At 56.2% G+C, this 57,671-nt stretch carries 48 protein-coding genes, 2 tRNA genes, 3 rRNA genes and 1 pseudogene; 36 read left to right on the top strand and 18 right to left on the bottom strand.

Going from position 1 to position 57,671, the window contains the following annotated elements; all coding sequences use genetic code 11:
• The first annotated feature begins 862 nt into the window (after nucleotides 1-862).
• The 6 genes from AC6IZD_RS00005 to AC6IZD_RS00030 all read left to right on the top strand — a co-directional run bounded on the left by AC6IZD_RS00005 (nucleotide 863) and on the right by AC6IZD_RS00030 (nucleotide 7,058).
• Nucleotides 863-2,362, top strand: a 16S ribosomal RNA gene (locus AC6IZD_RS00005).
• Nucleotides 2,363-2,595: 233 nt separating this feature from the next.
• Nucleotides 2,596-2,672 (top strand) — tRNA-Ile (locus AC6IZD_RS00010).
• A gap of 20 nt (nucleotides 2,673-2,692) precedes the next feature.
• Nucleotides 2,693-2,768: transfer RNA gene (locus AC6IZD_RS00015), tRNA-Ala, on the top strand.
• A gap of 311 nt (nucleotides 2,769-3,079) precedes the next feature.
• A 23S ribosomal RNA gene (locus AC6IZD_RS00020) occupies nucleotides 3,080-6,028 on the top strand.
• A 93-nt stretch (nucleotides 6,029-6,121) separates the two neighbouring features.
• Nucleotides 6,122-6,238: ribosomal RNA gene (gene rrf, locus AC6IZD_RS00025) — 5S ribosomal RNA — on the top strand.
• The 16S, 23S and 5S rRNA genes sit together here with 2 tRNA genes alongside, the layout of an rRNA operon.
• Nucleotides 6,239-6,446: 208 nt before the next feature.
• Nucleotides 6,447-7,058: an outer membrane protein gene (locus AC6IZD_RS00030; protein WP_497785586.1), complete on the top strand. Its 612-nt coding sequence runs from the start codon at nucleotides 6,447-6,449 to the stop codon at nucleotides 7,056-7,058.
• Nucleotides 7,059-7,231: 173 nt separating this feature from the next.
• On the opposite strand, the gene AC6IZD_RS00035 is transcribed toward AC6IZD_RS00030, so the two are convergent.
• Nucleotides 7,232-7,747 carry a PH domain-containing protein gene (locus AC6IZD_RS00035; protein ID WP_497785587.1) on the bottom strand — a complete coding sequence of 172 codons (516 nt, stop codon included), beginning with the start codon at nucleotides 7,745-7,747 and terminating at the stop codon, nucleotides 7,232-7,234.
• 125 nt (nucleotides 7,748-7,872) lie between these two features.
• Nucleotides 7,873-9,174 carry a glutamate-1-semialdehyde 2,1-aminomutase gene (gene hemL / locus AC6IZD_RS00040; protein WP_497785589.1) on the bottom strand — a complete coding sequence of 434 codons (1,302 nt, stop codon included), beginning with the start codon at nucleotides 9,172-9,174 and terminating at the stop codon, nucleotides 7,873-7,875.
• Between the two features lie 276 nt (nucleotides 9,175-9,450).
• On the opposite strand from hemL, the gene AC6IZD_RS00045 reads away from it, so the two are divergent.
• The 8 genes from AC6IZD_RS00045 to AC6IZD_RS00080 all read left to right on the top strand — a co-directional run bounded on the left by AC6IZD_RS00045 (nucleotide 9,451) and on the right by AC6IZD_RS00080 (nucleotide 21,881).
• Nucleotides 9,451-10,920: a hypothetical protein gene (locus AC6IZD_RS00045; RefSeq protein ID WP_497785590.1), complete on the top strand. Its 1,470-nt coding sequence runs from the start codon at nucleotides 9,451-9,453 to the stop codon at nucleotides 10,918-10,920.
• Nucleotides 10,921-11,004: 84 nt separating this feature from the next.
• Complete coding sequence (locus AC6IZD_RS00050; RefSeq protein WP_497785591.1) at nucleotides 11,005-12,399, top strand: carbohydrate porin; 1,395 nt, start codon at nucleotides 11,005-11,007, stop codon at nucleotides 12,397-12,399.
• A 26-nt stretch (nucleotides 12,400-12,425) separates the two neighbouring features.
• Complete coding sequence (locus tag AC6IZD_RS00055; protein ID WP_497785592.1) at nucleotides 12,426-13,157, top strand: methyltransferase family protein; 732 nt, start codon at nucleotides 12,426-12,428, stop codon at nucleotides 13,155-13,157.
• 77 nt (nucleotides 13,158-13,234) lie between these two features.
• Nucleotides 13,235-16,762 (top strand): transcription-repair coupling factor, encoded by a 3,528-nt coding sequence (gene mfd, locus AC6IZD_RS00060; RefSeq protein WP_497785594.1) that lies wholly within the window; start codon nucleotides 13,235-13,237, stop codon nucleotides 16,760-16,762.
• A gap of 146 nt (nucleotides 16,763-16,908) precedes the next feature.
• Nucleotides 16,909-18,648, top strand: coding sequence for a DUF885 domain-containing protein (locus AC6IZD_RS00065; protein WP_497785595.1), 1,740 nt, complete (start codon nucleotides 16,909-16,911; stop codon nucleotides 18,646-18,648).
• A gap of 9 nt (nucleotides 18,649-18,657) precedes the next feature.
• Nucleotides 18,658-20,448 carry a DUF885 domain-containing protein gene (locus tag AC6IZD_RS00070; RefSeq protein ID WP_497785597.1) on the top strand — a complete coding sequence of 597 codons (1,791 nt, stop codon included), beginning with the start codon at nucleotides 18,658-18,660 and terminating at the stop codon, nucleotides 20,446-20,448.
• A gap of 135 nt (nucleotides 20,449-20,583) precedes the next feature.
• On the top strand, nucleotides 20,584-21,537 hold the full coding sequence (gene galU, locus AC6IZD_RS00075; RefSeq protein ID WP_497785598.1) for a UTP--glucose-1-phosphate uridylyltransferase GalU: 954 nt from the start codon (nucleotides 20,584-20,586) through the stop codon (nucleotides 21,535-21,537).
• Nucleotides 21,534-21,881: a phage holin family protein gene (locus tag AC6IZD_RS00080; RefSeq protein WP_497785600.1), complete on the top strand. Its 348-nt coding sequence runs from the start codon at nucleotides 21,534-21,536 to the stop codon at nucleotides 21,879-21,881. Before galU ends, AC6IZD_RS00080 begins: the two co-directional genes overlap by 4 nt.
• 290 nt (nucleotides 21,882-22,171) lie before the next feature.
• Here AC6IZD_RS00080 and AC6IZD_RS00085 read toward each other — a convergent pair whose 3' ends face one another.
• The 5 genes and pseudogenes from AC6IZD_RS00085 to AC6IZD_RS00105 all read right to left on the bottom strand — a co-directional run bounded on the left by AC6IZD_RS00085 (nucleotide 22,172) and on the right by AC6IZD_RS00105 (nucleotide 25,985).
• The gene (locus AC6IZD_RS00085; RefSeq protein ID WP_497785602.1) at nucleotides 22,172-22,840 is read right to left on the bottom strand and encodes a thiamine phosphate synthase; all 669 of its coding nucleotides are present in this window, start codon (nucleotides 22,838-22,840) and stop codon (nucleotides 22,172-22,174) included.
• A gap of 74 nt (nucleotides 22,841-22,914) precedes the next feature.
• Nucleotides 22,915-23,328, bottom strand: coding sequence for a hypothetical protein (locus AC6IZD_RS00090; protein ID WP_497785604.1), 414 nt, complete (start codon nucleotides 23,326-23,328; stop codon nucleotides 22,915-22,917).
• Between the two features lie 39 nt (nucleotides 23,329-23,367).
• Nucleotides 23,368-23,577 (bottom strand): annotated as a pseudogene (locus tag AC6IZD_RS00095) (hypothetical protein); the annotation flags it as partial.
• Nucleotides 23,568-23,918, bottom strand: coding sequence for a hypothetical protein (locus AC6IZD_RS00100; RefSeq protein WP_497785605.1), 351 nt, complete (start codon nucleotides 23,916-23,918; stop codon nucleotides 23,568-23,570). The pseudogene AC6IZD_RS00095 and the gene AC6IZD_RS00100, both read right to left, overlap by 10 nt.
• A 183-nt stretch (nucleotides 23,919-24,101) precedes the next feature.
• On the bottom strand, nucleotides 24,102-25,985 hold the full coding sequence (locus AC6IZD_RS00105) for a M2 family metallopeptidase (protein ID WP_497785607.1): 1,884 nt from the start codon (nucleotides 25,983-25,985) through the stop codon (nucleotides 24,102-24,104).
• 219 nt (nucleotides 25,986-26,204) lie between these two features.
• On the opposite strand from AC6IZD_RS00105, the gene AC6IZD_RS00110 reads away from it, so the two are divergent.
• Nucleotides 26,205-26,603, top strand: a complete 399-nt coding sequence (locus AC6IZD_RS00110) for a hypothetical protein (RefSeq protein ID WP_497785609.1) — start codon at nucleotides 26,205-26,207, stop codon at nucleotides 26,601-26,603.
• A gap of 33 nt (nucleotides 26,604-26,636) precedes the next feature.
• Nucleotides 26,637-27,113 (top strand): hypothetical protein, encoded by a 477-nt coding sequence (locus tag AC6IZD_RS00115; protein ID WP_497785610.1) that lies wholly within the window; start codon nucleotides 26,637-26,639, stop codon nucleotides 27,111-27,113.
• A 174-nt stretch (nucleotides 27,114-27,287) separates the two neighbouring features.
• Here AC6IZD_RS00115 and AC6IZD_RS00120 read toward each other — a convergent pair whose 3' ends face one another.
• From AC6IZD_RS00120 to AC6IZD_RS00130, 3 genes are read right to left on the bottom strand one after another with little or no spacing between them, the layout of a single operon-like run.
• The gene (locus AC6IZD_RS00120; RefSeq protein ID WP_497785612.1) at nucleotides 27,288-27,944 is read right to left on the bottom strand and encodes a DUF2238 domain-containing protein; all 657 of its coding nucleotides are present in this window, start codon (nucleotides 27,942-27,944) and stop codon (nucleotides 27,288-27,290) included.
• A gap of 7 nt (nucleotides 27,945-27,951) precedes the next feature.
• Nucleotides 27,952-28,698, bottom strand: a complete 747-nt coding sequence (fabG, locus tag AC6IZD_RS00125) for a 3-oxoacyl-[acyl-carrier-protein] reductase (protein ID WP_497785613.1) — start codon at nucleotides 28,696-28,698, stop codon at nucleotides 27,952-27,954.
• A gap of 44 nt (nucleotides 28,699-28,742) precedes the next feature.
• Nucleotides 28,743-29,960: a cation:proton antiporter gene (locus tag AC6IZD_RS00130; RefSeq protein ID WP_497785615.1), complete on the bottom strand. Its 1,218-nt coding sequence runs from the start codon at nucleotides 29,958-29,960 to the stop codon at nucleotides 28,743-28,745.
• Between the two features lie 243 nt (nucleotides 29,961-30,203).
• Between AC6IZD_RS00130 and AC6IZD_RS00135 the strand changes: the two genes are divergently transcribed.
• Entirely contained in the window at nucleotides 30,204-30,551 is a 348-nt protein-coding gene (locus AC6IZD_RS00135; protein ID WP_497785617.1) for a DUF4118 domain-containing protein, read from the top strand.
• A gap of 55 nt (nucleotides 30,552-30,606) precedes the next feature.
• Here the strand turns inward: AC6IZD_RS00135 and AC6IZD_RS00140 are convergent, their stop codons facing one another.
• Nucleotides 30,607-31,428, bottom strand: a complete 822-nt coding sequence (locus tag AC6IZD_RS00140) for a YqjF family protein (RefSeq protein ID WP_497785618.1) — start codon at nucleotides 31,426-31,428, stop codon at nucleotides 30,607-30,609.
• Between the two features lie 320 nt (nucleotides 31,429-31,748).
• Between AC6IZD_RS00140 and AC6IZD_RS00145 the strand changes: the two genes are divergently transcribed.
• The 3 genes from AC6IZD_RS00145 (at nucleotide 31,749) to AC6IZD_RS00155 (ending at nucleotide 36,617) form a co-directional block, all read left to right on the top strand.
• Entirely contained in the window at nucleotides 31,749-33,323 is a 1,575-nt protein-coding gene (locus AC6IZD_RS00145; protein WP_497785620.1) for an FAD-dependent thymidylate synthase, read from the top strand.
• Nucleotides 33,324-33,568: 245 nt separating this feature from the next.
• Nucleotides 33,569-34,645 (top strand): recombinase RecA, encoded by a 1,077-nt coding sequence (recA, locus tag AC6IZD_RS00150; protein WP_497785621.1) that lies wholly within the window; start codon nucleotides 33,569-33,571, stop codon nucleotides 34,643-34,645.
• Nucleotides 34,646-34,838: 193 nt separating this feature from the next.
• A complete protein-coding gene (locus AC6IZD_RS00155; RefSeq protein WP_497785623.1) occupies nucleotides 34,839-36,617 on the top strand; it encodes a sensor domain-containing diguanylate cyclase in 1,779 nt (592 codons plus the stop codon).
• 79 nt (nucleotides 36,618-36,696) lie between these two features.
• Here AC6IZD_RS00155 and AC6IZD_RS00160 read toward each other — a convergent pair whose 3' ends face one another.
• The 4 genes from AC6IZD_RS00160 to AC6IZD_RS00175 form a co-directional block, all read right to left on the bottom strand.
• Nucleotides 36,697-37,050 (bottom strand): STAS domain-containing protein, encoded by a 354-nt coding sequence (locus AC6IZD_RS00160; RefSeq protein WP_497785624.1) that lies wholly within the window; start codon nucleotides 37,048-37,050, stop codon nucleotides 36,697-36,699.
• 178 nt (nucleotides 37,051-37,228) lie between these two features.
• A complete protein-coding gene (locus AC6IZD_RS00165) occupies nucleotides 37,229-38,305 on the bottom strand; it encodes an AI-2E family transporter (RefSeq protein WP_497785625.1) in 1,077 nt (358 codons plus the stop codon).
• A gap of 313 nt (nucleotides 38,306-38,618) precedes the next feature.
• On the bottom strand, nucleotides 38,619-38,840 hold the full coding sequence (locus AC6IZD_RS00170; protein ID WP_497785627.1) for a hypothetical protein: 222 nt from the start codon (nucleotides 38,838-38,840) through the stop codon (nucleotides 38,619-38,621).
• Nucleotides 38,841-38,876: 36 nt separating this feature from the next.
• Nucleotides 38,877-39,011: a hypothetical protein gene (locus AC6IZD_RS00175; RefSeq protein ID WP_497785629.1), complete on the bottom strand. Its 135-nt coding sequence runs from the start codon at nucleotides 39,009-39,011 to the stop codon at nucleotides 38,877-38,879.
• Nucleotides 39,012-39,433: 422 nt separating this feature from the next.
• On the opposite strand from AC6IZD_RS00175, the gene AC6IZD_RS00180 reads away from it, so the two are divergent.
• A complete protein-coding gene (locus tag AC6IZD_RS00180; RefSeq protein ID WP_497785631.1) occupies nucleotides 39,434-39,838 on the top strand; it encodes a hypothetical protein in 405 nt (134 codons plus the stop codon).
• Nucleotides 39,839-39,910: 72 nt separating this feature from the next.
• On the opposite strand, the gene AC6IZD_RS00185 is transcribed toward AC6IZD_RS00180, so the two are convergent.
• Nucleotides 39,911-40,111: a cold-shock protein gene (locus AC6IZD_RS00185; protein WP_497785633.1), complete on the bottom strand. Its 201-nt coding sequence runs from the start codon at nucleotides 40,109-40,111 to the stop codon at nucleotides 39,911-39,913.
• Nucleotides 40,112-40,397: 286 nt separating this feature from the next.
• Here AC6IZD_RS00185 and coaD point away from each other — a divergent pair, with 286 nt between their 5' ends.
• The 5 genes from coaD (at nucleotide 40,398) to AC6IZD_RS00210 (ending at nucleotide 46,232) form a co-directional block, all read left to right on the top strand.
• Nucleotides 40,398-40,901 (top strand): pantetheine-phosphate adenylyltransferase, encoded by a 504-nt coding sequence (coaD, locus tag AC6IZD_RS00190; protein WP_497785635.1) that lies wholly within the window; start codon nucleotides 40,398-40,400, stop codon nucleotides 40,899-40,901.
• 66 nt (nucleotides 40,902-40,967) lie between these two features.
• Nucleotides 40,968-42,155: a pyridoxal phosphate-dependent aminotransferase gene (locus AC6IZD_RS00195; protein WP_497785637.1), complete on the top strand. Its 1,188-nt coding sequence runs from the start codon at nucleotides 40,968-40,970 to the stop codon at nucleotides 42,153-42,155.
• A gap of 207 nt (nucleotides 42,156-42,362) precedes the next feature.
• Entirely contained in the window at nucleotides 42,363-43,382 is a 1,020-nt protein-coding gene (locus AC6IZD_RS00200; RefSeq protein WP_497785639.1) for a type I phosphomannose isomerase catalytic subunit, read from the top strand.
• 17 nt (nucleotides 43,383-43,399) lie between these two features.
• Nucleotides 43,400-44,506 carry a mannose-1-phosphate guanylyltransferase gene (locus tag AC6IZD_RS00205; RefSeq protein ID WP_497785641.1) on the top strand — a complete coding sequence of 369 codons (1,107 nt, stop codon included), beginning with the start codon at nucleotides 43,400-43,402 and terminating at the stop codon, nucleotides 44,504-44,506.
• Nucleotides 44,507-44,768: 262 nt separating this feature from the next.
• The gene (locus AC6IZD_RS00210; protein ID WP_497785643.1) at nucleotides 44,769-46,232 is read left to right on the top strand and encodes a phosphoglucomutase/phosphomannomutase family protein; all 1,464 of its coding nucleotides are present in this window, start codon (nucleotides 44,769-44,771) and stop codon (nucleotides 46,230-46,232) included.
• A 160-nt stretch (nucleotides 46,233-46,392) separates the two neighbouring features.
• On the opposite strand, the gene AC6IZD_RS00215 is transcribed toward AC6IZD_RS00210, so the two are convergent.
• The gene (locus AC6IZD_RS00215) at nucleotides 46,393-46,608 is read right to left on the bottom strand and encodes a hypothetical protein (RefSeq protein ID WP_497785645.1); all 216 of its coding nucleotides are present in this window, start codon (nucleotides 46,606-46,608) and stop codon (nucleotides 46,393-46,395) included.
• Nucleotides 46,609-46,765: 157 nt separating this feature from the next.
• Here AC6IZD_RS00215 and AC6IZD_RS00220 point away from each other — a divergent pair, with 157 nt between their 5' ends.
• The 8 genes from AC6IZD_RS00220 to frr all read left to right on the top strand — a co-directional run bounded on the left by AC6IZD_RS00220 (nucleotide 46,766) and on the right by frr (nucleotide 53,292).
• On the top strand, nucleotides 46,766-47,875 hold the full coding sequence (locus AC6IZD_RS00220) for an ABC transporter permease (RefSeq protein ID WP_497785647.1): 1,110 nt from the start codon (nucleotides 46,766-46,768) through the stop codon (nucleotides 47,873-47,875).
• 293 nt (nucleotides 47,876-48,168) lie between these two features.
• Complete coding sequence (locus AC6IZD_RS00225) at nucleotides 48,169-48,519, top strand: STAS domain-containing protein (protein ID WP_497785649.1); 351 nt, start codon at nucleotides 48,169-48,171, stop codon at nucleotides 48,517-48,519.
• Between the two features lie 415 nt (nucleotides 48,520-48,934).
• Nucleotides 48,935-49,366 carry a 50S ribosomal protein L13 gene (gene rplM / locus AC6IZD_RS00230; RefSeq protein WP_497785650.1) on the top strand — a complete coding sequence of 144 codons (432 nt, stop codon included), beginning with the start codon at nucleotides 48,935-48,937 and terminating at the stop codon, nucleotides 49,364-49,366.
• Nucleotides 49,367-49,401: 35 nt separating this feature from the next.
• Nucleotides 49,402-49,797 (top strand): 30S ribosomal protein S9, encoded by a 396-nt coding sequence (gene rpsI, locus AC6IZD_RS00235; protein ID WP_497785652.1) that lies wholly within the window; start codon nucleotides 49,402-49,404, stop codon nucleotides 49,795-49,797.
• 245 nt (nucleotides 49,798-50,042) lie between these two features.
• Nucleotides 50,043-50,915 carry a 30S ribosomal protein S2 gene (gene rpsB, locus AC6IZD_RS00240; RefSeq protein WP_497785654.1) on the top strand — a complete coding sequence of 291 codons (873 nt, stop codon included), beginning with the start codon at nucleotides 50,043-50,045 and terminating at the stop codon, nucleotides 50,913-50,915.
• Nucleotides 50,916-51,071: 156 nt separating this feature from the next.
• Nucleotides 51,072-51,722, top strand: coding sequence for a translation elongation factor Ts (tsf, locus tag AC6IZD_RS00245; protein WP_497785656.1), 651 nt, complete (start codon nucleotides 51,072-51,074; stop codon nucleotides 51,720-51,722).
• 136 nt (nucleotides 51,723-51,858) lie between these two features.
• Nucleotides 51,859-52,575 carry a UMP kinase gene (pyrH, locus tag AC6IZD_RS00250; protein WP_497785658.1) on the top strand — a complete coding sequence of 239 codons (717 nt, stop codon included), beginning with the start codon at nucleotides 51,859-51,861 and terminating at the stop codon, nucleotides 52,573-52,575.
• A 129-nt stretch (nucleotides 52,576-52,704) separates the two neighbouring features.
• Entirely contained in the window at nucleotides 52,705-53,292 is a 588-nt protein-coding gene (gene frr / locus AC6IZD_RS00255) for a ribosome recycling factor (protein ID WP_497785659.1), read from the top strand.
• A 59-nt stretch (nucleotides 53,293-53,351) separates the two neighbouring features.
• Here frr and AC6IZD_RS00260 read toward each other — a convergent pair whose 3' ends face one another.
• Entirely contained in the window at nucleotides 53,352-54,290 is a 939-nt protein-coding gene (locus tag AC6IZD_RS00260; protein ID WP_497785661.1) for an alpha/beta fold hydrolase, read from the bottom strand.
• A gap of 268 nt (nucleotides 54,291-54,558) precedes the next feature.
• On the opposite strand from AC6IZD_RS00260, the gene AC6IZD_RS00265 reads away from it, so the two are divergent.
• Together AC6IZD_RS00265 and AC6IZD_RS00270 are read left to right on the top strand one after the other, a co-directional pair.
• Entirely contained in the window at nucleotides 54,559-55,422 is an 864-nt protein-coding gene (locus AC6IZD_RS00265; protein ID WP_497785662.1) for an MBL fold metallo-hydrolase, read from the top strand.
• Between the two features lie 53 nt (nucleotides 55,423-55,475).
• Complete coding sequence (locus tag AC6IZD_RS00270; RefSeq protein ID WP_497785663.1) at nucleotides 55,476-57,566, top strand: molybdopterin-containing oxidoreductase family protein; 2,091 nt, start codon at nucleotides 55,476-55,478, stop codon at nucleotides 57,564-57,566.
• Nucleotides 57,567-57,671: the final 105 nt, after the last annotated feature.

Genomic DNA, 57,671 nt, shown 5'->3' on the forward strand with positions numbered 1-57,671 from the left:
ACGACACGGCGCTAGAGGTGCTGGGCGGCGGGAGCCGCGATTGATATTTATCAGATTTTTTGTAGTGATTTTCGGACGAGTTGAGATCTGTATTCCATCTTTCCGTTGTGAATCAAACTAAATTGAGAGTCGACCAGCGACGGCAGCGTGGCTGCGATAACTGCTGGGGACTTGGCGCGCGAGTTGCACGAAGCGTGAGAGTTTGATATCAATAGAAAGTCGACGAGCTGCTGCGACGTGATCGAGTGTGCGGCTGTGTCGGATGTGAAGTTGCAAAGCTTCAGCGGATTTGATAGAGTCTGAGAGTTGCAAATGGTTCGACGAGGCGAGTCGAGACGAGTTGACAGGGCCGAAGCGGTTCTGATAGCTTGAGAGAGTTGCAAGCGGCCCGGCCACGGGCGAGCGGGACAGAGTTTCCCGGCAGGATTCAGCGGTAAAGCGCAGAATACCTTCACTGATCTTTAAGTTTGAGCATGCTCTTTGCGGTAGCGCGGAAAACGCAGCAAATCGCAAAGGGTGACAATATCGCGCGCTCCGCGGATAAATCGAAGCGTAGAGCGAATGCATCCCAATTCATCCGATGGCTCTCTGGCGTAGTTCAAGCGCTGGGGGTTGCGATCGCGTCTGCGGGGCAATCAAGCGATATTGCATAAAGGTTTCGAGGACAGACGATCCATGAGGATCGTCGTTCACCGAGAGCGCCGCCTAGTGCGGGAAAACGCGATCGGATCTTTGACAACAGGTTGAACGTGCCAGTCGTGAGAAGATGCTTGAGATTTATTTCGAGTGATCTCACAAGATAAGGTTTGTCGATAGATTCTGTCGATAAACGGTTTCCGACCTCCGTCGGAAACAACAGGTTTCAAACGAGAGTTTGATCCTGGCTCAGAATCAACGCTGGCGGCGTGCCTAACACATGCAAGTCGAACGAGAAAGTGGAGCAATCCATGAGTAAAGTGGCGTACGGGTGAGTAACACGTGACTAACCTACCCTTGAGTGGGGGATAACTTCGGGAAACCGAGGCTAATACCGCATAACACCGAGAGGTCAAAGGAGCAATTCGCTTAAGGAGGGGGTCGCGGCTGATTAGCTAGTTGGTGAGGTAATGGCTCACCAAGGCAATGATCAGTATCCGGCCTGAGAGGGCGCACGGACACACTGGAACTGAAACACGGTCCAGACTCCTACGGGAGGCAGCAGTGGGGAATTTTGCACAATGGGGGAAACCCTGATGCAGCAACGCCGCGTGGAGGATGAAGTCCCTTGGGATGTAAACTCCTTTCGACCGGGACGATAATGACGGTACCGGTGGAAGAAGCCCCGGCTAACTCTGTGCCAGCAGCCGCGGTAATACAGAGGGGGCAAGCGTTGTTCGGAATTATTGGGCGTAAAGGGTGCGTAGGCGGTGCGGTAAGTCTTTTGTGAAATCTCCGGGCTCAACTCGGAGTCTGCAGGAGAAACTGCCGTGCTTGAGTATGGGAGAGGTGAGTGGAATTCCTGGTGTAGCGGTGAAATGCGTAGATATCAGGAGGAACACCTGTGGCGAAAGCGGCTCACTGGACCATAACTGACGCTGAGGCACGAAAGCTAGGGGAGCAAACAGGATTAGATACCCTGGTAGTCCTAGCCCTAAACGATGATTGCTTGGTGTAGCAGGTACCCAATCCTGCTGTGCCGCAGCTAACGCGTTAAGCAATCCGCCTGGGGAGTACGGTCGCAAGGCTGAAACTCAAAGGAATTGACGGGGGCCCGCACAAGCGGTGGAGCATGTGGTTCAATTCGACGCAACGCGAAGAACCTTACCTGGGCTCGAAGCGCAGTGGACTACGGTAGAAATATCGTTTTCCCGCAAGGGACTGCTGCGTAGGTGCTGCATGGCTGTCGTCAGCTCGTGTCGTGAGATGTTGGGTTAAGTCCCGCAACGAGCGCAACCCTTATTGCCAGTTGCCATCATTTAGTTGGGCACTCTGGCGAAACTGCCCCGGATAACGGGGAGGAAGGTGGGGATGACGTCAAGTCCTCATGGCCTTTATGTCCAGGGCTACACACGTGCTACAATGGCAGATACAAACCGTCGCAAGCCCGCGAGGGGGAGCTAATCGGAGAAAGTCTGCCTCAGTTCGGATTGTAGTCTGCAACTCGACTACATGAAGCTGGAATCGCTAGTAATCGCAGATCAGCACGCTGCGGTGAATACGTTCCCGGGCCTTGTACACACCGCCCGTCACATCACGAAAGTGGGTTGTACTAGAAGTCGGTGAGCCAACCGCAAGGGGGTAGCCGCCCAAGGTATAACTCATGATTGGGGTGAAGTCGTAACAAGGTAGCCGTAGGAGAACCTGCGGCTGGATCACCTCCTTTCTAAGAGAGAACGTCATGGCACTCGCGCGACCTTCGGGTTTAAATATGCGTGGGATGTTGTCATGTACCCTGACTTGAACCCTACCTGTGGTTCAGTTGGGATTCTCGCTCGAATCTCTTGCTTAAGACATCTGCATGATGGTCCGGATCAGCTTAGCTGGTCCGCACGTTCAACCTTGTCCTCGATCTCTTTTCCAGTAATTCGGATTTAGATGTAGGGCGCCAGCGATCCTGGGCCTGTAGCTCAGCTGGCTAGAGCGCACCCCTGATAAGGGTGAGGTCGGTAGTTCGACTCTACCCAGGCCCACCATAACCTCGAACGCAATTTCAGGGGCTGTAGCTCAGTTGGGAGAGCGCGTGCTTTGCAAGCATGAGGTCACCGGTTCGATCCCGGTCAGCTCCACCAAGTTTCTGAATCCAAACGGAACGCTGTGCTATCAAACGGTACACGTTCAGACAATCTGTTTAAAGTTGGGCAACAACCGATGGTTGGCGTCGAATCTTGAACAGTAATGTTCTCCGCGAGAAGCGGGGCGCGGTAAGACGCGCAAGCGATGTTTGACAACTGAATAGCATTGGGATAATTACAAGGCTAAGTTTAAATTTTATGAGTGCCTTAGAATCAATGCAGACGTCGTGAGACGTCGCAGGTGATTGGAGAGGCCAATAAGATTTACGGCACCAACGACGTGAGTCGATGTGCGGAGTAAATTTTATGGTCAAGCTACTAAGGGCGCACGGTGGATGCCTTGGCAGTAAGAGGCGATGAAGGACGTGGCAAGCTACGATAAGCCTCGGGGAGCCGCAAGCAGGCAGTGATCCGGGGATTTCCGAATGGGGAAACCCTGTACGGTGAACCCGTACAACGGCCCGATGAATACATAGTCGGGTACGAGCAAACCCAGGGAAGTGAACCATCTCAGTACCTGGAGGAAAAGAAAGAAACCTCGATTGCGAAAGTAGTGGCGAGCGAAATCGCAAGAGCCTAAACCAGTCCTACCTTCGGGTAGTGCTGGGGTTGTAGGGCCGACAATAGTAGAGTTACCAATTCATTTGTTAGTCGAAGCCCTCTGGAAAGAGGGGCCATAGAGTGTGACAGCCACGTAGGCGAAAGCAAATGAACTCGAAGTCGGTACCTGAGTACCGCGGGGCACGTGAAACCCTGCGGGAATCCACGGAGACCATTCCGTAAGGCTAAATACTACTTACTGACCGATAGTGAACCAGTACCGTGAGGGAAAGGTGAAAAGAACCCCTGCGAGGGGAGTGAAATAGTACCTGAAACCGTGTGCCTACAAGCAGTGGGAGGGCTATGCCCGTAAGGGAATGCCTGACCGCGTGCCTATTGCATAATGAGCCGGCTAGTTATTCTTGTCAGCAAGGTTAAGCGGAAGCGAGCCGTAGCGAAAGCGAGTCCTAATAGGGCGTTAAGTTGGCAGGAATAGACGCGAAGCGGGATGATCTACCCTTGGCCAGGTTGAAAGTGGGGTAACACCCACTGGAGGACCGAACCGGTGTTTGTTGAAAAAAGCTCGGATGAGCTGAGGGTAGGGGTGAAAGGCTAATCAAATTCCGTGATAGCTCGTTCTCTCCGAAATAGCTTTAGGGCTAGCCTCGTGCGATTTGCAGTGGTGGTAGAGATCTGGATGGACTAAGGGGCTTTCCAGCTTACTGAATCCAACCAAACTTCGAATGCCATGGACAACCAGCACGGGAGTCAGACGGCGGGGGCTAAGCTTCGTCGTCGAGAGGAAAACAGTCCAGATCGCCTGCTAAGGTCCCCAAGTTCTAGCTAAGTGGGAAAGGATGTCGGAACGCCCAGACAGCCAGGAGGTTGGCTTAGAAGCAGCCATCCTTTAAAGAAAGCGTAATAGCTCACTGGTCAAGCGGTCCGGTGCCGACAATTCAACGGGGCTAAAGCTAGACACCGAAGCAGCGGATGCGTCGTAAGACGCGTGGTAGGAGAGCATTCCCAGCGGTTTGAAGCGAGATCGAAAGAACTCGTGGACTGCTGTGGAAGAGACCCTGCCGGCATAAGTAGCGATAACGGAGGTGAGAACCCTCCGCGCCGAAAGTCTAAGGTTTCCTGAGGAAGGTTAATCCGCTCAGGGTTAGTCGGTCCCTAAGGTGAGGCCGAAAGGCGTAACTGATGGACATCCGGTTAATATTCCGGAACTCCCATGATTTCGTTATCACGATGGGGTAACGCAGAAGGATAATCCCGGCCACATATGGCTATGTGGTTCGATACGTGTAAGCCTGATTTGGTAGGCAAATCCGCCAGATCTTAAGGGTGAGACGTAAAGCAGTCCCGTACGGGGCAAAGGGGATGAGTTCACGCTGCCAAGAAAAACCTCTAAGGAGAAATCAGGGGAACCGTACCTCAAACCGACACAGGTAGACGAGGAGAATATCCAAAGGCGCTCAAGAGAACACTCGTTCAGGAACTCGGCAAATTAACCCCGTAACTTCGGGAGAAGGGGTGCCTCACTAGGGTTTAAAGCCCGAAGAGGCCGCAGCGAATCGCGCACGGCGACTGTTTAACAAAAACACAGGTCTCTGCAAAGTCTAAAACGACGTATAGGGGCTGACGCCTGCCCGGTGCCGGAAGGTTAAAGGGAGAGGTTAACCGCAAGGTGAAGCTTCGAACTGAAGCCCCGGTGAACGGCGGCCGTAACTATAACGGTCCTAAGGTAGCGAAATTCCTTGTCGGGTAAGTTCCGACCTGCACGAATGGCGTAACGATCGTGCGACTGTCTTAACGAGTGACTTGGCGAACTTGTAGTACCGGTGAAGATGCCGGTTTCCCGCATCTAGACGGAAAGACCCCGTGCACCTTTACTATACCTTCACTATGAATTATGGACTTTGCTGCGCAGGATAGGTGGGAGGCTTTGAACTCAGGCTTTTGGGCTTGGGGGAGCCAACGGTGAGATACCACCCTGTGAATTCTGTGATTCTAACCTACTCCCGTTAACCGGGAGAGGGACATAGTGAGGCGGGTAGTTTGACTGGGGCGGTCGCCTCCTAAATTGTAACGGAGGCGCACGAAGCTACGCTCAGGCTGTTTGGAAATCAGCCGTCGAGTGCAATGGCATAAGCGTGGTTTACTGCGAGACCTACAAGTCGAGCAGTTGCGAAAGCAGGTCATAGTGATCCGGTGGTTCTGTATGGAAGGGCCATCGCTCAACGGATAAAAGGTACGCCGGGGATAACAGGCTGATCGGAGCCAAGAGTTCATATCGACGCTCCGGTTTGGCACCTCGATGTCGGTTCATCGCATCCTGGAGCTGTAGAAGGTTCCAAGGGTTAGGCTGTTCGCCTATTAAAGCGGTACGTGAACTGGGTTCAGAACGTCGCGAGACAGTTCGGTCCCTATCTGGTGTGGGCGTAGGAGATTTGAGAGGGCCTGTCCTTAGTACGAGAGGACCGGGATGGACGAACCTCTTGTGTTCCAGCTGTCGTGCCAACGGCATGGCTGGGTAGCGAAGTTCGGTTGTGATAACCGCTGAATGCATATAAGCGGGAAGCACTCCTCAAGATTAGATCTCCCAATCCAAAAGGATCAAGAAGGGCACAGGAAGACCACCTGTTTGATAGGCTGGATGTGCAGGCGCGGTGACGCGCATAGCTTACCAGTACTAATCGCCCGTTCGGCTTGACCATAAAATTTACTCTGCGCATGGAGCGAACCTGCTCCTGCCTTGTGTCCTAATGCTATTTAGTCGTGAGACATCGCTCTCATGTTCTTTACAAGTTTCCGGTGATCATACCGCAAGGGAAACACCCGTTCCCATCCCGAACACGGAAGTTAAGCCTTGCTGGGCCGATTGTACTGCACGCGAAAGTGTGTGGGAGAGTAGGACGTCGCCGGATTAAATAAAGGCCTCACGCTCATACCGTGGGGCCTTTTCCGTTTATGCGGAAATACTCTTCCTCAATCACACAAACAATACATCTCCCCTCCTACAAACGTCAGAGGTGTTAAGGTAGAAGGAGAGGAGCGGACGTTTTTGCCTGCAGTGGCGTCGATCTGCTCGGCTGGGTTTCGACCCGATGCATTGATCAATTTTTAGGAGATGGCATGAGACGCAGCGCAGTCCTGCTCACCGTACTGTTCCTGATGTTTGCTGGTGGCGCCTTCGCACAGCAGACTGATTTTGCTTTGAGCGGCGTTGGAGTTTATACCGATCACGTTACTGGAAAGGGCGTCTCAGAGACTGCCACCAAGTCGGCGGGCCTATTGATCTCGTTCCGTCACTTCCCTTATCTGCACAATGGTGTAGAGGTCAACTACTCGTACACAAAGAACTCGCAGCGTTATAGAGACGCATCCAGTGGTGCTCTTCTTGGAGATGTCCAGGTTGGAATACACGAAGCCACGGGCGCTTACGTATTTCACTTCACGCGAGGGATTGTACAGCCATTTGCACTTGCTGGAGGTGGGTTTGTGGTGTTCAACCCATCGGAGCACGCCAACAACATCGCAAACCCCGAGATTGAAAAACGCAGTCGCCCGGTCTTCCTTTACGGCGTAGGTGCAGATGTGCGTGTTTCAAAGAACGTAGCTGTTCGCGGGCAATACCGAGCGCTGCTCTACAAAGCTCCAGATTTCTTTGGCAACGCGGTGGCGATACACACCGACGCTGTTATGCAGATGAAAGAGCCGACAATTGGATTGGTTTACCACTTCTAAACCCAAGGGAATCGTGACAGGCCGGGCATGCCCGGCCTATTTCATTGGTAGGGCTAATACCCAAAACACCATCCGAAGCACATTTCAGATTCCTGTCTGTTTTAATCCACTATAACCAAATAAAGAAGGGGAGCATCTGCTCCCCGCCTCGGGTCGTACTGATTGAGTTCTGCTTACTGGATTTGCGAAGGGTTCATGTGTTGTTCGATCTGGTGTTGCACTTGGCGGCGGAATTCTAGCGGGTTCGCGACGTGGCTGAAAGGTTCGTTTGTCCCGCCGGTACCACGCACGGTAATGCTGCCATAGCCCAACATGCGCCCCACTAGCGTCTGTTCCACTTCAACGCTCTCAATCTTGGCGAGGAACAGTTCAATGGTGCGCTTCGTCATGAAGCCAATCTTGATGATCACTCGTTTATTGGTAACAGCCATTTCTGTGGCGTTGCGCCGTACGACTGCGATCGCCAGGATGATGTTCCCCAGCAGCAAGAGTGCGAATCCGCCAATACCGAAGATCTGTGCCTCGCCTCGTTCATGGTGTGTGCCCGCCGCAGCCCAGACGAGCAGTGCGACGCCAGCGGCCGAGAAGATCGCATCCACGATGATGGATCGAAGTAATACGAACCAATGCAAGTGCGTCGTGTACAGAATGCGCTCGCCGGGGTTGAGGTTCTGTTCAACGTAGCCCAATGCGGTGCCTCCGAGAAGTTTTCTGATTTCTGTTCACTTCGATGGTAACGCCGATTGCCAGCAGAATCAGTGAGCAATAAGAAGGGCCGCCCGATTCGGACGGCCTGCAAGGGTGAGAACTGCTCTTAGGCGTTCAATTTCGCAAACACATTCTCCGCGGCGGCGATCGTCCGATGAATGTCCTGCTCTGTATGTGCGGTGCTCAGGAACGCTGCTTCGAACTGGGAGGGGGGCAGCCAAATACCGGAATCCAACATGCCTCGATGGAAGCGCCCAAACAGGTCCGTATTACAAGGCGCAGCCGTGTCCCAATCGTGAACCTTGTGATTCACAAAAAACCAGGTGAACATGCTGCCCACCTGATTCGCCGTAATCGCCACGCCTACATCCTGCGCGGCCTTGCACACGCCAGCGACAAGTTGCGAAGCAAGCTGATTCAGCCTTGGATAGATCGTTGCGCGCCCCGAGCCAAGCGTCGTTAGCATGGCCAAACCAGCGGCCATCGCCAGCGGATTTCCGCTTAAGGTTCCGGCTTGGTAAACGGGTCCGAGGGGAGATATCTGATCCATGAGAGCCGCCGCCCCCCCGTACGCGCCTACCGGCAGGCCTCCGCCGATCACCTTTCCTAGCGTGGTCAGGTCAGGATTGATGTTGTAGAGCTCCTGCGCGCCACCGTAGCTCACGCGGAAACCCGTCATCACTTCGTCGAAAATCAGCAGTGTGCCTTCCCGCTCGGTCAATGAACGTACCGCCGCAAGATATCCTGGATCAGGAGGTACGCAACCCATATTGCCCACTACCGGCTCAATGATGACACAGGCGATCTGCCCTTTGAACTTGTCGAAAGCCTCTTCGAGCGCGGCGACGTTGTTGTAGGGCAAGGCGAGGGTGAACTGAACAAACTCCTCCGGGACTCCAGCTGAACCTGGAATGCCGAAGGTCGCAACGCCCGATCCTGCCTTCACCAGAAGAGCATCGCTATGGCCGTGATAGCAGCCTTCGAACTTCACGATGTACTTGCGCCCGGTTGCGGCGCGTGCCAGTCGGATCGCCGACATTGTCGCTTCGGTGCCGCTCGACACGAAGCGCATCTTCTCAATTGAGGGAAAGGCTTTCTTCACTTCCTCAGCCAGATCGGCCTCGACAGGCGTCGAAGCGCCGAAGCTGGTGCCCTTGCGCGTAGCATCGATTACGGCGTCCACGACTTCAGGAGCGCAGTGCCCCAGCATTAGCGGCCCCCATGAGAGCACGTAGTCGATGTATTCGTTTCCATCGACATCTGTCATGCGCGCGCCTTGGCCTGAAACGATGATCGGAGGCTCGCCTCCTACCGCACGAAATGCGCGCACCGGCGAGTTAACCCCGCCCGGAAAGTATTTTTCGGCACGTTGCTGCAAAGAATGAGACAAATCGAGTTTTCTTGACACAGAACCGACCGGTGGCGGAGCGGATACAATGGAAACAGCTCCGCAAATTGGATTTTTGCGACTCTTCACCATAGCAAAAACGCGGAAATCGCGGGTGTGAGAAACATCACAGGCCGCAAAGGGGTTTCTACCGACAGTGCACGGGAGGAGAGTGCGAGACAGAAGCTGAATATTTCGATGCATCTAACTGTTTGCTGCACGGTTAGGCCCCGAAATCATACCTCCCTGCGTGTCGTGAGTAGCTGGTCCCAGTCTTAGTTGAAAGTTGTACGACGAATGAAGAAGTTGGCACAATCGCTAGGCCGATTTGTTTTTGTTGCAGTGTTGCTGGCCACCGTTAGTTCTGCCATGCACGCGGAAGTCGGCTTGATGCTCAATGAATCAGTGGAGTTTGGCGCCTCCAAATGGACGGGCGCTGGTCACTCCGCCGTGTATCTGTCCGGTGTATGCATCAAGAGTCCCATCCAACTGCGGTTGTGTGAGCCGGGAGAAAACGGCATCGTTCTCTCCAACTATCAAGCGTTCGGCGAAGATCGTTCCTATGAGTGGAATGCCATTCCTGCCAACATTTTCCTGTATGGCGTCGAAGACGATTCGGCCCGGCCGCTTTACGCCAACCCAACGGTGCGATGGCTGCTGCAGGAGCGATACCGTCAGAGGTATCTTGGCACCATTTGCCGCAGTGCCTGTGCTACGAATCCCAATGCCCAATGGCGGCAGATGATTGCCTCGCTGTTCCTCCGAGACATTTACATGTTCTCGTTGAAGTCCACCCGCGAGCAGGACGCCGCTTTTGTCGAGAAGTTCAACCATGAAGCCAATGTCGGCCATTACAACGGATTCAGGTATAACTGTGCCGATTTTGCTCGCGACGTGGTGAACATTTATTACCCCGGGGCGGCCAAAGCCGACCGTGTGAACGACTTCGGTATGACCAGCCCAAAAGCGATCGCCAAGTCTTTTGCTCACTACGGGGCCGCACACCCTGAGCTGAACTTTCACGTCGTGCGGTTCTCGCAGATTCCGGGTGAGTATGCTCCGAGTCACGATAATCGCAAGGGAACCGAACAGCTCTACCGTGCAAACAAGTGGCGTCTTCCTCTGGCCCTGTTGCGTCCGCAGGAGTTGGTTCTCTTTGCAAGCAGCTACATGATTTCTGGCAGGTTCAATCCTGAGCTGGAACTGCAACGACGGCCTTCTGGCGACATCATCGAGTATCAGCAGCAACTCGAGGCCGCGCGTGATCTGAACGATGCCGCGCAGGAAAAAGAGTGGAAGCAGAAGACTCATCATGCGCGTGCTAACGCGCTCGGCACCGTCGAAGAGTGGAACGGCTACGACACCGCGATTCGGCAGTACGAGGCCGAAGCTGTCGAGATGGGATACGCGGCTGACGCACCCAGCCTGAAGGATCTGACTCATCACACGATCAAGGCGAGCTGGATCACGATGGACGACGATGGTGGGCTCTGGCTGACTGCACGTGATGGCCACTCGCACCCTATTGTCGGGCTAAGCGCAAATACGCTTGCCGCAGACCGTTCCGACGCCCGACTTGGCTATTTGATGGTACTATCGCGCGTCGATGCAGAATTGCGCAAGAAGCACAAGAATCGCGAAACGCTGGTTTACTTCCGCAAAGATTGGGATCTAATGGAGCGCTTGCGTGATCGCGCCCTACCGCGCACGTCTCCTTATTTTGCTGGCTCCTCACGCACTCAGGCACGCAGCGGCGCATCGCAGTAACACAATTTTCATTCCGCATTTCGCACATGAACCGCACTAGCAAGTCGAGGGAAGGTACTATCTCTATGGGCGACCTTCTTTCCTATGTGCAAGCGTGTTCTGTTCTTCGCAACTATCCTGGCGACGGTTTGCTTCATCGCAAAGCCGCGACCGTGCCTCGCGCAGACCGAGAAACCTGCTTCTGCGGAACAGCCCCGTCCTGAACTGGTCACGTTATTCCCGCATTCTCAAAGCTCGCGTTGGTGGATTAGTGGTCAGGTCAACGTCATTTTTCAGACTCACCCCGAGTTCGATGCCTCTTACAGCGGGGCCAATAGTCTGCATTCGCAGTCAGAACACGCAACCTCCAACGTCGAGACACTCTTCCTCGGATACGAACTCCAGCGCGGTTCTGAGGTTCTGCTCGATCTCGAATCTGCCGGAGGGCGCGGCGTCAGCGATGCACTCGGTCTCGCTGGATTCACAAATCTCGATGTAGTCCGTGACCCATCGCTTGGCGAAGCGCCGTATATCGCTCGAGTTCAGTTCCATCAAACCATTCGCCTCTCGCGGGAAGACGTCGAAGTCGATCGAGGGCCTTTCGCGCTCGCCACTCAATCCCCGGCGCGTCGCCTTGAGCTTCGCTTCGGAAAGCTGAGCACCGTGGACTTCTTTGACGTGAACGCAGTTGGCAGCGATAGCCACTTGCAGTTCATGAACTGGACCACTGATGCTAATGGAGCTTACGACTACGCCGCCGACACGCGTGGATACACCTACGGATTCGTCGCCGAATATCAGAGCCCTCGCTGGGCTTTCCGTTTCGGCGAAATGCTCATGCCCAAGGTCGCCAACGGTCCAGATCTCGATTGGAATCTCCGCCGCGCCCGAGCCGAAAACTACGAACTCGAACTTCGTCCAACTCTCATTCCGAATCAGCACAGCGTGATTCGTCTCCTCGCTTACGAAAACCACGCGAACATGGGTACATACCGCGAGGCCGTCTCGCGCTTTCTTTCTGGTGTCGACTCCGCTCCTGTTATCGAGAACACTCGTCGCCAGGGCACGGTGAAGTACGGTTTCGGATTCAACGCCGAGCAGACCCTGCCAGATGATTTGCGGGCATTCGTGCGCCTTGGCTGGAACGAGGGGAAGCACGAGTCCTTCGCCTACACCGAGGTCAACTCCACAGTCTCATTCGGAGCTGACATGGCGGGGACGCACTGGCATCGCAAGCTCGACAAGATCGGTATAGCTACGGTGACCAATGGAATCAGTGCCGACCATCAGCACTATTTGGAACTCGGAGGCAAGGGCTTCCTTCTCGGCGATGGAGATCTGCGCTATGGTCGTGAGAACATTGTGGAGGGCTATTACACTCTGCATGCCTGGCGCGGCGTGTTCTTCAGCATCGATGCACAGCGCATCTGGAACCCCGGATACAATCGCGATCGCGGTCCGGTCATTGTTCCCGGCCTGCGACTTCACGTAGAGTTATAGCCCGTGCTCACACTCAGGAGGCTCTGGTGAATTTCGCCGCAAGTGCATGGGAGTTTCGCTACCGCTTCTGGATCATCGGCGCCGTCTACTGGCTCTCTTTTTCGCTCTATCGTTTTGACCACCGCGTTTTCGCGCAATCCGTCGCAAACTTATTCGCAGGCACCGTCCATCGCGAAGCCACTCTCACAGATATTCGCGTCGTCCTTCTCGTCGGCGTCGTACTCGCTTTCTTAGCCGCATTCCTGCGCACATGGGCAACCGCCTACTTGCAACCCGAGATCATGGTTGATGGCGACCTGCATACGCACACCATCGTTGCGCAAGGCCCTTATCGACACGTGCGCAATCCGCTTTATCTCGGAACCCTGCTGGTTACGCTCGGCTACTCCCTGATGACGAGCCGTACCGGATCCGTCGTCCTTATTTTCGGAATCGCGCTATTCATGTTTAGGCTTATCTTTCGCGAGGAGCGCGAACTTTCCCAAGCGCAGGGCGAGAATTACCAACAGTTTTGCCGCCATGTGCCTCGCTTGTGGCCGTCGTTGCTTCCCCGCGTCCCGGTTGCTGCCGGGCGCAAGCCTAACTGGGGTTCCGGTCTGCTAGGCGAAGCTTTCTTCTGGGGGCTCGCCTTGGCCCTGCTCATTTTTACGATCACGCTCGATCTCCGGTTCTACTTTCTCGCGCTTGGACTCTCGTTCAGCCTGTATTTCATGTGCCTGGCTATCATCGGATTCCGGCGTCGCCGCAAGGCCGCCTGAGTCGTGTGCCGGTTCATCGGCGCGAATACACTCACGCTCGCAACCCCGCCCCTCGCGGCTGTTAGAATGGATGGGCAATGATTCTGCCGTTCGTCCGTGAGCTGCTCGCGGACGCCGAGAAGTCCTCCAGTTTCCAGCGTGTATCTACCCACATAAAGGGAGGCGCGGGACGCATTCGTGTGTCTGGCCTCACGCCCACAGCGCGCGCGCTGCATTATGCTCTTCTGCATCGCACCACTTCGCGCCCGTTGATGCTGATTGTCAGCGACAACCGCACGGCTGAAGAGCTGCTGCCCATGCTGCAGAGCGTCTGCGAACTGACCGGCACAGCAACAACCGACTCCGTCGCTTATCTTCCGGCCCGTGATGTGCTTCCGTTCGAGAATCTCTCTCCGCACCCCGAGATTCAGGAAGTCCGCGCGCGCGCACTCTGGCGTATGGCCTTCGGCACGGCTTCGCTGATCCTTGCGCCTTTCGCGGCCACCACCATCCGTCTGCACGGAGCTGATTACTACCGCAACCTTGCCCGGACCGTCCGCAAAGGCGATTGGCTGGATGTTGAGCAGCTTTTGCAGCACCTCAATGTTGTTGGCTATCGTCAAACCGAAGTTGTGGAGCAACAGGGCGAATACGCGCGCCGTGGCGGCATTCTCGACGTCTATTCGCCCGAGATGGAGCGCCCCGTACGCATCGAGCTATTCGGCGATGAAGTCGAATCGCTCCGCCGCTTTGATCCTGTCACCCAACGCTCCTCCACCGGAGTGGAAGACGTCACGCTGCTTCCTTTGACCGAAACTCCGGTCACCGAGGAACTGCTTGCAGCAATCAACGCCCGCCTCAGCGGAGAGCGTGTCGAGGGCAGCGAAGAAGCTCTCGAAGCCGCAGTTCGCGCCGGCGGAGTCAGCGTCTTCCCGGGCTGGGAATTCTTCGCACCCGTCGCTGGTGCCGAAAACACTGTCTTCGATCTTGTCCCCGGAGCTGCTGTCATTGTTGCCGAACCCGAACGCCTCGCCGAGGATCACGATGCCTGGTGGCAGCGCCTGGCTGATGCTCATGAGCGCAGCGGCATCGGCAACCTTGTTCGTCCCGAGGAGCTTTACATCACTCCGGACGATTGGCGCGCTCGCGTCTCTCAGATCGCTGGTGTAGATATCGAGCAGATTGGTCTTGCTTCCAGCGAAGGCCCCGAGCTCGTGGAATTCAGCTCGCATCCCACGTCGCGCTTCCACGGAGCGGTGCCCAAGCTGCTTGACGAAGTCAAAAAGCTTACTGCCGCCGGCGAACGTGTTCTACTCGTCGCTGAATCGATGGGCGAGCTCGAGCGCCTCGCCGATATTTTCAACGAATACCAGGTTCCTTATCGCCTCGGCACCCGCGCCAAGGCCGCCGCCGTCAGCGAGGAAGCCACGTACTTCAACGACGAGAGCGCCGCTACGACGCTTGTGTACGGATACGTGCCGGACGGAGTCGTTCTACCCGATTCCAAGCTGGTCGTTTTCGGAGCCAACGATCTCTTCGACGAGTCCGAAGCCGGGGCCCCGCGTCAACCGCGCCAGCGTTCCAAGACCTCCGCCTTCCTCTCGGATTTCCGCGACCTTGCCGTCGGAGACTACGTCGTTCACGTCGAGCACGGAATCGGCCAGTATCACGGCTTGCGCGAGATTCCTCAGGCTGACGGCTCCAAGGCCGAGTTCATGGTGCTTGAGTATGCAGAGGGCGCACGACTCTACGTTCCGCTCACCCGCCTCGACCTCGTGCAGAAATATCGTTCAGCCGAAGGCGGACACGTAGTCCTCAACCGCCTCGGCACGCAGCAGTGGGTCAAGACCAAAGCTCGCGTCAAGAAGGCCATGCAGGACATGGCCGACGAACTGCTTAAGCTCTACGCCCAGCGCAAGACCGCGCAGGGCTTCCAGTATTCGAGCGACAACCAGTTCATGCACGAGTTCGAAGACGCCTTCGAGTACAACCCCACTGACGATCAGGTCGGGGCTGTTGAAGACATCAAGCGCGACATGGAAAGCGTTCAGCCGATGGACCGCCTGCTTTGTGGCGACGTGGGGTACGGCAAGACCGAAGTGGCCATGCGCGCCGCCTACAAAGCCGTCAACGATAGCCGCCAGGTGGCCGTCCTCGCGCCCACCACGGTTCTCGCCTTCCAGCACTACGAGACCTTCAAGCGCCGCTTCGCCGCGTTTCCCGTCAATGTCGAGATGATCTCCGGCTTTCGCACCGCCAAGCAGCAGAAGGAAATCGTCGAGAAGGTTGAGAACGGCAAAGTCGATATCCTCGTCGGCACTCATCGCGTGCTTTCCAAGGACATCAGCTTCCCCGACCTCGGCCTCGTCATCATCGACGAAGAGCAGCGTTTCGGCGTGCGCCACAAAGAGCGCCTCAAGCAGCTACGCAAAGAGGTGGACGTGCTCACGATGTCCGCGACACCCATCCCGCGCACCCTGCACATGTCCATGCTCGGCTTGCGCGACATGAGCGTCATCGAAACGCCTCCGCGCGACCGCCTCGCCATCCAAACCGTCGTCGCCACTTGGGATGAAAAGCTGATCCGCTCCGCCATCCAGCAGGAGCTCGAACGCGGCGGACAGGTCTATTTCGTTCACAACCGCGTCGAGTCCATTTACGAAATCTCCGCCAAGCTCCGCGAACTCGTGCCAGAAGCGCGCGTGCTCGTTGGCCACGGACAGATGCGCGAAGGCGAGCTCGAAAAAATCATGCTGGCCTTCATGCGCCACGAAGCTGACATTCTCGTCGCCACCACAATCATCGAGAACGGACTGGACATTCCGCTCTGCAATACGATTCTCATTAACCGTGCCGACCGCCATGGCCTCAGTGAGCTCTATCAACTTCGCGGCCGTGTAGGACGCTCGAACCGTCGCTCTTACGCTTATCTGCTCGTGCCGCCCGACCGCGAGTTGAACGAGCTAGCGCGCCGCCGCCTTGCCGCGCTCAAGGAGTTCAGCGACCTCGGTGCGGGATTCAAAATTGCCGCCCTCGATCTCGAATTGCGCGGTGCCGGAAATCTGCTCGGCGGCCAGCAAAGCGGACACATCGAGGCCGTCGGCTTCGAGATGTACACCACCATGCTTGAGCAGACCATTCGTCAGCTCAAGGGCGAGCCCGTGCAGGAAGCGCTCGACACCACGCTCAACCTCGGCCTTAACATTCGAATTCCCAACGACTACATCAAGGAAGAGAACCAGCGCCTGCGCATCTACAAGCGTGTTGCCGCCGTTGAGAATGAAAAGCAGTTGAGCGACGTTGCCGGCGAATTGCGCGATCGCTACGGCGAGCCGCCTGCCGCTGTCCAACACCTGCTTCTGTACGCACATCTCAGGCTGGAGTGTCAGCGTCTGGGCGTTGCCAGCATCGAGCGCAAGCGCGACCAGGTCAGCATCAAGTTCACGCAGAATGCCGAAGCCGACCCGCAGAAGATCATGCAACTGATCTCCCGCAACAAGGGCGTCGTCTTCACGCCTCAAGGTATGTTGAAGTTCTCGCTAAAAGCCGTGCGCCCGGAAGAAGTCCTTAACGGCCTGCGCAAAATACTCGAGGGCCTAGAAGCCGAGCCCACGCCCGTGCAATAACGTTCCATTTAGCTTTTGCCGTTGCTCTTGCTTGTTTCAAAGGTGTCATCCTGAGCGAAGCGAAGGACCCCTACACCGCTCACCAACCACCGTCCGTAAGGCTCCTCAATCACGAGCCCTGCGGACTATCAACTTTGAGGGTAGGAATGATTCGATTTTCCGCCGCACTTGTTTTTCTCCTGAGCACCATGGCTCTTGCCGCTCCCCAACCCCAGAATTTCGACGCTTTCGTTGACCAGGTTTTCGACCGCCATCTCCACGACAACCCCACCCAGGGCACCCAACTCGGCTTCCACCAATACGACCCCCAGCTCGAGAACTACTCGCAGCGCTCCATCGCCGAGCAGACCAAGTGGTGCCACGCCACCTTCGACCAGCTCGCAAAGTTTGATCGCGCCAAGCTCACTCCCGATCAGGCCATAGACGCGCAGATGATCGAAAATTGGCTCCGCGCACAGTTGCTTGAGCTTGAAGAAATTCGCATGTGGCAGCGCAATCCCGATACTTATTCGAGTGGCATTACAGGCTCTGCCTTCGTCATCATGAGCCGCAATTTCGCGTCTCAGGAGGACCGCCTTCGGTCTCTGATTTCCCGCGAACGCCAGATGCCTGCCGTCTTTGCCGCCGCGCGCGCCAATCTCCAGAATCCTCCGCGCATCTACACCGAAGTCGCCATCGAACAGCTTCCGGGCATCCAGAGCTTTTTTGAGAACGATGTTCCCGCAGCCTTCAAAGACGTTCAAGACCCGAAGCTTCTCGCCCAGTTCCACGAATCCAACGGCCGCGTCATCGCCGAAATCAAGAGCTATGGGGAGTTCCTGAAAAAGGACGTTCTGCCCCGCTCCAACGGAGACTTCCGCATCGGCTCTGAGAAGTACGCCCGCAAGCTTCAGTACGAGGAAATGGTCGATATTCCTCTCAACCGCCTGCTTGCCATCGGCAAAGAAGACCTCGCGCGCAATCAGCGTGAATTCATTCACGTGGCCAAGCTCATCGATCCCTCGCGCACGCCCGAGCAGATTCTCGAAGACGCCGAGAAGGACCATCCGTCCGCCGACAAGCTCCTTCAGTCCTTCCGCGACACTCTCGAAGGCGAGCGCACCTTCATCACGTCGCACAAGCTGCTGACGATTCCATCGCCCGTGCTTCCGATCATTGAAGAAACTCCGCCCTTCATGCGCGCTCTTACGTCGGCCTCGATGGATACGCCCGGCCCGTGGGAAAAAGTAGCCAAGGAAGCCTATTTCAACGTCACTCTACCGGAGAAAGACTGGACCCCAGAGCGCACGCGGAGCTGGCTCGAAGGCTTCAACCGCGGCACCATCGCCAGCACTTCCATCCACGAAGCCTACCCCGGACATTACGTGCAGTTCCTTGTGTTGCAGGGCGCGCCCGTCACCAAGAGCCGCAAGATTCTTTCCTGCGGCTCCAACGCCGAAGGCTGGGCCCATTACACCGAGCAGATGATGCTCGACGAGGGCTTCGGGCGCACTCCCAACGTCGATGAAGCGCACGACACTGCGTTCCTGAAACTCCGTCTCGGCCAGATACAGGACGCCCTCCTTCGCGATGCCCGCTTCATCGTCGGCATCGAAATGCACACCGGCAAGATGACCTTCGATGAGGGCGTCAAGTTCTTCGAAACCGAAGGCCGCCAGACCCACGAGGTCGCCTTCCGCGAAACCAAGCGCGGCACCAGCGATCCCACGTATCTCGTGTACACCGTTGGTAAGCTTGAGATCCTCAAACTCCGCGAAGACTATCGCCGCAAGATGGGCGCGCAGTTCACCCTGCAGGACTTCCACGACCGCTTCCTCCAGCAGGGCGCGCCGCCCGTGAAGATCGTGCGCAAAGCTTTGCTCGGCGACGACTCGCCCGCACTCTAGGAAACTGTAATGATCAGACGAATCACAGCACTACTCATCGCCGCACTTACTTTGCTCGGAGCCGCCATGGCACAGCCCACCCCATCCCCGTCCTATCCCGCTGCGCTCGAAAAGCTCAACGACGAGTTCATGGCCAGCTTCTTCCAGTTCCAGCCCAGCGCCGGTACCCGCGCCGGCTTCCACCAGTACGACACTGAGCTTGAGAGCTTCGATCCCCAGCGCGTCTCCAAACAAATCGCGCTCTACGAAACCTACATCCAGCGCCTCCAGTCCCTCGATACCAAGGGCTGGTCGCGTTGGGCGCTTGATGACCGCGAGATGCTCATCTCCTTCGTTCGCTCGCGCATCTTCGAACTCCAAACCCAGCAGGTGTATCGGCAAAATCCCGACTACTACTCCTCGGTTCTCAGCGACTCCACGTTTCTTCTGATTGGCCGCAACTTCGCCTTGCCCGCCGAGCGCCTCTCTTCGCTCATCGCCCGCGAACGCCAGATGCCCACGCTTCTCCATCAGGCGCGCACCAATCTCCAGAACCCGCCTCGCATCTTCACCGAAATCGCAATCGAGCAACTTCCCGGCATCATCGACTTCTTCCGCAAAGACGTCCCCTCCGCCTTTGCGAACGTGAAAGACCCCAAGCTCCAGTCCAATTTTGCGCAGTCCAACGCCGCCGTCATCGCCGCCCTCACCGAATACGAATCGTGGCTCAAGAGCGACCTTCTACTGCGCTCTCGCGGAGACTTCCGCCTCGGCGCCAAAAACCTCCAGCAGAAGCTCGCCTACGAAGAGATGGTCGACGTCCCTCTCGACCACCTGCTCGAAGTCGGCATGGCCAACCTTCGCCGCAATCAGTCCGAGTTTCAGCGCGTCGCCAAGCTCATCGATCCTGCCAAAACTCCCGCCCAGCTTCTTGCTGCAGTCGAAACCGAGCATCCTCCTGCTGACAAGCTTCTCGATGCCTTTCGTGGCAAGCTGACCGGCATCCGCGAATTCACTGACACGCATTTCATCATCACCACTCCCTCGCGCCAGCTTCCCATCCTCGAGGAAACGCCGCCCTTCATGCGCGCCACCACCTTCGCCTCCATGGATGCTCCCGGCCCCTTTGAAACCAAGGCCACCGAAGCCTATTTCAACGTCACCCTCCCCGAGCCAGGCTGGACTCCCGCGCAGGTCGAGGAATACATGGCGGCCTACAACTGGGGAGTCGTCACCAGCACCGCCATCCACGAGGTCATCCCCGGACACTACGAGCAGTACCTGTGGAACGAGCACGTGCCCTCGCGCATCCGCCAGTTCCTCTCTCTGGACCTCAGCAACACCGGCAGCCATTTCTCCGGAACCAACGTCGAGGGCTGGGCCCATTACACCGAGCAGATGATGATTGACGAAGGTTACGGGCGCGATTCCGCCGTGCCTGAGGACAAGGACATTCCTTACCTCAAGCTGCGCCTCGGCCAGCTACAGGACGCTCTTCTGCGCAATGCCCGCTACATCGTCGCCATCCGCATGCACACCGGAACCATGACCATGGACGAGGCCGTTGCGTTCTTCGAAAAAGAGGGCTACCAGACTCACTCCAACGCCACCCGCGAAACCAAGCGCGGCACCGGAGACCCCACCTACCTCATGTACACCCTCGGCAAGCTCCAGATACTAAAATTGCGTGCCGACTGGGAGCACCGCCACAAAACCGTACCTCCGCCCAGCGCTTTCCATGATCTCTTCATGCGTCAGGGAGTAGCCCCGGTCAAGGTTATCCGCCGCGCCCTGCTTGAGGATGACTCGCCCACCTTATAGCCGCACCAACCCGGCCCGTGCACATACGGGCCGGGCGGCATACAATACTGTGTTCCGCAATCGTGATCGAAATTAGTCCCCAAGGCCGCAGCACACCTCCCGGTTTTGGAATCTAACTTCTCCGAGTACACAACGATGGATATGAAAGTCCGCAAAGCCGTTTTCCCCGCCGCAGGCATGGGCACCCGTTTTCTTCCGGCCACTAAGGTGATGCCTAAAGAGATGTTGCCGGTAGTTGATAAGCCAATCATTCAGTACGGTGTCGAAGAGGCCATCGCCTCCGGATGCGATGAAATCATTCTTGTCACCGGCCGCGGCAAGGTCCTCATGGAGGACCATTTCGACGTCAGCTTCGAGCTCGAGTATTCGCTGGCACAGCGCAAGAAGTCCTCGCTGCTCGAAACTGCCAAGCAAGTCGCCCGCATGGCTCACGTCAGCACTGTGCGTCAGAAAGAGCCGCTCGGACTAGGCCACGCCGTTCTGATGGCGAAGCGCCTTGTCGGCGACGAACCCTTCGGCGTCATTCTGCCCGACGATCTCGTGGACTCGCCTGAGAACCCTTGCCTCAAGCAACTCATCGACGTCTTTGAAGAAAAGCACGCTTCGGTAATCGCCACGCAAGTCGTGGATGGCAAGGCCATCTCCGCCTATGGTGTTCTCGATGCCAAGCCCGTGGATGGATTCAATGGCCGCCTCTTCGAAATCGCCGACATGGTCGAGAAGCCCAGCTTCGACGATGCGCCCTCGAACCTCGCCATCATTGGACGTTACGTGCTCACCCCACGCATTTTCGAAATGATCGAAACCATCACTCCCGGCGCTGGTGGCGAGCTTCAACTCACCGATGCGATGAAGAAACTGCTGCGTCACGAGAAAATCTACGGCTTTGTCTTCGAAGGCAAGCGCCACGATGCTGGAGACAAGCTCGGATTCCTCAAGGCCACTGTCGAGTATGCTCTTCAGCACGAGGAACTCGGACCGGCGTTCAAGGAGTATTTGCAGTCGCTCGACATGGAAAAGGCGTCACAGGGGCCCTTGTCCATGGAACTCAAGACTAACGTCCGCGAGAAGGCACGAAAGACCGTATGATCCAGTTGCTCGTCCGTTGGATTATTAGTGCCGTACTGTTGCTGGTAGTTTCACGCCTTGTGCCGGGCTTCGAGGTCGATGGCCTCCGCTCGGCACTCATCGCCGCCGTTGTCATCGGACTCGTGAACGCCACCGTCGGTGTGATCCTCAAGATCGTTACGTTCCCGCTCTCCATCCTGAGCCTGGGCCTGTTCCTGCTGGTCATCAACGCGCTCATGCTGATGTTTGCTTCCTACTTCGTCCCGGGATTCATCGTCCACGGCTTCATCCCAGCATTTTGGGGAGCCCTTCTGTTGTCAGTTCTCAGCATGATCACCCGCTGGCTCACCCCATCCGGCAATTAACACAAGCATTCAGGTCGCCCCATCTTAAACTCCGCGCCTCTCGAGTTTAGGGTGGAGTAGTTGACCTTGCTCCTGCCGTTGCTTTGTTCTTGCTGTTGCTCTGCCCTTGCTCTTGGTTTGGATCTTGATCTGATCTTGATCTTTGTCTTCGCTCTTGCTCTTGGCCTTGGTCTTGGTGTTGGTTTTGGTCTTGGTTTTGATCTTGGTCTTGAAGTGTCATCCTGAGCGCAGCGAAGGACCCCTACAATCTCCTACCCCGCTCCAAGTCACCACCACCTCGCAAACCTCTTCTACGACTCCCTCAGCCTCTGTACCAATCCCTTCAAATCCCCACTTCCTTGAAACAACCGAATCCCCGCCGCGCCCCGCGCCCCGGCCTCTGCACACAGGCGAGCGCGCTCCACATCGACACCACCAAGCGCAAACACCGGAATGACCACGCGATTGTCCCCCGCCTCCACACGCAAATCCGGCGTGTCACCCTTCCGCGTAGCCCGTCGCAACTCCTCGAGCCCAATCCCTTGCTTCGTGACATTCACCTTCTCAAACACCGGCGCCAGCACCGCGAAATCTGCTCCATGCGACTCCGCCATCCTCACCTCTGCCGCCGAATGACACGAGCACGCCACAATCAACGAACGCCCCGCCTTCGCCGCCACCGCCCTCACTTCCGACGCCGCCAAATCACCGCCTGTCAGATGTACCCCATCCGCCCCGACGGCCAGCGCCACATCCGTCCGATAATTGATCAGCAACCTCGTCGAACCTTCACCGCGAACCACCCTGAGCGCCTCCGCCGCCAGCCTCTCCAGCTCGCGCCCCGACAAATCCTTCTCGCGAAGCTGAATGTAGTCCACCCTCGCCGCCGCAGCCCTGCCAATCACGCGCAACAACTCCGCTCGCTGCTCGCCGTCGCTTCCAGCCAACTGCTTCCGATCCGTAATGTAGTAAGTCAGCACAAGGGAACTCTAACGCAGGGAAATTGTTGGGTGTACAACTCGTGATACGTTTATGAACTGTTTGTGTACGCGAATCACTCCGGATACGGACATGGTGGAACTAGGTGAGGGTAAATCATCCGGACTTTGCCGGTCGTTGTCCCGAAGGAGAGCTTCTTCGGACCTCGGCTAGATTCCATCTGAAAACTGACCTCATATGAATTACCCACGAGCCTCAGAATATCGTTAATAGCCTTCCTGAGGGTCTTATCAGCCTCAACGGGCTTTTCGTCAAGTAGCTTTCGGATGTCCAACTCCGCCGCATATCCACCACTGTTTTCGGCCAAGGATCGGAGTTCTTGCGCTCCTCGCAATTCCTCCTCTGTTCGCGACGAAGCAGGCACCAACACGAAGGCGAAGAGTCGCACCCCTCTCTCAACAAGCTTTTGCGGCAGGAGGTTCTTGTTAACTCTGCTCCATGTATTTCCTCCATCACTGAGAACAATCAATGCATTCTGAGTATTCGCTGACTGCAGCATCAAATTGCCGCGATCAACAGCGTCCCACAGCGGAGTTCCCCGGAAAGTGGCGCGTGCGTTATGAAGATGACCATCCAGCTCGTTGAGGGCCTTCAAGAGTGTTTCACGGTCGTCAGTTAGCGCGACCATCCGTTGGTCTGCACTGGAAAATGCGAGCAAGCCGAGACGGCTGCCTGGTTTGGCAGCCGAAATGATCTCCCGAGCGATGTTTAATTCGATTTGCCACTCAGCTCCTGATCGCCCATTCCCTTTTGGACCTGCACGCTATCGCTCGTGTCCAGCACAAGGATCGCGTGCAATGGATCTTTCTCGCGACTCAGTGATATTACATTTGCTGAGTGTCCATTTACCCGAGCCTGGATGTCAGCAATCGGGACGGGAGTCAATCCCGAGTCGCTTTGTATATACGGTGTTATGTGGACGGTTGCTTTGCAGCCTACGCTTTGGGCCGTTGCAGGAACATGTCCCACAAACATGATTACTACGATCAGTGTGCGTATAAAGAACATCGTGGCTAAGTTTGGCAAAGGTAGCGGACACATCTCTTTTGAGAGTCTCATCTGATTCTCGCAGACAGCACTCGATGTGCTCGCAATCCTACCCATTGCTCTGTCTTGTTGCAAGAATCAGAGCTATTTCGGAACCGGAAAAGCAGCAGACGGATTCTTCACTGCTGTAATCACCTATATTGAGAAAAGGCCACCTCCTAGGAGGCAGCCTTTCTTCACCACTCATAACAAAACTTACTTCGCCGGAACCGTCCAGCCCACCTTGGTTCCTGCCTTTGCGTTCTGCTCATCCAACCACTTCTTCAGCGGAGCGAAGTATTCCATCATCGCTCCGGCATCCATGCGATCTTCGCCCGTGAGTGTCTTCAGAGCTTCAGGCCACGGCTTGCTCATGCCCAACTCCAGCATCGCGTTCAGCTTCGCACCTGCCGCCTTGTTGCCATAGAACGAGCAGCGATACAGCGGCCCGGTCTGCCCAGCCTCGTGGCACATCGCGCGATAGAACTGGAACTGCAATATCCGTGCCAGAAAATATCGCGTGTACGGCACGTTTGCCGGCACATGATACTTCGCACCCGGATCGAAATCCGCTTCAGTCCTCGCCACCGGAGGCACCACTCCCTGATACTTCGCCCGCAGATTCCACCAAGCCGTGTTGTAGTCCGCTGGCTTAATCTCGCCATCGAAAACCTTCCAACGCCACTGGTCAATCAGCAATCCAAACGGCAGAAACGCCACTTTGTCCAGCGCCTGTCGCAGCAGCAGTGCCGTATCATCGCTCTGCGGAACCTTGTCGAGCAATCCAACCTGCTTCAGATATTCCGGCGTAATCGACAGCGCGATCGTGTCGCCAATCGCTTCGTGGAAACCGTCGTTCGCGCCGCCCACAAACATGAACGGCTGATTCTTGTATGCCCGCTGATAGAAGTTGTGTCCCAACTCGTGATGCACCGTGACGAAATCTTCATCGCGAATCAGAATGCACATCTTCAACCGCAGATCGTCCTTGTTGTCGATGTCCCACGCGCTCGCATGGCACACAACGTCGCGGTCTCTCGGCTTGATGAACTGCGAACGCTCCCAGAAGGTTTCCGGCAGCGGCGCAAAGCCCAGCGACTTGAAGAAGCCTTCGCCGTAGCGCACCATTCCGAGCTCATCGAGCTTTTTTTCCTTCAGCAGCTCGGTCAAGTCAAAGCCCGCGCCCTTGCTGTTCGTCGGAGCGACCACCGGATAAATGTTTCCCCACTCCTGTGCCCACGGATTCCCCAGCAGATCGGCCCTGATCATGCCATTTGCGTCTGCCGCCTGCGGGCCGTACTTCTTCACCAACTGGTTGCGAACGTAGGTGTGCAGCGATTCGTACAGCGGCTTCACCTGGTTCCACAGCCGCTCCGTCTCTGCCGAAAACTGCTCCGGCGTCATGTCGTAGTTGCTACGCCACTGCGCGCCCATATCCTTGAATCCCAATTCGCGCGCGCCCTTGTTCTGCAGATCTACATAACGCGCATAGCGCGTGCGCATCGGAGCGCCAATCGCGTGCCAACCCACCCACACGTCTTTCATTTCCTCGGGATCGCGCGATGTCGCCAGTATCTTTTCGATCTCGCCAATGGCCAGGCACTTTCCAGCGTTCTTGCCCGCCTTCGGACAGTATTTTCCCTTGCCGTAATCGCCTTCCAGTCCGCTTGCGAGCTGCGTGTACTCCTCGCGCTCTTTGGCGTCGGAAAGCGAGAACAACTGCAGCTTCAGCAGCATGAACTTTCTTGCCAGCACCGGAGGCAAATCCAGGCCGTCAAATCGTTTCACGTCTGTTGCCAGCCGAGTCATTTCGGCGATCAATCGCTCGTTGTAGTCGGCTGCGATTGATTCCGTATCGTCCGTAATGAACGTGGCCTGAACCCACTGCGCGCGAGCGAGCCTCACATTCAGCTCGTTCAGCTTTGCTTCGGTTTCAGCCATGAACTTTTCGGCATCGGCCACCGTGGGCTTTGCCGCCTGTTGCATCGTCGCCTCCCGCGGAGTCGTTCCCGCCTGCGGCGCGTTTTGCGCTGCGATGAATGTGCTCGCGCCTGCAGCTAGCGTGGCAATGGCAATTAGATTTTTGATGGCACCAAGCATGGTTCCTCCCTGCAGCGATTTCGAGATACTTGATCCGAGGTTTTAAGCCACTGGCCGTTGCGACAACAGGGAGCATCGGCAGGGCACAATTTAGAAAGGACACAGTTCTCGGGAACCGCTCTAAAGGTGCCCATTGTAAATGTTCTCCGCCCTGAATTCATTCGGGACTGGATGCCCGGCGAGTTTCCTCGTACACTTACGGGACAAGTGGCGGCGGCTATGAACGAAAAGGCATTCAATCCGGCATTAATTCAACTCCTCATCATCATGGCCATTCTGATCTTCTCGCACTTCTTGCGCGTTAAGACCAGAGGCACTCCTACCAAGCCAACTACTCAGCCTAAAGCTACTCCACTCGACCTCATGCGCCAGGCCATGCTCGAAGCCAAGGCCCGTCAGGCAGAAACCCGGCAGGTTCGTGGCGAACAGAACGCGGAACCCCGCCCAGCGCCAATCGTGCATGAGTTCCCGATGCAGGCGCCTCCATCGCTTTCATACAGCGAGCAATTCGAAATGCCTCCAGCCATTCAGCCGGAATCTTCATTTTTCCCGACTCTACTGCTGGTAGCTTTGTTCGTATGCCTCGTGGCCATTGCTTACATGCACTGGGCTGGATAGGTCACCGCCTCTGCTCGCCGCATCCAAAACCCTGTGAGCCTGGGATCCCAAGTTGTTTACCTTCTGCTAATAGCTCTGCCCGTTGCGTGTGTCTCTTGGACCGTAACGCATGAGGAAGTCTTTCGTGAGTTTCGGGAATATGCGACCCGCCGCAGTCACGAGGATCGCACCATCCTCGGTCGAAAATTCTTCTACCTGTTCACCTGCGAATACTGCTTTAGTCACTACGTAACGATCTTCTTCCTCGTCGTCACTCGCTTCCATCTTGTCTTCGCCGACTGGCGCGGATACCTGATTGCTTTCTTCTCGCTGCCCTATGTCGCGAACCTCTACATGGGACTCTTCGCGCAAACTAAGCTCGAAGCAAAGAAAGACCGCGTCTCAGCCAAAGTGATCCAGGAAGAGCTGGAGATAAAGCAGATCGAAAAAGAGTGCAAGAAACTCGACCACGTCCAACGCGAAGCCGACCTTCGCGAAACCGACCAGCCCCGCATCACCCCCGCCGCTTAATCAGAGGACACAGTCGAGGGTGCCCCATCCTAAACTCATGCTGGTCGAGTTTAGGGTGGGGTAGTTGCAGTTGTATTTGTATTTGGGTTTGTTCTTGGGTTTCAGCTGTCATTCTGAGCGGCAGCGAAGGACCCCTACTCCGCTCAATTATTTTCGGGTATCCACCCCTGGCGTCTACATGTGTGAATGTATCGCACGAGCACTTTCAGACACTGCTTCCATCTTCGCCATTGCCCTGTCCTGCCACCCTCGCATCACCAGCATTGCCATCGAACTCCCAATCAGACACATCAGCATATCGTTCTGTGTGTCCCAGGGATCGCCCTGCCCACCGAGGAACGCATCCGCCGCCGTGCCGGTCACTACGGCGGTCCCATACTCAAAAAGCTCATAGCACGCGCTGATGCACATACACACGGCAATGGCCAGAAACGCCGCCCACCCCCGCTTCACGATCCCTCGCCTGATGAACACCTCGCGCGCAATCATCGCTGGCACGAATCCTTGCGCAAAGTGCCCCAACCTGTCGTAGTGATTGCGCCCTAGATGAAATGCCTGGCTCACCCATTCGCCCGCCGGCACGCGAGCATACGTATAGTGTCCGCCCACCATCAGGATGATCGAGTGAATCAGAATCAGTGTGTAAACCAGGCGAGTAAACCGAAAACGAAAACGAGTGGCCGCGAGCACGGCCACCCCAATCAGTGCGGGTAGAACCTCGAGGAACCACGTGAACGGATCATAGGCATGAACTGCCGACGCAATCAGCGTCCCTGAAAACACGGCAAGAAGTACCAGTTCGTACCGCCAACTGCTTCCGATCTCGTCCATAGTGTCCTTACCGCATCAACATACCGCCGTTCACATCCAGCACGTGACCGGTAATATAACCTGCTTCTTCGCTTGCGAGGAACAGAACTGCGTTCGCCACATCCATATCCGTTCCCTGGCGTCCCAGCGGAATCTGCGCGGTGATACCGGCCTTCTGCTCATCTGTCAGCGCGTCGGTCATCGCCGTTGCAATGTATCCCGGAGCCACCCCATTCACGGTGATGTTTCGCGATGCAACTTCACGCGCGACCGACATTGTCAGCCCGATCAACCCTGCCTTCGACGAAGCATAGTTCGCCTGTCCCGGCCCGCCCATCTCGCCCACGACCGAGGTGATGTTGACGATGCGTCCCCAGTGCTGTTTCAGCATTCCGCCGATCACCGCTTGCGTCAGCAGAAACGGCGCACTCAGATTCGTCGCCAGCACGTCGTCCCAGTCTGCGCGCTTCATGCGCATCAGCAATCCGTCACGCGTAATCCCGGCATTGTTCACGAGAATGTCGATCTTCCCAAGCTCTCCGGTGATCTCTTTCACCGTGGCCTTAATCGCGTCGCCAGAAGACACATCGAGTTTGAACGCTGCGGCTTTTCCGCCCGCATTCTCAATCTCTGCTTGTACTTCCTTCAGTTTCTCTTCATTGCGTGCCGCCAGTGCGACGGTCGCTCCGGCTTTGGCGAGTGTCACGGCGCAGGCGCGTCCGATTCCCTGCGACGCTCCGGTCACGAGCGCCACGTGTCCCTGCAAGGACTCCATAGATCACCTCAGAATAAGAACTTAGCGGATTATAGCTGACCAGCCTACCCGAGTTGGCCGGAGATCTGCACTTCCTCGGCTTCTTCGCCGCCGGAAACGCCTCGTGCTTTGCTGTCGGGCATGAACAGCGCTCGCAGGAAGGGAACAGGAAGCACGGTGGTCACTGCGGTCATGACGATCACCAGCGCATAGGCGCGCTGCGAAATCATATTCATCTGCAATCCGATGAGAGCCACGATCAGCGCTACTTCTCCGCGAGGTGTCATGCCCACTCCCACCTGCAGCATGCTTCGCCAGCCTTCGCGAAACATCGGTAGTCCGCAGCCAACAATCTTCGAAATTACTGCCAGAGCGGACAGCGCAAGTGCCAGCATTACCACCGAGCGCGAGAACACCGAAAGGTCCAGCCGCGATCCCATTGTGAAGAAGAAGAAAGGAGAGAGGAACTGATTGATTGCTTGTGAGCGTGGTTCCAGGTTCCAGCGCGGCGAATAATCTGCGAACGCTAGTCCGGCGAAGAATGCGCCGATGATTGCAGCCATTCCGATCCGCGTTGCTGCCACCGAGAGCCCAAGACACAATGCCAACGCCAGCACCAGCGGAGCATCCTGCGTCTGCATCTGCTGAATACCTGGCCGCAGTCGATCTACTACGCGTGGCGCGACGTAGATCATGAACCACGCGAACCCGACGGCTTCTACCGTCACCAGCCCAAGATGCAAATACTGAATTCCACCCGTGCTCACTGTGCTGACCAGCACGCCCAGCAAAAGCATTCCCAGGATGTCGTCGAACACAGCCGCACCCAGGATCACCTGTGCTCCGTGCGACTTATGCACGTTCATGTCACGCAGCACGCGGGCTGTGATGCCGACGCTGGTGGCCACCATTGCTGCTGCTACGAATACTGCTTCGTGCGTAGGTTCGTGATTGAACTTGAGGAAGAAGAATCCCATCGCGAACGGCAGTATGATTCCCGCTACCGCCACTCTCATGCTGAGTCGTCCAACGCGGATCAGATCGGTAGGAGAAGTCTCCAATCCCACGGTGAACAGCAGGAACACAGCGCCGATCTCGGCGATCGAATTGATTGTGTCTCCTGGAATTATGAAGCGAGTGGCATAAGGTCCTAGAACTACACCCGCCAGAATCTCCCCCAGCACTGCTGGAAGGTGGATTCGCTCGAACAGCTCACCAAAGACCTTTGCCCACACAAAGATCGTGAACATCTGCAATAGCAGCGAATCTGTTCCGTGGGGCATCTTGCGGTCATCCTAGGTGGCGAACAGCACTAAATGGAACTACGATTATTTTGCGCTAAGGCAGGCTAATCCAGCGAGCAAATTCCAAGGCTGCCGCACGATTCCTGGTGCAGCACTCGTTGGACATAGAAATCGCAAGCTGCGGAATTGCGACGACTTCTACTCTCGAATTCCTTAACACTCTGCTCTGGATTCATGCGATGTTAGCGAAGTCCGATAAATCACCCTGCCTCGCAAATGACCATGAAGATAAAACTGTTACACACACTGCAATCCAGTTTAGGCATCGTTGTCAGCGCGGCCTGCGCCATTGTGCTCGCCTTAGTTTTTTCGCGAACTCCTTGGAGAATGATCGCTCCTTTCGTGTTCACTGCCGTACTAATACTTATCGCAAGCCGCTTTGGAGCCATGGTGAGCGTGGTGGGATCTTTGTTGGCTGCCATTATCTTTTCGCAGCTTCTTTTCTCCCCATTGCACTCAGTCCATGTCGATAACGAAGCGGAGCGCGGCACCCTAGCCTGGATGATCCTGCTCTCAATCTCGGCTTCATATCTTTTATTTCCGTCGAGAACCGACGGACACCACTTGTAGTTGTTGTTTGTTGTGAGTGTGGCGAACTCGCGGGGGATGCTCGGCAGGTTGTTCTTTATCGCGAAATTCGAATGCTCTCCGGAGCCCAAATCAGCGTCTTCAGCGAGCGTGAAAAATGGCAGAGCTCCGGCGCCATTCCCAGATTCAAGCCCACTGGCGCAGCCACTGAGTTAGCACGAACTTCAACACTGGCCTGCTGCATCATCCACGGTTGGTGATGCACTTCGATTCGATAGATCTTTCGCCGGTTCCACGAATACACGCAGTACCGCTCCGTTAGAAACTCATCCAGACTTCCTCTCGCTGCACGTCTCGCATCGCCTTCCGGCCAATACCGCACTTCAAATTCTGCACGTCCATCGTTCAGCTGTGGTCCATGCAATCTCTTCGATTGGAACTGGATCTCTTTTCTTTGAGCTTTCCTTGCCTGGATCGTTGCTCCGCTCACCTTTATCGATGAATGCCAATATTGCATTCGGAAGAACATCCGCGCGAACCAGACAGCCGACAGATTCGCCGCATCCACGCTGAAGTAGTACAGTCCCGGCTTGTTCTGGAAAGTGACGTACGTGCGCAGGATGAGTTGCGGAAAGAATGACAATCCCGGCAACGGAGGGATTCCGCTCGGCCTAACGTGACTCGAACAGAATGCCGCGAGTGAAACCCACGCCACCCTGTCATAGAGATCAAGGGTGAGATCGTACGGCACCAATTCGCGAAGCATAGGCGGATGAACAGGGAAGTGCGCCAGCAGCAGATCGTTCCAGTTTTGCGACAGTAGCCACGGCGCATCCGGAGGCATCCACGGACGGTGCTCAACTTCGTACAGTAAGCTTCCAGCCGTTATGAATCTCGTCTCTACTTCCGGTTCCACCATCTCTGCCCCAAGTCCAAGAGCCTACCCCCATCCGGGTAGCTCGGCACGTGAATTCATCATAGCTGCCTTTGCGTTGGAAGACTCCGCCCCAAACACAATTTCTGCTGAGCTCTCAGGTGCCCCGTCCTAAACTCGTTCTTGAGCTTAGGGCGGGGTAGTTGACTTTCCGTTCTTCTTGGTTTGGCAGGCTGCCGGGTGCCCCAGGTTCGTGCCGCGCTTTTTGCGGCGCTAACCTGGGAGAGCAAGCACCTCGCATCTCCTCCATCTTCCTTCTGAATCTCTGCTGACAATCCGCCCCGTTTTCCTGCACAATCGAACCCATGACCGAACCGGCTTCCGCAACTCCTTCTGCTCCCCAGCCCTCTTCTGCCGAAACGCAGGTTTATTGCATTCACGGCGCGGCCCCGGAGGTCCAGGCCTACGCCATGGCCAAATATTCGCGCTCGTCGCTTTCCATCAAGCAGTCGCTGACAGAGCTCAATGACGAGAAGGCGGAGAAGTTCCTCGGTACCTTCTATTTCCAGTACGGCCACCGCTCTATCGCCGACCTCGCGCACATCGCGATGGCAATCGAGCGACTCTCAATCCTCGCTGCGACATTCGTGGTTGATGAAACTCGCTGGGACGGTCAGGAGCGCTCCACTCGCTATCAGGACTTCAAGAAGAGCGGACACTACACGCCTCGCTTCACCGACCCAGCCGACACGCGGCTCTATGAAGAGACCATCGAGTTCCTCTTCGCCGAGTATCGCAAGTTCAGCGAGCTAAATTTCGAGTACCTCAAATCTAAAACTCCCAAGCCCGCCGACATGCCGCAGGAAGCCTACGAGCGCACACTTCGTGCCCGCGCCTTCGACATCTCGCGCTACCTGCTCCCGCTCGCAACCAACACTTCGCTCGGACAGATCGTGAACGCCCGCACGTTGGAGACTCAAGTCTCGCGCCTTCTCGGCAGCCCATACGACGAAGTCCGCAACCTCGGCGAGCTCATGAAGCAAGCCGCCCGAGGGTCCGCATGGGACGTCAACACCGAAAGGCGCCGCGCTCTCATCGATCAGGTCGCCGCCAAAGATCCCGCTCTCGCCGAGCAACTTCGCACCGAACTTCTGCGTGAAACCAAGGTCTGCCCCACGCTCGTAAAATACGCCGAGCCCTGCGCCTACGAAATCTCTACCCGCAAGGAATTTGCACAAGCCGCTGCCGAACTTATGCGCGGGGCTTCCATCGCCCCTGCTTCCGAAGTCGATCTGCTCGATGATGATCCGCTTGAGATCGAGCTGGCGACCACGCTTCTGTACGAGCACTCGGATTACTCCTACCGACAGCTTCGTGAAGCCGTGTCTGCCCTCAGTGCCGCTCAGCGCGATGAAATCGTTGATCTCGGCCTGCGCCATCGCGGAGCCCACGACGAACTGCTCCGCGCGTACTGCTCCGGACAGAAATTCCGCTTCGACATTCTCATGGACATCGGAGCCTACCGCGACCTGCACCGCCACCGCCGCTGCGTGCAAATCCATCAGCCATACGGCTTTGCGCACGGATTCGAGACCCCGCGTGAAATCCAGGAGGCTGGTCACTCTCAGCTCTACGCCGATGCTATGCAGCATGTCGCACACGGTGGAGCACAGCTCGCCGCCTCGCTCACCTCACGTAGCGAATCCGCCGAGCCCACGCACTACCTCATTCCGCTCGCCTATCGCAAGCGCACTCTGTTCAAGATGGATCTGGCCGAGGTCGTTTACATTAGCGAACTGCGCACCGGTCCGGGGGGCCACTGGAGTTATCGCAAGGTCGCCTACGAGATGTACGAGAAGGTCGCCGAGCGCTATCCCTTGCTTGCGCGCCACTTCCGCGTCACAGACATCCACAAGCCCATCGATCTGCTGCAACGATAGGCATTCGCGCGCGCCCGGAAATTGCCAAAAGCAATATTTCCGGGCATATTTTGCTCAACCTTTCACCTTTTATTCACCTTCGTGCTTGCCCGTGCTATGCTCACCCTCAGTCGCCATTTATGATGGGAACGCAGTGCGTAAGCCGCTGTAATACGCAGTCTGGCGGCTCCGGGTGGGTGGTAGCTTCCGCACCTGACAAAACTTTCAGCCACGCGCCCTCGTAGGCGGCAGGCAAGGAGTGTTTCATGGCCGAAGATCGGTCCCGCGCAATTGATCTTGCGCTCTCTCAGATTGAAAAGCAGTTTGGCAAGGGCTCTATCATGCGCCTGGGAAACAAGGGGCCCATCACTCCGATGTCGGTGATCTCCACCGGGGCGATCTCGTTTGACTCTGCCCTCGGTGTCGGCGGAGTTCCCCGTGGCCGCGTGGTTGAGATCTATGGCCCTGAATCTTCGGGCAAAACCACCATTACGCTCCAGATCATCGCCGAAGCCCAAAAGGCTGGCGGCATGGCTGCCTTTGTCGATGCCGAACACGCCCTCGACCCGGCCTACGCCAAGCGCCTTGGAGTTGATGTCGATAACCTCCTCGTCTCCCAGCCCGACTACGGCGAGCAGGCTCTTGAAATCACGGAAGCTCTCGTCCGCTCCGGCGCAATCGACGTCTTGGTCGTCGACTCCGTAGCCGCCCTCGTCCCCAAGGCCGAACTCGATGGCGAAATGGGTGACAGCCACGTCGGTCTGCAGGCGCGCCTCATGTCACAGGCCCTGCGCAAACTCACTGGCACGGTCAGCAAGTCACGCACTTGCCTCATCTTCATCAACCAGATCCGCGAGAAGATCGGTGTCATGTTCGGCAATCCCGAGACCACCACTGGCGGACGCGCGCTCAAGTTCTACTCCTCGGTACGTATCGATATCCGCCGCATTGCCGCCATCAAGGATGGCGATCAGGTCGTCGGTTCGCGCACCAAGGTCAAGATCGTCAAGAACAAGACCGCTGCTCCCTTCCGCGAAGCCGAGTTCGACATCATGTACGGCGAAGGCATCAGCAAGGAAGGCGACATGCTCGATATCGCTGTGGATCGCAACATCGTCGAAAAATCCGGCGCCTGGTACAGCTACGAAGGTGAACGCATCGGCCAGGGTCGTGAGAACGCCAAGAACTTCCTGAAGGAGAACAAGGACATCGCGGCCAGGATCGAGCAAGCCGTGCGTAAAGCCCTTGGCCTCGACCGTGCGACCGCCGAAGCTCCTGCCGACCCGGCTCCCGCAGCTCCTAAAGAAGTAGCCGCTGCCAAGGCTGCAATGCCGAAGAAGTAGCAATCAGATCTTCTCAGCAGACAGGGGCGGATCACGCCGTCCCTGTTTTTGCAGCATGCTTTTCCCTGCCTAGCGAACCCAGCTACTAACAAAGCCTGAAGAACATCTCCCACTCTGCCGATAAAAGGACACCTCTATAGTCCAGCTTTCCAATTCAGGTCTGAATCGCGAGTTTATGTTCATAGGCTGTCCATTGTTTCTTAGAATTCAAAAGCGGTTGACCCTGAAAGCGGAAGCAGCGCTTGCGGCCGCAGTCATGATCCTGATGACTGTGTGCAGCATCGTGGGATTGCTTTCGGCTTGGCATCATGCTGAACTTCGAACGGCTTGGGTGCTTCACACGAGAGAAGTAATCTCCACCGCGCAGGAAACTGGGCGGCAAGCTGCCGAATTGCAGAGTGGCGCCCGTGGATATGTGCTGACTCAAGATCCTGCGTTTCTCAAGCAGTTCTACGTCGGCGCCGAGAGGTTCAACTCGGCCATTGGTTCTCTTTCAGCGCTCGTGTCAGACAATCCGCAACAGGAACAACGGCTGAATGACATTCAACAATCGTTTGAACGGTATCGCGAGTACATAGCGAGTTTTGCCATGTCGAATCCGCCTAATGGGAAACGGCATCAGGCCCATACAAGCGCGGTTCTCGCGAGTAGTCATGATATGGAGAAGCTGCACGAGACCTTAGATCAGTTCATTTCGGTTGAAACGCAACTTCTCAGGCAGCGAGAGCAGGTCAGCCGTGTCAGTTCTGAGCGCCTTGGAATTCTGTTTTTATCTGTGATCTTCGGGATTGTTGTGGTGGCCGGTTTAGGCGCTCTGTTTTTTGCTTTCCGAGTGAGTGATAACATTTCGGAATTGAGCAGTTCAGCGGAGGCAATCGCCAACGGTGATCTGTCCCGCCGCGTCAGTGTGAGCGATCACAGGGAACTCGGAGCATGGGCCAGTTCGTTCAACAGAATGGCCGAGCAACTCGAGTCTCGAATACAACAGGAAGCAATCATTAGCAAATTCAGGGAACTGCTGCATGCAGCGCAGAACACCTCCGATACTCAGACCTTGATCTCGCAGTTCGGCCCCCGTTGCGTGCCTCACTCCTCCGGCAATCTTTACCTACTCAATCCCTCAAAGAACCTTCTGACCTATGCCGCAGGGTGGGGCGAACACTCGTCCCCAGATGGGCCATTCGCTCCGTCAGAATGTTGGTCCCTTCGTCTTGGCCATATGCACGAGATCACTGAGTTGGAAGCCGGTGTGGTTTGCGACCACATCACTCGCCCACCTGATCACACTGCATGCATTCCGTTGTTGGCACAGGGTGAAACCGTTGGATTGCTTCACCTGAAGTTTGCCAGTGCTGGCACGGTTCCTAAGCTCGCCTACGAAGTTGCCGAAGTGCTCGGCCTTACCGTTGCGAATCTCCGATTGAAAGAAGCACTGCGCCATCAGGCCACCTGTGACCCTTTGACTAATCTGTTCAACCGCCGCTATCTCGACGACACTTTCGCGCGAGAGTTGGCCCGGGCGCAGCGAACCAATTCTTGCGTCGCTGTCGTCGCAATGGACATCGATCACTTCAAGCAGTTCAACGACACCTACGGACACAGTGCCGGGGATGCTGTTCTCAGCGACGTGGCCAGTGCATTGAGGTCCACTTTCAGATCGACCGACATCATTTGTCGTTACGGTGGAGAAGAATTTCTAGCCGTGCTGCCCGACTGCGGCATGGACGGTGCCATCAAGATTGCTGACCGCGTTCGGTTGGCGGTTTCCAATCTCAAGGTGATTCTCGAAGGGAAGCTCTTGAGAGAAGTAACGCTCTCAATGGGAGTTTCCGTCTTTCCCGCTGACGGTGCCACTCCCGAACCGCTGATTCAAGCAGCGGATCGTGCTCTGTACAAGTCGAAGCAGGATGGCAGAAATCGGGTTACCTGCAGCGACACGCTTACCGAATCTTCTGTCGAGGATGCAAGCTGATCTCGATCACAGACGATCTGGTATGAATGACCACGCCACGCCCGCACGTGTTCAGGACCTCAGCAAAGATTCCTGTACTTTAGGCCGCCACTTGTCGTCTCACCCGAGGCATATCTGGCCTCGGCCCGTTGTTGTCCAGGAAGCGATCGAGTTGGGTCAGTTTCAGTGCTTGCTCCACCAACTTGCTGGCGTTAACGATCCGCACGTGCCGACCCTTTTCCATGGCATACGCAAAGACGGACGCGATGCTTCCCAATCCGCCTCCATCTACCGTTCGTACGCCTGCGAGGTCGACGGTTACGTTGTCAAACCCGTTCAGGAGCAACATCGTGCTGCTGCGAAACGCATCTGCCTCTTTGCCACCCACCAGCTTGCCGCGACATAGGATTGCCACCTGCTCGCGTCCCGTTCGAGCTTCCAAGATCAAGTCCATAAGCGTTCCTTCGCCAATCTCCGTACTTCTATACGGCTCTGATCCTAGAAAATCCTAGTTACAAAGGTGTCAATTGGACGTAAAGATTTTCGTAACAGAACGCTTCCGCAAACCGCAATAGCCTCTTCGTAATTCCGAATCTGGCCTGGCGTCGAGTAAGTCTCAGATAAGCAGGTATTTAGAGCTTCCTCACGCGTTCTATCACCGTCGGCTGTGTCGTCAGGTTCACGTGGTGTTTTCGATAGCTCTGCCACAGAATTCTGGCGGCCGCCATTATGGGCACAGCGAAATAGATTCCCGCCACACCTGCCACCTCGCCTCCCGCCAGAACGCCGAAGATCGCCGCCAATGGATGCACTTCCACCCTGCCGCCCAGCACGCGAGGCGAAATCAGGTAGTCCTGCAATCCCCGCCAGACCAGCAGAAAGGCGAGTACGATCAGCAGGTGGCCATAGTTCAGTCCAAAGCTCACCGCCAGAATCAAGGCTCCGGCCACCAGCGGTCCTACGAAGGGAATGAACTCCAGAAGACCGCCGAATGCGCCTAGTGCCCACGAATACGGCACACGCATAATCGTCAGCACGGTCATGTACACGACGCAGGAAATCGCCGCCAAATAGAGCTGTGCGCGCACGAAATGCGAAAGCATTTCGTCCAAATTGCCAAGAACATCCCGCAGCATCTCCCGGCTTCTCTGGTTTTCCAAAAGCCCCTCGATACTTCGACCGAACTCGCTTTTATCTTTCAAAAAGAAAATCGCCAGAATCGGGATCAGCACAATCCATAAAGCGTTGCTTGCAACCTCGGTCAGTTTCTTGCTCTGCTCGCTAAGGTGTGTGAGCACGTCCTGCCGATGTCCCACAAGAAACTGCTGCGCGCGCGCCTGTGTGTCCTCGCTCCAACCCCGCGCCTTGCCTACTTGGAAGGCAATACTGCCGTTTGCAACTTTTGTGTAAAGGTCCGGAGCGTTCGCCATCAGGTGGCGACCTTCTTCGGCTATCCTCGGTCCAACGACGAGTCCGAGAACCAGCAACCCGGCAAAAATAGCGACATACGTCACGCCGATCGCGACACCCCGATTGCATCGCGTCCAGCGCTGCACGACCGCGATCAGCGGCTCAAGCAAATAGGCAAACAGCATGGCGAAAAGAAATGCCAGAACGGGCTTTCTCGCCAGCCACACCAAGCTGAGCAGCGCGACGGTGGCCAGCACCGTGAACAGAATTCGCAGAGTGTTCTTATCAAAAAGGCTCATAAATTGGTCGGTCCCGGAAGTCGCCCAATTGTAGAGCCAAGCATCGAACTCTGCATCCTTGCTTCGACCTCAAGTGACCTGTCTCAGGTCTGATGCCCCCCAACCTGCTCAGAGTCTCGGCAGCACTCTCTTTTACCTGCGGTCATTTAGCGCTGCGCCGATCGTCCCGGTCGGAAAACTCGATAAACAATCCGCGGATGGCATGCTTGTTCGGCCTTGTACGCTGGCATCACTCACACCTTCCGTCGAATCGTATCGAGTTCCTTTGCGGGGCGCGGTGTTCCATCACCGGGTCTCGTTTGGAGAGAACTGGCTAAGCTTGGGGGGAGTTTTCTTGATCGGGGAAGTATTCCTCATTAGTTGCCAGATCTTCTTGGTCTGAACGGGGTCCCGCCGCTTCATTTTCGGCTTTTCGTTGCTGCTTGCGTTCGGCCTTCGCCCGCTGCTTTTCCTGACGTGCTCTTTCCTTCTGCAGTTTTGTGAATGTTGCGCGTGGTCGTGGTGACAATAAAGCCTCCATTGTATTGCGTCTCATGTGTGGCCACAGGTGGCCAATGGTGCCAAGTTAGCCCTACTTCGTTGCTGGCTGACTCGTTGTTGCTGATGTTGCGGTTAACTGCATGCCTTCGATGTTCGCCTTTCGGCGCGCGACCTTTTGCTGACGCAAGCGATTGAACCTGGACTTATCGCCGGATAGTCCGGACATTGAGACTCCTTACCCGTACCTATGAAGAGATGCCAAATCGCATGAGGAGTCTCGCTGCTCTGGCTCTGATCGGGAAGAGATTGCGTGAGGAAACTGGGCGGAGGGGCAGGTGAACTCAACGACTCGATCTTGTATCTAAACTATTAGTCTAGCACCGTGGTCTCGCCGGAGAATACCGAGGGTACTCCCATGACAGCCAATCAAGGCAAGTTGACTTGTAAGAGGCGTTCCAATAACCTCGAAACAGGTGCGGTCCTGCCTTTAAGCTTTCGGGTTACCCAAAATCTGTCGGATCACCTGAAACTCATCCTCGCTAAAAACTCGCTGAAAACTTCAATGACTCAGGCCAGTGAAGCCTGCCCGTGATTAGCACTGCACCCCAACAGACGGTTCTGGTATCCACAACTGTCTGAGAGAGATTTATGCCAAAAAAGACCAGTACTGCCGCGCAGAAAACGGCGAAGCAAAACCGCCCGCTTACCCGATTCGACTTACGTGATGTTCATCAGGAAATTGATCTCTGCGACCGCAAAATTGCACATCTCGAGAAGTTCGAAACCTTCGATTCCGATCAGGCAAAGCAGCGTGCGCTTGACACGCTAACGACCAAGAGAAACAAGTTGGTGACAGCCGCCTCGGGAATGATCGCCGACGGAATAACCTTCGAGGCTTCGGACCTGCCCAGGTCCATGCGGACTACCCCCGAACCATCCGAGGAGAAGCCGAAAGCCGAACAGCAGCCCGCCATCCGTACACAACCGCAAAGCAGTTTTGGCGCGAGCATTACCAATGCGGAAGCAGAGCAGCGTGCGGCATCACGCGAGTAATTAACCTTTCAGCCAAAATGAAAAGAGCACGGAGCCTGCGCCCCGTGCCCTTTTCATTTACAGAACTCGTTTCTACAGAACCTGTACGTTTTCTGCCTGCCAGCCCTTGGGACCCTTAGTCACATTGAACTGAACAGCCTGACCTTCTTGAAGGCTCCGGAAACCATTCGACTGAATAGCCGAAAAGTGCACGAAAACGTCTTCGCCATTCTGGCGGCTGATGAAACCAAATCCCTTTGCGTCGTTAAACCACTTCACTGTACCTTGTTCCACTGTGTTTTACCTTTTCTGAATTTCTGGTGCGAAGATCGGTGCTACTAGGAGTGGGTAACGCGTACGTTGTTCGGCGGGACCGGCTCAAAATCGCTATTCGAAACTTGCCAGATACTCTTTGAGTGTTACTTCAAATCAAAATGAGTGTATCACACTTCCGTCACTTGCCTCGCAAGCCCCGATTTCTCGTAGTTTCGCTCAGGACAAAAAACCGGCCCCAAGTTGCTTCGCGTATCTTTCGCAGCATAAAATCAAGGCATAATTTTTGGCGCTGCGCCGAGGAACATTGAAGCGAGTTATTGCCATCTACCCCGGATCGTTCGACCCACCGACGAACGGCCATCTCGACCTGATCCAGCGTGGAGCAAAGATCTTCGACGAGCTCGTGGTCGCGATTTTGCGGAACTCCGAAAAGACTCCTCTCTTCACTGTTGACGAGAGACTTGAGATGTTGCGCGAGTGCACGGGTAGTCTGCCAAACGTCCGCACCGAATCTTTCGAAGGTCTACTCGTAGATTACGCACGTGAGCGCAATGCTCAGGCGGTTCTCCGCGGCATCCGCGCCGTCAGCGATTACGAGTACGAACTCCAGATGGCCTGGATGAATCGCAAGCTCGACGCCAGCCTGGAGACAGTGTTTATGATGCCCGCCGAAGCTTATTCCTACCTGAGCTCTCGGCTGGTACGCGAAATTGCCTCGCTGGGCGGCACGCTCGCAGGCCTTGTTCCTCCCTCGGTGGAGGCACGCTTGCGCGAGCGCATGAAGCGGCCAGTGCAGGCTTCCAAGTAAATTTCCTCTGCTCCGGAGAACACGCCCGAAGCATCAATCCAAATCCGTAACGCGAAAGGAATCCTAGTGTCTACTACCGCAGCTACCGCATTTACGGCACGCATTGGCCGCATCGAAATCTCGGCCACCATGGCCATCAACAACGACGCGACCACCCTACGCGCGCAGGGTGTGGATCTGGTCGACTTCGGTGCCGGTGAGCCTCACTTCGCCACCCCTGAGCACATCAAGCAGGCCGCCATCGAGGCGATCCAGAACAATTTCACCAAGTACACCGCTGTAGCAGGCATCAAGGACCTTCGCGCCGCTATTGCGTCGCGCCATCAGCAGGACTTCGGCTCCGCCTACTCCTGGGACGAAACCATTGTCACCACGGGCGGCAAGAACGCCCTGTTCAACACCTTCCAGGTCCTCGTCGATCATAGTGACGAAGTCATCATCCCCGTGCCCTACTGGGTTTCGTTCAAGGACATGGTCGAGTATTGCGGAGGAAAGTGCGTTTTTGTCCAGACTGTTGCCTCTGAGGATTTCCGCCTCACCGCTGCTATGGTCGAGAAAGCCATCACGCCGCGCACGCGCATCATCCTGCTCAACTCGCCCAACAATCCTTCCGGTGCCGTTGTCTCGCCCGAAGACCTCGCCGCCATCGTTAAACTCGCAGCCTCGCGCGGCATCTACGTCATGAGCGACGAGTGCTATGTGTACCTCGACTACACTGGCCACCCGTTCTCGCTGGGCTCGCTGAAAGAGTACAAGGACTCCCTCCTGCTCATGGGCTCCTTGTCGAAGACTTATTCCATGACCGGATGGCGTCTCGGCTACGCCTTGGCTCCAAAGCCTGTCATCAACCAGCTTCAGAAACTGCAGAGCCAGTCCACCTCCAATCCGACCTCCATTGTGCAGAAGGCTGGAGTCGCCGCCTTGACCGCTTCGCAGCAGTGCGTGGCCGACATGCGTGCCGAATACATCCAGCTTCGCGAGCGCATGGTTTCCGGACTCCGCGCCATCCCCGGCGTCAAATGCAACATGCCCGAAGGCGCGTTCTACGCTTTCCCCGATGTTTCGGAGATCGCCAATCGCGCTGGCATCACCACCACTGAACTCGCCTCGCGTCTGCTGCGTGAAGGCCATGTGGTCTGCGTCCCAGGCGAGGCTTTCGGGTTGCCCGGACACATTCGTTTCTCCTATGCCACTTCATCCAAGGAGATTGATCGCGGCCTAGAGCGCGTCAAGAGCTTCTTCTCCGCACTCTAGCTAGGGGAAAGGTGGCCCAGAGTTGGCGTTTTTCCAACTCTGGGTTTTTCTAATTCCAAGGTATTTAGAAAGACTCAAATTCGCGTTATTCCGTATTGCAATTGAAAGGGGGAATGAGTTGCTGTTCGGCATCTCATTCCCCCTTTGCTTCCATCCAAACGGTAAGCTGCGGTACTCTGTTCTTCAGCTGCTAAAAGGCCCCAAGTCATGTCTTCACTGTATCCACTCCTGATCCTTCCAGAATTTCATGAAAGAGTCTGGGGCACACGCGATCTTCGCCCCTACTTCAATCGCCCCGTCGAAGGCGAGCCCATCGGAGAAGTTTGGCTCACAGGAGAAGATTGCAAGATTGCCAACGGGCCACTCGCCGGACAATCTCTTCGCGATCTGTCATCGCAGTTCTCATCTGAACTCACCGGCCAGGCCGCACCCGAGCCCGCTCGCTTCCCGCTCCTCATTAAGTTTCTATTTCCCCGTCAGAAGCTCAGCGTGCAGGTTCACCCCGATGACGCCCGCGCCCAGCAGATCGGCCATCCTTGCGGCAAGACCGAATGTTGGTACGTTGCTCGCTCCGTCGAACGCGCAACGGTAGGTCTAGGTCTGCGCCCCGGCATCAATCGCGACATGTTCCGCCGCGCCATCGAGGAACGCCAGGCAGAACACATGCTCAACTGGCTCGACGTCCATGCCGGAGACATGGTGTACGTCGATGCCGGAACCGTGCACGCCATTGGTCCGAATGCCATCTTCATCGAGACTCAGCAGAACTGCGACCTCACTTATCGCCTCTACGATTACGGACGCCCGCGCGAACTTCATCTCGAACAAGGCCTCGCCGCTATCGAAGAGAAGACTCACGCCGGACTCGTTCCCCCGCAGCCCATTTCCAATTTCGATGGCCGCGACGGACACGACCTCCTCGTTGCCTCTCCCTGCTTCATCGTAGAAAAACACAAGATCGATAGCCCGCTCACGATTCACTCCGAACCCTGCAAGACCTCCGTTCAGGTGCTCGTCTGCGTTGAAGGCGGAGCCGTCGTTGAGACCGCCGATGCGCAGCCCGTGCCGTTCATGCGTGGTGAGACCGTTGTCATCCCAGCATCTGCTCGCGAATACACCGTGCGCCCGCAGTGGTCGGCTGAAATTCTCCGCATGCGCCTGCCGTCGGAAAAGCTGGCACAGCCCCTCACAAATCTGCATACTGGAAGTGCAATCACGCATTCTTAGTTTGAAGGGATTGAATCTTGGCGAGGACTCGCAAGCCTGAGTTTTATCCAATCATTCTGGCCGGAGGACGCGGCACGCGTTTCTGGCCTCTCAGCCGCAAAGCTTTTGCAAAGCAGCTTTTGCCGCTCAACTCCGACCATTCCATGATTCAGGAAACCGTGGCGCGACTGCTTCCCATGGCACCTGCCGATAATTTCTGGATCATCACCAACGGCGATCTTCGCGACAACATCGCTCGCCAGCTCCGCGCGCTGCCCAAGAAGCAGATTATCGCCGAGCCAGTGGGCCGCAACACCGCACCCGCCATCGGACTCGCCGCCTTCATCCTTCATCGCCGCAATCCCGACGCTGTCCTTGGCCTCTTTCCCTCCGATCAGGTCATTCAGAAGGAAAAGCAGTTCCGCAAAGATCTCCAGACAGGCATTGCTCTTGCCGCCGCATCGGAAAACATCATCGTCATGGGCGTTAAGCCCACGCGCCCCGAGACGGGCTACGGCTACATCGAGGCTGGCGACGCCTACAAAGGCGCGGTCACGCACGTCACCCGCTTCCGCGAAAAGCCCAACACGGACACAGCCGAGCAGTTTATTGCCGCCGGAAATTTTTACTGGAACAGCGGAATGTTCCTGTGGTCGGCACGTACGCTGGTGAACGCGCTTCGCAAATACCTGCCCGCCACTGCCGACAAACTTGAAAAGATTGCCGCCACTTGGGGCACACGCAAGTTCGACGAAACCCTGCGCAAGCTCTATTCCAAGTGCGATGACAAGAGCGTTGACTACGGCATCATCGAGCCGCGTTCCAGCGAACACCCGTCCAACATCTTTTGCATCCCCGCCGATTGGGGCTGGAACGATCTTGGCTCCTGGGCCGCTCACTTCGAACACCGCATCGCGCAAGGGAAACACAAGGACAACGTCATCTCCGCCGCCACGCATTTCACGCTCGACGCGCATGGCAATTACCTGCACGCGCCCGGTAAGTTTGTCGCCGCCGTTGGAGTTGAGGGATTGGTCGTCGTAGATTCCGGCGATGCGCTATTGATCACCACCATTAAGCGCTCTCAGGATGTAGGCAAGATCGTAAAATATCTCGATGAGCAGAAGCGGTCGAAGCTCATATAGTTTCGCGCGATTGAAAAGTTCGAAGGTGGCCCAGAGTTGGCGCATTTCCAACTCTGGGGCTGCATCCTCAAGCAGAGATTAACCGGGTATTGGACTTGTGGAGGGCAGGGTGCTGGCCCTCTCAACGTGTTTTTGAGCTGTCATCCTGAGCGCAACGAAGGATCCCAGAGCAGTCCCAATATCTACCGCTGCCCAAAAGGCTTTTCGGCCACGGTGCTTTCACTGCACGCGTGTCAGCAACAACGCACTAAAGGACTCATTCATGACTCAGCAAATCAAGTTCGGCACCGATGGTTGGCGCGGCGTAATTGCCGACGACTTCACGTTCGAAAATGTCCGTCGTGCCGCCTACGCCATCGCCAACTACGTCCACAAGTACGAAGACCCCGCTAAGGGCATTCTCGTTGCCTACGACACGCGCTTCGGTTCGCGCCGCTTCGCCGAAATCAGTGCTGAAGCCATCGCGTCCAGCGGCATTCAGGTAAAGCTCGCGCGCGAAATCACGCCTACGCCTGCCCTCAGCTACATGGTCAAAAAGCTCGGCACCGCAGGCGGCGTCATGATCACCTCCAGCCACAATCCTTGGAACTGGAATGGCGTTAAGTTCAAGGCGAGCTATGGCGGCTCCGCATCTCCTGACATCATCAAGAAGATCGAGTCCTTCCTCGACGCTCCGCACGTTGAGGGCAAGGGCGGATCAGTCACCGAAGCCGATTTTAAGACCGACTACATCGCCGCCGTGAAAGCCTTTGTCGATCTCAAGCTGATCGCGCAAGCGAAGCAGAAGTTTGCCGTCGATGTCATGTACGGAGCCGGGCGCACCATCATCTCCGACATCTTTACCGAACTCGGCGTGCCCCACGTAGCCATCCACAACGAGATCAATCCTCTGTTCCCGGGCATGAATCCCGAGCCCATCCTGCCGCACCTGTGCGGTCTTCAGGAAGCAGTTGTCGCCAACCATTGCGACGCGGGACTTGCTACCGACGGTGATGCCGACCGCATCGGAGCCGTCTCCGAAGACGGTGCCTTGGTCGATGCGCACAAGTGCTACGCAGTGCTGCTCGAATGGCTTCTCAAGCGCAAGCAGTGGCCCGGGGCAATCACTCGCGCTTTCAATACCACCAAGATGCTCGACCGCATCGCCCGCGCCTACAATCGCGAGCTCATCGAGCACGGGATCGGTTTCAAATACGTTGCCGATATCGTTCTTCGCGGCAAGCAGGTGCTCATCGGCGGTGAAGAATCCGGCGGCATCGGAATCCCGAGCTTCCTTCCCGAGCGCGATGGCACTCTCAACGCGCTGCTTCTCGCCAACGTCATGGCCGAAGAAGGCAAATCCATGGGCCAGCTCGTCGAAGACCTCCAGCAGAAATACGGACGCCACTACTATGGACGCCGCGATCTGCACCTCACCGAAGAAATCAAGCAGTCTGCCCTTCGTCGCGCTGCCGCCCGCCCCGCGAATCTCGGCAAGTTCAAGGTCAACCACATGGAAGACCTCGATGGCTTCAAATTCTTCTTCGATATCCCCGCCGCCGCGCTCAACGCGTCCTCCGTCAAACAGGCCCCGGGCGTCCCGCCCGCCGAAGCCTGGGTTCTCGTTCGCGGCTCCGGCACCGAACCTCTTCTGCGCGTTTACAGCGAAGCTCCGACCCCCGAGCTTGTCGACGAAATCCTCGCCGCCACCCTCGAGTTCGTCCACGAGCGCGCCACCAACGCCTGACCGTTCAACCTGGCGAAGACCTAAGCACCGCGGGTGCCCCATATACGCTCGCCTCTTTTGGCGAGCGCATGTGGGATCTAACGAAGAAGCGCGCAGCGCTTACCAACGGTTCTTTCGTTGCTGTTGCTGTTGCTCTTGACCTTCTTGAGGAGAGCAACGTCTATCGCTCCTTCACCACCAACCTCCCCACGACCAGCTCATCAATCTCCAACGTCTTAACTTTCGCCTTTCCCACTCCCAGACTTCCAATCGCCACCGCACCAACTGCCACCGCGCCTAAAGCAAACGCACCGAGCGCTATTGCACCAACAGCCGCCGCTCCCAGAGCCGCACGCTTCACAGCCTTCTCTCGTTCCCGCTTGTACTTCCCGAACATGCCGCCTCCTCTTTGAAGGTTAGTGTTCTGCCCGCCAACCTTGAAACGTTGAAACTTTGAAACCTGCTCTCCGGCTTTTCCACCTCGCGAACTTTGTGAAACCTAGCCCCCTTCGCGAAACTTCGCTCCCATTTGGTATCCTCGAAGGGTGAATAAGATGGTTTTCTCCAACCTGGTGCACCGGCCCTTGCGCACCCTGATCAGCGTTTTCGCCATTGCGATTGAAGTCACGCTGATTCTGCTCATCGTGGGCCTCTGCATGAGCATGCTCAACGACAATGCTGATCGCCAAAAGGGAATCGGCTTTGATGTCATGGTTCAGCCGCCCGGCTCCAGCTTCCTCAGTGGCATGACTGGGGCTCCCGTGTCGATCAAAGTCGCCGACAAGCTGCGTACTCTCCCACATGTCGCTGCTGTGGCCCCCATCGTGACTCACATCGTCACCTCGAAGCGTCTGGAGATTATTGCGGGCATCGATCTCGATCCCAACTCGCCGAACAACTTCGACAAAATGGGACGTCCCTTCCAGTTCCTATCCGGCGGCCCGTTCCAGGGTCCCAACGACATGATTGTCGATGACCTCTTCGCCGCGCAGAATCACACCAAGGTCGGCGATCACTACGAGATGCTCAACACCGATTTCCGCATCTCCGGAATTGTCGAGCACGGCAAAGGCGCGCGCCGCTACGTACCGATGAAGACCCTGCAGGACCTGCTCGGCTCCGAAGGCAAGGCCAGCATGTTCTACGTCAAGGCCGACACTCCCGACAACGCTGATGCAATCGTCTCTGAGATCAAGCAGGTCCCAGGCATGGATCAGTACGTTGCCCGATCGCTAGCCGAGTACACTTCGCTGATGACGGTCTCCAACATGCCGGGCCTTGGATCATTCTTCAATGTCGTGATCGGCATTTCCGTAATCATCGGCTTTATTGTGATCTTCCAGTCGATGTACACGGCCGTCATGGAGCGCACGCGCGAGATCGGCATTCTGAAATCGCTAGGTGCCACGCGCCTCTACATCGTCAACGCTGTGCTCCGCGAATCGTTCGTACTCTCGATCTTTGGCGTGCTTCTCGGACTCGTTCTCACCGGCGTCGGTTCCGCGCTGATCAATTACAAGTTCCCGCTGAACAAAGTTGTGTGGGATAACCACTGGGTTTTGCGTGCGTCCATCATTGCCATCATCGGCGCTCTACTCGGAGCTCTCTATCCGGCCCTCAAAGCGGCTCAGAAAGATCCCATCGAGGCTCTCGCATACGAGTAGCCTCGAGAGAGATCGCAACCGAAAAGCCTCCGGTTTATTCCGGAGGCTTTCATGTCTGATAACAATGATTCGTAAGGGGCAAATCCCCTCACCTCTCGCCACATCATTCTGTGAATTTCCTGATTCGGACCTTGCCCCAGCGCCCTCCAGAAAACCATGCACCAATCAGTAACTCTGTGCTTGGTTTGGGATTAACTCTCTAGTGAATAACCAGAGCTCCGCGAAAACTGCAGGAGCAGCCCTGCTTCGGGTCTAAACTCTCCCACTGCGCTTCCGCGTTTGGGAGAACCCCGATGGCTGCCGACCCTGTTGTTCCGCGCTCCACCTTGCATATTGAAACTTCGGTTTCGGGCGACACCGCGACTCTGCGCTGCCATGGGCGCGTGGTTAGTGACACGGTGCCCGTCTTGCAGGAGCGAGTCCGCGATGCGATCCTCATGCCAGACTCCAGACAGATCGTGCTGGACTTGACGGATGCCAGCTACATGGACAGCTCCGGGCTCGGCGCTCTGGTCGGTCTCTATGTCTCGGCGAAGCGAGCAGGGAAGCAGTTCAAACTCATCAACTTGAGTGCTCGCGTGCAGGAACTCCTGCGCCTCTCAAAGCTCCTCAGCGTGTTCGAAGGTTATGGCGAACACCTGTAAACACGCATATTTGCGGTCTCTGCGGGCTAGCCTATTCTGTTGTGCTATACTGCGAAAGATCGGGAATGGAGCTGAAGGCGTGTAAACGCCGTCGGTTGCCTGCGTCTGTCGGCGTTGACACTGAACTCTGGCATGCGCTACCGTATAGTCTTTCGGTCGTCCTGCGGTTGCCCGCCTGACGGTATTCCGTCGCCGCAGATTCTATCGGTCCTCCGGACCTGGATCTGCAAGCGGTTCTGCTGACGGTTTTGCCCGCGCACGAATGTGCAAGAAGTTCCCAGACTAAAGTCTTGGGTCTTCGAACTCCTCGTCGAGAAATCGGCCGAGGGGTGTACTGGTGTCTGTCGCATTCAGGCTGAGTGAGGCCGGGACGGTCTTCTCGATAGTCGGTTTTTACATCTGGGAGAGTTTGGAAATGTCAACCTATTTCCCCAAGGGGGAGATTGCGCGCAAGTGGTACGTCGTGGATGCCGATGGGCAAACCCTCGGACGCCTGGCTTCGCGCGTCGCGCGCATCCTTAGCGGCAAGGATAACCCCCGCTATACGCCGTTTCTCGATACCGGCGACCATGTCGTAGTCATCAACGCCAGCAAGGTGAAACTCACAGGCCTGAAGGCTAATGTCAAGGTCTATCGCCGCTACACTGGATTCCCCGGTGGATTGCGGGAAGAAGAATTCACCAAGCGCTTGGTTCGTAAGCCTGAGTTGATTGTGCAGGAAGCCATTGAAGGCATGCTGCCCAAATCGAAACTGGGCCGTGCCATGGCCACTAAACTAAAGGTTTATCGCGACGATAAGCATCCGCATCAGGCTCAGAAGCCTGAGGCGATTGCCGCGGTCGTGTAACCGCGTCGCTTATAAGAAGCAAGGATCAACAACGAATGGCTGAACTGGTTCAATACTATGGAACGGGCCGCCGCAAGTCGAGCGTAGCCCGCGTCTTCCTTCGCCCTGGCACTGGCGTGATCAAGGTCAATGACAAGGGTTTTGAGGAATACTTCGTAACCGACGTGCAGCGCATCATTGCTCGTCAGGCATTGATTCTTACCGAAACTGCCGGCAATTTTGATGTGATTGCCAACTGCTCCGGCGGTGGCGTCACGGCTCAGGCTGGTGCGGTTCGCATGGGAATCGCCCGCGCTCTGCAGGAGTTCAATCCTGAACTGCGCGCAAAGATGAAGGCCGAAGGCTACATGACACGCGATGCGCGTCAGAAAGAGCGCAAGAAGTACGGCCAGAAGGGCGCCCGCAAGCGCTTCCAGTTCAGCAAGCGTTAATCGAGTGGTGGTCCCACATTCGTCGGCAACGGCGAATGTGGTTGCCTCGTTTGCTGTCAGGGACGTGAAACGCGGTACTCAATGTTTTTATCCTGCGCTGCAGGTTTCGGCAGCGTAAGGAACTTTGTTGTGTACGGAACCACAAAAATCTTCCCGCTCCCGCTAATTCCGGGGCGGGCAACGGGAATTGAATTACCCGGCGCATTGCGCAGAGCGGGTAATGCAAATCCATCGAAGGAGGTACAGTGGCCAATATCACCATGAAAGAGCTGCTCGAAGCTGGTGTTCACTTCGGGCATCAGACAAAGCGCTGGAATCCGAAGATGAAGGAATACATCTTTGGCGAGCGCAACGGAATTTACATCATTGACCTGCAGAAGACGCTGAAGATGTTCAAGGAAGCGTCCCGCTTTGTGCAGGAAAACGCCGCCGAAGGCCGCACGATCATGTTCGTGGGCACCAAGCGTCAGGCTCAGGAAGCAATCGCTGAAGAAGCGACTCGCTGCGGAATGTTCTACATCAACCAGCGCTGGTTGGGTGGACTGCTCACCAACTGGGTGACCGTTCAGAAGTCGGTGAAGCGCCTGAAAGAATTGGACGAAATGGCGACCGATGGCCGCTATGAGTTGTTGCCGAAGAAGGAAGTTGTGAAGCTGGAGCGCGAGCGCAAGCACCTCCAGGCCAACCTCGCCGGCATTAAGAGTTTGAGCCGCCTTCCCGATGCGATCTTCGTGATCGACTCCAATAAGGAGCAGATCGCGGTGAAGGAAGCCCGCAAGTTGGGGATTCCGGTCGTCGCCGTCGTTGACACGAACTGCGATCCGACCGAAGTTGATTACGTTATCCCCGGCAATGACGACGCACTGCGCGCCATTCGCTTGTTTGCCTCCAAGGTTGCCGATTCGGTCGTAGAAGGTTCCCAGGCTGCAACCGACAAGCAGACTTCTGAAATCGCCGCCGGCATCTCGGCCAGCTCTGAAGGTCAAGCTGCCGAAGGTGAAGCGGTTGCTTCTGATGTGGCACCGGCCGAAGACGTCAATATGGAAGACGTTCTCGGAAAAGGCGTGCGCAAGGTCGAAGCAGTTGCTGAGAACGACGTAGAGGTGGAATCGCGGTAACCCGCAGCAGGCAGGATATTCACGAGATTCTCGTGAAACGCGACCCGCGCTGCAAGCTTCGGCGCGGGTCGTTTTGCGAGAACTGGATTGCGTTTACAAAGTAACGTTTAGGAGCCTGGCCTCGCCCGGCCGTACTCATCAAGAAAGGTTTTTGCAATGGCAGAGATTACCGCAACAATGGTTAAAGAGCTCCGTGAAAAGTCCGGCGCGCCCATGATGGACTGCAAGAAAGCCCTCACTGAGGCGAACGGAGATCTGGAGCAGGCCATCATCGTGCTGCGCAAGCGCGGTATGGCGACGGCAGCAAAGAAAGCGACCCGCACCACCAGCGAAGGCGTGGTGACCAGCTACATTCACGCGGGCGGGAAAATTGGCGTTCTGCTGGAAGTGAACTGCGAGAGCGATTTCGTTGCACGCACTGCTGAGTTCCAGACTCTGGTACACGACATTGCTATGCACATCGCTGCTGTCGATCCGCGCTACATCCGCAAGGAAGATGTGACAGCCTCCGATCTCGAGCGCGAGAAGGACATCTTCATGGCGCAGGCAATGGCCAGCGGCAAGCCTGCCAACATTGCAGAGAAGATGGTCGCCGGCAAGATGGGCAAGTTCTACGAGGAAGTCTGCTTGCTCGAGCAGCCCTTCATCAAGGAACAGAGCGTCACGATTGGCCAGTTGATCGCAACCCTTATCGGCAAGCTCGGCGAGAACATCTCTGTTCGCCGCTTCGCTCGCTTCAAAGTTGGTGAGGCAACCGAAACCATTGCGATCACGAAGCCTCAGGTTGCCGAAGAGAAGGCTGAGTAGTTCAGACCTTCAGCACCTGATCACAATTTCAAATATACGGGACGGAGTCATCCGTCCCGTTTTTGTGTCCGGAGTTGCGAGTTCTGTTTCGATTGCGGCATAGTGCACCGCCAATCGTTTACACTGTTAGACAATCATGGCAGACCCCATTTATAAACGCATTCTTCTAAAACTCTCGGGAGAGGCACTGGCGGCGGGCCAGGGCTTCGGCGTAGATAACACCCGCGTACATGAAATTGCAGCCGAAGTTGCCGATGTGCACCGGCTCGGAGTGCAGATTGGACTAGTGGTTGGCGGCGGAAACTTCTTCCGCGGTGTGGCCGATCAGGCTAAAGAGATGGATCGCGTCTCTGCCGATCACATGGGCATGCTCGCCACCATGATCAATTCGCTCGCGCTGCAGGATGCGCTTGAAAAGCAGAACGTGCATACCCGGGTGATGAGCGCAATCGAAATGAACCAGGTTGCTGAACCGTTCATTCGCCGTCGCGCTATTCGTCACCTCGAAAAGGATCGTGTCGTAATTTTCGGCGCAGGCACGGGCAATCCGTACTTCTCCACCGACACCGCGGCATCGCTGCGCGCAATGGAGATCAAGGCTGAAGTGATCATGAAGGCGACCAAGGTGGAAGGTATTTACGACTCGGATCCCGTCAAGAATCACTCGGCAAAGATGTACGACGCCATCAGTTTCACCGATGTGCTGAAGCTTGGATTGCGCGTGATGGATGCTACGGCCATCAGCCTTTGCCGCGAGAACAACCTCCCGATCCAGATCTTCAATCTGAACACCAAAGGCAATATTCGCCGGGTGTGCCTTGGAGAGAAGGTCGGCTCCATCGTAACCGCTTAATCAGGCATTTTGGCAGATGCGGGCCGCCACGGCGACCCGCATCTGCGCTTCCTAAGTCGTTCCTACGCGAAGAAGTACACAGAAGAACTTACCCGGTTTATAATCGGCAGGCTTGTACGGAGTACACCTATGGCTCAGATCAGCATGGCGGCACTGCCCGCCCTCAAAGATACTTTCACACAGCTTAAGGCGCGCATGGAAAAGGCTGTCGAGGCGTTCCGTAAGGAGCTGGCTTCGCAGCGCACTGGCCGTGCGAGTGTGCACTTGCTCGATGGCATTCACGTGGATGCCTATGGTTCGCCGATGCCATTAAACCAGGTTGGAAACATCAGTGCATCGGAGCCGCAACTCATCACGATCCAGCCTTGGGATATGTCCCTGGTTGGAGCCATCGAAAAGGCGATTCGCAGTTCGGATCTCGGTCTCAACCCGCAGAATGATGGCAAGGTAATTCGCATTCCCATTCCTGCGCTCACGGAAGAGCGTCGCAAGGAAATGGTGAAGCACCTGAACAAGGTTCTCGAAGAGCATCGCACGGCCATTCGCAACATCCGTCGCGATGGCAATGAAGCCATCAAAAAGGCGATGAAAGACAAGAAGATCTCCGAGGACGAAGAGCGCGGTTCGCTCGAGCAGATGCAGAAGGTCACGGACGACGAGATTAAAAAGATGGAAGAGATGTTCAAGGTCAAGGAAAAGGAAGTCATGCAGGTCTGACCTTGCAATGCAATTGATACGCAAAAGCCCTCCAGTGAAGGAGGGCTTCTGTTTTGCAATTATCGTTGCCGCGCGGAGCGGGTAGTTGACTCTGCAAGCGTATCGATGGCTTCCAATACTTGCTCGGGCGCGGTGTGATGAATCATGTGTCCGGCGCCCTTGATCACTCGGATGTGAGAGTGAGGAATCTCTGCGTGCAGTCGCCTGGATTCCTTCCCGATGTCCACCACCCTGTCAGATTCGCCAGCGATAATCATGGTGGGCACGCTCAGATCGTGTAGCCGATTGCGGAACGCGAACGCTCCGGGCACCATCATGGTTCCTTCCTCGGCGGCCGCGCGCAGTTGAGACGGACGCAGTGCCACCCAGACCGGAAACTTGTCGTAGTATTCCGGCACTGCTTCGGGTTCAAAAAGCACGCGGAGCATCGAAGCCCACATGGCGCGGGAAATCAGTGGTGAAGCCGTGTGTCTGAGGACATCTCCAATTCCAGGCATCGAGAGAATCGTCGGACCAATTGCATCGAGGCGCATGGTCGGATAGAAGTAGCCGGAGGCGAGAATCACTCCTGCGATAGAGTTCGGATATCGCAGCGCAAGTTCCAGCGCGACGAATGCACCCCAAGAGTGTCCTAGCACGTATGCGTTTTCGACGCCCATCAACTCAAGCGCATGGTGAAACAGTTCAGCCTGTTCTGCCGGGGTCCACACTCGCTCTTCTGGCCGGTCGCTGTACCCGAACCCCGGGCGGTCAAAGATGATGAGGCGGTAACGACGGGAGGCGAGTTCGAATAGCGGGCTCAGTGTGAAGTCCTGTGCCATGAAGACGTTTCCATGGAGCAGCACAAGTGCGGGGCCGGTGCCACGCTCGATGTAGTGCAACGTGACTCCATCGACCTTGATGAATTTTCCCTCGGGAGGAAATTGCTGAACCGCCTCTGAGGTCTTGCTCCGAACAATCGCCGCGGCTCCGCCAAGTAAAGCAGCGGTCGAAAGCATTACACTCCCAGCCAGACCGAGTTTTTTCCTCGCTCTGTCCAAAGCTGCGCTACCAATCATCTCTATCAACTCCGGTAGTAATTCGAGTCAGCCAGCGATCATCGGTTTAGATGTATCTACGTTTCAGCGCTGTCCTGATGGTCAGATGCATTTGAGCAAGAGCGAGATTTCAGTAAGGGAGAGCGTGGATATGGTGTTGGTCCGCGTGGAAACCGCAACACCCACGCCGCAGATGGCATCGTAAACCTCAGCGAAATGAGGTGACACTATGGAGACTCTTCCTATTCAGGAAAACGAAGTTCTCCCTCTGGACGCCGTAGCTCCTGGAGTTGTTGGCCTACAGATTCTGTTTGTGAATGTTTATGGCATCGCTGCATCCGATGGCGGCTGGGTCATGGTGGATTGCGGGTTACCGCACTCTGCAACGTACATACGAAATTGGATTCAGCACAGCTTTTCAGGGCACTCCCCTCGCGCTATTGTGCTTACACACGGTCACTTCGATCACATTGGAGCCTGCGCCGATCTTGCCGACGAGTGGCGAATCCCGGTTTACGCTCACAAGCTAGAACATCCATTCCTTACAGGACGCGAGCAATATCCCCCGCCAGATCCGAAGGTCGGCGGTGGATTGATGTCGCGGCTTTCACCTATGTATCCACGCGGCCCGATAGACGTGTCAAAGCATCTCCGTCCGCTGCCGGAAGATAACTCTGTCCCGCTGCTCCCAGGTTGGCGATGGATTCACACCCCGGGCCACACGGTTGGTCACATCTCCCTGTTTCGCGAGGAGGATCGACTGTTGCTAGTGGGAGATGCATTCTGCACCGCAAACCAGATGTCGATGATTTCAGTGGCAAGCCAGAAGCCGGAATTGACAGGCCCTCCGGCCTATTACACCCCCGACTGGGTTGCGGCCAAAGCATCGGTCGAGGAACTGGCGGGGTTGCGTCCACTCACACTCGCTCCTGGACACGGCCATCCGATGGCGGGCGCCGATATTCCCGAAAAACTCGAGCAACTTTCGAGAGATTTCGACCGAATCGCCATGCCTGAGCAGGGAAAGTACGTGGAGCAGGCGCGGGCCGAAATGCACGTCAGCGACGAGAAGAAGGGAAAGCCCGCAGCCTAGGGCCACAGTCGGCAGCTTTTGAGCGAAGTCCGCATTCCGCCTATAATTTGTAGATGAGCCGCGTTGTTCATGCTGCCTGTCCACACGACTGTCCTGATGCCTGCTCCGTTCTCGTTACGATAGAGGATGGCCGTGCCACAAAGATCGAAGGCAATCCCGATCATCCCGTTACGCGCGGATTTCTCTGCGGCAAAGTAGCCAAATACTTGGAGCGAGTCTATTCTTCCGACCGACTGCTTTATCCCATGAAGCGCGTTGGACCCAAGGGCACATCGGGGCCGAACGCATTTGAACGGATTACGTGGGATGAAGCGCTGCAGACGATTGCAGCAAAGTTGAAGTCAGCGGCGGCGGAGTTTAGCTCGGAATCGATTCTGCCATTTTCTTATGGCGGGACGCTGGGTGTTGTACAGGGCAGCGGCATGGATCACCGCTTCTTCCATCGCATCGGAGCGTCACAGTTGGAGCGTGCGATCTGCTCGGAAGCGGGAGGCGTCGCGTTAGCTGGGTTGCTGGGTGCGAAGTACGGTCCTCCGCTCGAAGACTTCCGCCACGCGCGCTATATCATCGCCTGGGGCGCGAATATTCATGGCGCCAACATCCATCTCTGGCCATTCGTCGAGGAAGCACGGCGCAACGGCGCAAAGCTTGTAGTCATCGACCCATTCCGCACGCGCACGGCGAAAGTTGCAGATTGGCATCTCGCAATTCGTCCCGGAACCGATGTTGCTCTGGCGCTTGGCCTGATGAACTACATCATCGCAAATAATCTGCATGACGCCGAGTTCATCAACGCGCACACGACAGGCTTTGAGGAACTGAAAAAGCGCGCCGCCCAATACACGCCTGCCCGCGTATGCGAGATCACCGGCCTTCCTGTTGAGGATATCGAGAAACTGGCTCGTGAATACGCCATCACAAGTCCGGCGATCATTCGGTTGAATTATGGCGTGCAGCGTAGCGAAAACGGTGGCATGGCCGTGAGGGCGATCACGATGCTTCCCACCATCACAGGTGCGTGGAAGAAACTTGGCGGCGGGCTAACTCTTTCGACCTCGGGAACTTTCGCCATCAACAAGCAGGCTGTCCGTCGTGAAGATCTGATGATCAAGGCTCTAGGACGCCCCGCCCGCACGTTGAACATGAATGAACTCGGGAAGGTGCTGACGGATCCGACACTTGAGCCGCCGGTCAAGGCGATGATTGTGTATGCGTGTAATCCTGCGGCAGTCTGTCCGAACCACAATCTGGTTATCGAAGGGTTGAAACGCACTGATCTCTTCACCGTTGTTCATGAGCAGTTCTTTACGGACACAACCGACTACGCTGATATCGTGCTTCCGGCAACGACCTTCCTTGAGCACAAGGACCTGGTGACGTCATACGGACACATCAATTTGCAGTTATCCGATCAGGCTATTGCTCCGATGGGAGAGGCGTGCAGTAACTCCGAGCTTTTCCGCCGACTTTCGCGTGCCATGGGCCTGGAGGATGACTGCCTTTACGCGTCTGATGAAGAGATGATTGACAACGCACTTGCTGTCAAGCAGGGCGCGCCGGGCGCGCACTTCTTAGAGGGGATCACGCGCGAGAGGTTGGAGCGCGAGCATTCTATTCCGCTGAACGTGCCGCGAGTGGATGGTGCATATCTTCCGTTTGCCAATGGCTTCCCAACGCCGAATGGCAAGGTCGCTTTATGTGATCAAGCGTTGGCATCGGAAGGACTAGACCCGGTCGCTGATTTTGTCGCACCGACGGAGTCGCGCCACACGGAGCACGCACAGCGGTATCCACTGGAACTGCTGGCTCGCAAGCATGACAACTTCTTGAACACCACCTTCTGCAACCTTCCGGGGCATCAGAAAATGGAGCGGCAGTTCGAGTTGCAGATGAATGCTGTTGATGCCTCAGCCCGGGGTATTAACGACGGAGATACCCTCCGGGTTCACAACGACCGCGGCGAAGTGAAGCTACGCGCTCGGGTGGACAATAGCGTGCCTCCCGGCGTGGTCGCAAGCTATCTGGATTGGGCTCGAACCTCTCCGGGAGGCAAGAATATCAACGTGTTGACTAGCGATAGGCTCACCGATATGGGGAACTCCGCAACCTTCTATTCGGCACTTGTCGATGTAGAAAAGGTTTAGTTGCGGTCCGATTTGCCAAGACTGGATAGAGAAGTCGCAAGACTGCGCGTTCTCTGGATAGCTTTGTAAGCACCCGAACCTGTATAATTGGACCTTCCGCGCCCA

It is taken from the genome of Koromonas humicola, from assembly GCF_059726255.1.

Bases quoted from the DNA above. Each gene is read 5' to 3' on its own strand.
- AC6IZD_RS00030 (WP_497785586.1), top strand. From the start codon at position 6,447: ATGAGACGCAGCGCAGTCCTGCTCACCGTACTGTTCCTGATGTTTGCT.
- AC6IZD_RS00045 (WP_497785590.1), top strand. From the start codon at position 9,451: ATGAAGAAGTTGGCACAATCGCTAGGCCGATTTGTTTTTGTTGCAGTG.
- AC6IZD_RS00050 (WP_497785591.1), top strand. From the start codon at position 11,005: ATGTGCAAGCGTGTTCTGTTCTTCGCAACTATCCTGGCGACGGTTTGC.
- mfd (WP_497785594.1), top strand. From the start codon at position 13,235: ATGATTCTGCCGTTCGTCCGTGAGCTGCTCGCGGACGCCGAGAAGTCC.
- AC6IZD_RS00065 (WP_497785595.1), top strand. From the start codon at position 16,909: ATGATTCGATTTTCCGCCGCACTTGTTTTTCTCCTGAGCACCATGGCT.
- AC6IZD_RS00070 (WP_497785597.1), top strand. From the start codon at position 18,658: ATGATCAGACGAATCACAGCACTACTCATCGCCGCACTTACTTTGCTC.
- galU (WP_497785598.1), top strand. From the start codon at position 20,584: ATGGATATGAAAGTCCGCAAAGCCGTTTTCCCCGCCGCAGGCATGGGC.
- AC6IZD_RS00080 (WP_497785600.1), top strand. From the start codon at position 21,534: ATGATCCAGTTGCTCGTCCGTTGGATTATTAGTGCCGTACTGTTGCTG.
- AC6IZD_RS00100 (WP_497785605.1), bottom strand. From the start codon at position 23,918: ATGAGACTCTCAAAAGAGATGTGTCCGCTACCTTTGCCAAACTTAGCC.
- AC6IZD_RS00105 (WP_497785607.1), bottom strand. From the start codon at position 25,985: ATGCTTGGTGCCATCAAAAATCTAATTGCCATTGCCACGCTAGCTGCA.
- AC6IZD_RS00110 (WP_497785609.1), top strand. From the start codon at position 26,205: ATGAACGAAAAGGCATTCAATCCGGCATTAATTCAACTCCTCATCATC.
- AC6IZD_RS00120 (WP_497785612.1), bottom strand. From the start codon at position 27,944: ATGGACGAGATCGGAAGCAGTTGGCGGTACGAACTGGTACTTCTTGCC.
- fabG (WP_497785613.1), bottom strand. From the start codon at position 28,698: ATGGAGTCCTTGCAGGGACACGTGGCGCTCGTGACCGGAGCGTCGCAG.
- AC6IZD_RS00130 (WP_497785615.1), bottom strand. From the start codon at position 29,960: ATGCCCCACGGAACAGATTCGCTGCTATTGCAGATGTTCACGATCTTT.
- AC6IZD_RS00135 (WP_497785617.1), top strand. From the start codon at position 30,204: ATGAAGATAAAACTGTTACACACACTGCAATCCAGTTTAGGCATCGTT.
- AC6IZD_RS00140 (WP_497785618.1), bottom strand. From the start codon at position 31,428: ATGGTGGAACCGGAAGTAGAGACGAGATTCATAACGGCTGGAAGCTTA.
- AC6IZD_RS00145 (WP_497785620.1), top strand. From the start codon at position 31,749: ATGACCGAACCGGCTTCCGCAACTCCTTCTGCTCCCCAGCCCTCTTCT.
- recA (WP_497785621.1), top strand. From the start codon at position 33,569: ATGGCCGAAGATCGGTCCCGCGCAATTGATCTTGCGCTCTCTCAGATT.
- AC6IZD_RS00160 (WP_497785624.1), bottom strand. From the start codon at position 37,050: ATGGACTTGATCTTGGAAGCTCGAACGGGACGCGAGCAGGTGGCAATC.
- AC6IZD_RS00165 (WP_497785625.1), bottom strand. From the start codon at position 38,305: ATGAGCCTTTTTGATAAGAACACTCTGCGAATTCTGTTCACGGTGCTG.
- AC6IZD_RS00170 (WP_497785627.1), bottom strand. From the start codon at position 38,840: ATGAGACGCAATACAATGGAGGCTTTATTGTCACCACGACCACGCGCA.
- AC6IZD_RS00175 (WP_497785629.1), bottom strand. From the start codon at position 39,011: ATGTCCGGACTATCCGGCGATAAGTCCAGGTTCAATCGCTTGCGTCAG.
- AC6IZD_RS00180 (WP_497785631.1), top strand. From the start codon at position 39,434: ATGCCAAAAAAGACCAGTACTGCCGCGCAGAAAACGGCGAAGCAAAAC.
- AC6IZD_RS00200 (WP_497785639.1), top strand. From the start codon at position 42,363: ATGTCTTCACTGTATCCACTCCTGATCCTTCCAGAATTTCATGAAAGA.
- AC6IZD_RS00210 (WP_497785643.1), top strand. From the start codon at position 44,769: ATGACTCAGCAAATCAAGTTCGGCACCGATGGTTGGCGCGGCGTAATT.
- AC6IZD_RS00215 (WP_497785645.1), bottom strand. From the start codon at position 46,608: ATGTTCGGGAAGTACAAGCGGGAACGAGAGAAGGCTGTGAAGCGTGCG.
- AC6IZD_RS00220 (WP_497785647.1), top strand. From the start codon at position 46,766: ATGGTTTTCTCCAACCTGGTGCACCGGCCCTTGCGCACCCTGATCAGC.
- AC6IZD_RS00225 (WP_497785649.1), top strand. From the start codon at position 48,169: ATGGCTGCCGACCCTGTTGTTCCGCGCTCCACCTTGCATATTGAAACT.
- rplM (WP_497785650.1), top strand. From the start codon at position 48,935: ATGTCAACCTATTTCCCCAAGGGGGAGATTGCGCGCAAGTGGTACGTC.
- rpsI (WP_497785652.1), top strand. From the start codon at position 49,402: ATGGCTGAACTGGTTCAATACTATGGAACGGGCCGCCGCAAGTCGAGC.
- tsf (WP_497785656.1), top strand. From the start codon at position 51,072: ATGGCAGAGATTACCGCAACAATGGTTAAAGAGCTCCGTGAAAAGTCC.
- pyrH (WP_497785658.1), top strand. From the start codon at position 51,859: ATGGCAGACCCCATTTATAAACGCATTCTTCTAAAACTCTCGGGAGAG.
- frr (WP_497785659.1), top strand. From the start codon at position 52,705: ATGGCTCAGATCAGCATGGCGGCACTGCCCGCCCTCAAAGATACTTTC.
- AC6IZD_RS00260 (WP_497785661.1), bottom strand. From the start codon at position 54,290: ATGCTTTCGACCGCTGCTTTACTTGGCGGAGCCGCGGCGATTGTTCGG.
- AC6IZD_RS00265 (WP_497785662.1), top strand. From the start codon at position 54,559: ATGGAGACTCTTCCTATTCAGGAAAACGAAGTTCTCCCTCTGGACGCC.
- AC6IZD_RS00270 (WP_497785663.1), top strand. From the start codon at position 55,476: ATGAGCCGCGTTGTTCATGCTGCCTGTCCACACGACTGTCCTGATGCC.